The 57,671-nt window shown below is 63.5% G+C and carries 46 protein-coding genes and 1 tRNA gene (1 of these 47 running past the window's edge); 20 read left to right on the top strand and 27 right to left on the bottom strand.

Annotated features, from left to right (window positions below):
- Both metH and ACIQUI_RS17915 read left to right on the top strand, forming a co-directional pair.
- A protein-coding gene (gene metH, locus ACIQUI_RS17920) for a methionine synthase (RefSeq protein WP_403201013.1) crosses the window boundary here: on the top strand, positions 1-706 show its end. The gene continues 3,002 nt to the left of window position 1, outside the view; 706 of the gene's 3,708 nt are visible here — the last part of the coding sequence; the start codon falls outside the window, past its left edge; its stop codon occupies positions 704-706.
- Between the two features lie 152 nt (positions 707-858).
- Positions 859-1,074 carry a DUF2970 domain-containing protein gene (locus ACIQUI_RS17915; protein ID WP_403201010.1) on the top strand — a complete coding sequence of 72 codons (216 nt, stop codon included), beginning with the start codon at positions 859-861 and terminating at the stop codon, positions 1,072-1,074.
- 334 nt (positions 1,075-1,408) lie between these two features.
- On the opposite strand, the gene ACIQUI_RS17910 is transcribed toward ACIQUI_RS17915, so the two are convergent.
- A complete protein-coding gene (locus ACIQUI_RS17910; protein ID WP_403201007.1) occupies positions 1,409-2,485 on the bottom strand; it encodes an ABC transporter substrate-binding protein in 1,077 nt (358 codons plus the stop codon).
- Positions 2,486-2,698: 213 nt separating this feature from the next.
- Here ACIQUI_RS17910 and ACIQUI_RS17905 point away from each other — a divergent pair, with 213 nt between their 5' ends.
- The 4 genes from ACIQUI_RS17905 to ACIQUI_RS17890 all read left to right on the top strand — a co-directional run bounded on the left by ACIQUI_RS17905 (position 2,699) and on the right by ACIQUI_RS17890 (position 6,502).
- Positions 2,699-4,351 (top strand): nitrite/sulfite reductase, encoded by a 1,653-nt coding sequence (locus tag ACIQUI_RS17905; protein ID WP_403201005.1) that lies wholly within the window; start codon positions 2,699-2,701, stop codon positions 4,349-4,351.
- Complete coding sequence (locus tag ACIQUI_RS17900) at positions 4,335-4,829, top strand: DUF934 domain-containing protein (RefSeq protein WP_403201003.1); 495 nt, start codon at positions 4,335-4,337, stop codon at positions 4,827-4,829. Before ACIQUI_RS17905 ends, ACIQUI_RS17900 begins: the two co-directional genes overlap by 17 nt.
- Positions 4,830-4,997: 168 nt before the next feature.
- Positions 4,998-5,801 carry a 2,5-didehydrogluconate reductase DkgB gene (dkgB, locus tag ACIQUI_RS17895; RefSeq protein WP_403201000.1) on the top strand — a complete coding sequence of 268 codons (804 nt, stop codon included), beginning with the start codon at positions 4,998-5,000 and terminating at the stop codon, positions 5,799-5,801.
- A 236-nt stretch (positions 5,802-6,037) separates the two neighbouring features.
- On the top strand, positions 6,038-6,502 hold the full coding sequence (locus ACIQUI_RS17890; protein ID WP_403200998.1) for a DUF1348 family protein: 465 nt from the start codon (positions 6,038-6,040) through the stop codon (positions 6,500-6,502).
- Between the two features lie 205 nt (positions 6,503-6,707).
- Here the strand turns inward: ACIQUI_RS17890 and ACIQUI_RS17885 are convergent, their stop codons facing one another.
- From ACIQUI_RS17885 to ACIQUI_RS17875, 3 genes are all read right to left on the bottom strand, one after another.
- Positions 6,708-7,670, bottom strand: a complete 963-nt coding sequence (locus ACIQUI_RS17885; RefSeq protein WP_403200995.1) for an aliphatic sulfonate ABC transporter substrate-binding protein — start codon at positions 7,668-7,670, stop codon at positions 6,708-6,710.
- Between the two features lie 14 nt (positions 7,671-7,684).
- Complete coding sequence (locus ACIQUI_RS17880; protein ID WP_403201156.1) at positions 7,685-8,641, bottom strand: ABC transporter substrate-binding protein; 957 nt, start codon at positions 8,639-8,641, stop codon at positions 7,685-7,687.
- Positions 8,642-8,744: 103 nt separating this feature from the next.
- Positions 8,745-13,064 (bottom strand): NEL-type E3 ubiquitin ligase domain-containing protein, encoded by a 4,320-nt coding sequence (locus tag ACIQUI_RS17875; protein ID WP_403200993.1) that lies wholly within the window; start codon positions 13,062-13,064, stop codon positions 8,745-8,747.
- 210 nt (positions 13,065-13,274) lie between these two features.
- Between ACIQUI_RS17875 and ACIQUI_RS17870 the strand changes: the two genes are divergently transcribed.
- The gene (locus ACIQUI_RS17870) at positions 13,275-15,188 is read left to right on the top strand and encodes a tyrosine-protein phosphatase (protein WP_403200990.1); all 1,914 of its coding nucleotides are present in this window, start codon (positions 13,275-13,277) and stop codon (positions 15,186-15,188) included.
- Between the two features lie 41 nt (positions 15,189-15,229).
- Here the strand turns inward: ACIQUI_RS17870 and ACIQUI_RS17865 are convergent, their stop codons facing one another.
- Positions 15,230-16,216, bottom strand: a complete 987-nt coding sequence (locus ACIQUI_RS17865) for an AraC family transcriptional regulator (protein WP_403200988.1) — start codon at positions 16,214-16,216, stop codon at positions 15,230-15,232.
- Positions 16,217-16,375: 159 nt separating this feature from the next.
- Between ACIQUI_RS17865 and ACIQUI_RS17860 the strand changes: the two genes are divergently transcribed.
- Positions 16,376-17,524, top strand: coding sequence for a M14-type cytosolic carboxypeptidase (locus ACIQUI_RS17860; protein ID WP_403200986.1), 1,149 nt, complete (start codon positions 16,376-16,378; stop codon positions 17,522-17,524).
- 195 nt (positions 17,525-17,719) lie between these two features.
- Here ACIQUI_RS17860 and ACIQUI_RS17855 read toward each other — a convergent pair whose 3' ends face one another.
- The 7 genes from ACIQUI_RS17855 to ACIQUI_RS17825 all read right to left on the bottom strand — a co-directional run bounded on the left by ACIQUI_RS17855 (position 17,720) and on the right by ACIQUI_RS17825 (position 24,064).
- Positions 17,720-18,691 (bottom strand): spore coat protein U domain-containing protein, encoded by a 972-nt coding sequence (locus ACIQUI_RS17855; protein ID WP_403200983.1) that lies wholly within the window; start codon positions 18,689-18,691, stop codon positions 17,720-17,722.
- Positions 18,688-20,985: a fimbria/pilus outer membrane usher protein gene (locus ACIQUI_RS17850; RefSeq protein WP_403200980.1), complete on the bottom strand. Its 2,298-nt coding sequence runs from the start codon at positions 20,983-20,985 to the stop codon at positions 18,688-18,690. Before ACIQUI_RS17850 ends, ACIQUI_RS17855 begins: the two co-directional genes overlap by 4 nt.
- A gap of 108 nt (positions 20,986-21,093) precedes the next feature.
- Positions 21,094-21,870, bottom strand: coding sequence for a molecular chaperone (locus tag ACIQUI_RS17845; RefSeq protein ID WP_403200977.1), 777 nt, complete (start codon positions 21,868-21,870; stop codon positions 21,094-21,096).
- Between the two features lie 40 nt (positions 21,871-21,910).
- A complete protein-coding gene (locus ACIQUI_RS17840; RefSeq protein WP_403200974.1) occupies positions 21,911-22,414 on the bottom strand; it encodes a spore coat U domain-containing protein in 504 nt (167 codons plus the stop codon).
- Between the two features lie 3 nt (positions 22,415-22,417).
- Positions 22,418-22,951 (bottom strand): spore coat U domain-containing protein, encoded by a 534-nt coding sequence (locus ACIQUI_RS17835; protein WP_403200972.1) that lies wholly within the window; start codon positions 22,949-22,951, stop codon positions 22,418-22,420.
- A gap of 18 nt (positions 22,952-22,969) precedes the next feature.
- A complete protein-coding gene (locus ACIQUI_RS17830; RefSeq protein WP_403200969.1) occupies positions 22,970-23,506 on the bottom strand; it encodes a spore coat U domain-containing protein in 537 nt (178 codons plus the stop codon).
- 30 nt (positions 23,507-23,536) lie between these two features.
- Positions 23,537-24,064: a spore coat U domain-containing protein gene (locus ACIQUI_RS17825; protein ID WP_403200967.1), complete on the bottom strand. Its 528-nt coding sequence runs from the start codon at positions 24,062-24,064 to the stop codon at positions 23,537-23,539.
- A gap of 266 nt (positions 24,065-24,330) precedes the next feature.
- Between ACIQUI_RS17825 and ACIQUI_RS17820 the strand changes: the two genes are divergently transcribed.
- The 3 genes from ACIQUI_RS17820 to ACIQUI_RS17810 are packed head-to-tail and all read left to right on the top strand — an operon-like array spanning position 24,331 to position 29,458.
- The gene (locus ACIQUI_RS17820) at positions 24,331-26,580 is read left to right on the top strand and encodes an ATP-binding protein (protein ID WP_403200964.1); all 2,250 of its coding nucleotides are present in this window, start codon (positions 24,331-24,333) and stop codon (positions 26,578-26,580) included.
- 15 nt (positions 26,581-26,595) lie between these two features.
- On the top strand, positions 26,596-27,057 hold the full coding sequence (locus ACIQUI_RS17815) for a response regulator (protein WP_403200962.1): 462 nt from the start codon (positions 26,596-26,598) through the stop codon (positions 27,055-27,057).
- 13 nt (positions 27,058-27,070) lie between these two features.
- Positions 27,071-29,458, top strand: a complete 2,388-nt coding sequence (locus ACIQUI_RS17810; protein WP_403200960.1) for a response regulator — start codon at positions 27,071-27,073, stop codon at positions 29,456-29,458.
- 84 nt (positions 29,459-29,542) lie between these two features.
- On the opposite strand, the gene ACIQUI_RS17805 is transcribed toward ACIQUI_RS17810, so the two are convergent.
- Positions 29,543-29,617, bottom strand: a tRNA-Gln gene (locus ACIQUI_RS17805).
- 276 nt (positions 29,618-29,893) lie between these two features.
- Here ACIQUI_RS17805 and zapE point away from each other — a divergent pair.
- Positions 29,894-30,964 (top strand): cell division protein ZapE, encoded by a 1,071-nt coding sequence (zapE, locus tag ACIQUI_RS17800; protein WP_403200956.1) that lies wholly within the window; start codon positions 29,894-29,896, stop codon positions 30,962-30,964.
- 127 nt (positions 30,965-31,091) lie between these two features.
- Here zapE and ACIQUI_RS17795 read toward each other — a convergent pair whose 3' ends face one another.
- Positions 31,092-32,981 carry a propionyl-CoA synthetase gene (locus tag ACIQUI_RS17795; protein WP_403200954.1) on the bottom strand — a complete coding sequence of 630 codons (1,890 nt, stop codon included), beginning with the start codon at positions 32,979-32,981 and terminating at the stop codon, positions 31,092-31,094.
- A 180-nt stretch (positions 32,982-33,161) separates the two neighbouring features.
- On the opposite strand from ACIQUI_RS17795, the gene ACIQUI_RS17790 reads away from it, so the two are divergent.
- A complete protein-coding gene (locus ACIQUI_RS17790) occupies positions 33,162-34,028 on the top strand; it encodes a LysR family transcriptional regulator (protein WP_403200952.1) in 867 nt (288 codons plus the stop codon).
- Here ACIQUI_RS17790 and ACIQUI_RS17785 read toward each other — a convergent pair.
- From ACIQUI_RS17785 to ACIQUI_RS17765, 5 genes are all read right to left on the bottom strand, one after another.
- Positions 34,002-35,156, bottom strand: a complete 1,155-nt coding sequence (locus ACIQUI_RS17785; protein ID WP_403200949.1) for an HPP family protein — start codon at positions 35,154-35,156, stop codon at positions 34,002-34,004. The two genes, ACIQUI_RS17790 and ACIQUI_RS17785, sit on opposite strands and share 27 nt — an antisense overlap.
- A gap of 338 nt (positions 35,157-35,494) precedes the next feature.
- On the bottom strand, positions 35,495-36,814 hold the full coding sequence (locus ACIQUI_RS17780; protein ID WP_403200947.1) for a sensor histidine kinase: 1,320 nt from the start codon (positions 36,812-36,814) through the stop codon (positions 35,495-35,497).
- Complete coding sequence (locus tag ACIQUI_RS17775; protein ID WP_403200944.1) at positions 36,811-37,479, bottom strand: response regulator transcription factor; 669 nt, start codon at positions 37,477-37,479, stop codon at positions 36,811-36,813. Before ACIQUI_RS17775 ends, ACIQUI_RS17780 begins: the two co-directional genes overlap by 4 nt.
- Positions 37,480-37,794 (bottom strand): PepSY domain-containing protein, encoded by a 315-nt coding sequence (locus ACIQUI_RS17770; protein ID WP_016485921.1) that lies wholly within the window; start codon positions 37,792-37,794, stop codon positions 37,480-37,482.
- Complete coding sequence (locus ACIQUI_RS17765) at positions 37,794-38,102, bottom strand: PepSY domain-containing protein (protein WP_016714736.1); 309 nt, start codon at positions 38,100-38,102, stop codon at positions 37,794-37,796. Before ACIQUI_RS17765 ends, ACIQUI_RS17770 begins: the two co-directional genes overlap by 1 nt.
- A 485-nt stretch (positions 38,103-38,587) precedes the next feature.
- Between ACIQUI_RS17765 and queD the strand changes: the two genes are divergently transcribed.
- Positions 38,588-38,944: a 6-carboxytetrahydropterin synthase QueD gene (gene queD, locus ACIQUI_RS17760; protein WP_103448138.1), complete on the top strand. Its 357-nt coding sequence runs from the start codon at positions 38,588-38,590 to the stop codon at positions 38,942-38,944.
- A gap of 13 nt (positions 38,945-38,957) precedes the next feature.
- Here queD and ACIQUI_RS17755 read toward each other — a convergent pair whose 3' ends face one another.
- Positions 38,958-39,551, bottom strand: coding sequence for a hypothetical protein (locus ACIQUI_RS17755; protein ID WP_403200940.1), 594 nt, complete (start codon positions 39,549-39,551; stop codon positions 38,958-38,960).
- Positions 39,552-39,599: 48 nt separating this feature from the next.
- Positions 39,600-40,097, bottom strand: coding sequence for a DUF1289 domain-containing protein (locus ACIQUI_RS17750; RefSeq protein ID WP_403200938.1), 498 nt, complete (start codon positions 40,095-40,097; stop codon positions 39,600-39,602).
- A 405-nt stretch (positions 40,098-40,502) separates the two neighbouring features.
- Here ACIQUI_RS17750 and acnB point away from each other — a divergent pair, with 405 nt between their 5' ends.
- Complete coding sequence (gene acnB / locus ACIQUI_RS17745; protein ID WP_403201154.1) at positions 40,503-43,112, top strand: bifunctional aconitate hydratase 2/2-methylisocitrate dehydratase; 2,610 nt, start codon at positions 40,503-40,505, stop codon at positions 43,110-43,112.
- Between the two features lie 186 nt (positions 43,113-43,298).
- Here the strand turns inward: acnB and prpD are convergent, their stop codons facing one another.
- From prpD to ACIQUI_RS17715, 6 genes are all read right to left on the bottom strand, one after another.
- Complete coding sequence (gene prpD, locus ACIQUI_RS17740) at positions 43,299-44,783, bottom strand: 2-methylcitrate dehydratase (protein WP_403200936.1); 1,485 nt, start codon at positions 44,781-44,783, stop codon at positions 43,299-43,301.
- A 170-nt stretch (positions 44,784-44,953) separates the two neighbouring features.
- The gene (gene prpF / locus ACIQUI_RS17735; RefSeq protein WP_403200933.1) at positions 44,954-46,144 is read right to left on the bottom strand and encodes a 2-methylaconitate cis-trans isomerase PrpF; all 1,191 of its coding nucleotides are present in this window, start codon (positions 46,142-46,144) and stop codon (positions 44,954-44,956) included.
- 133 nt (positions 46,145-46,277) lie between these two features.
- Positions 46,278-48,866 (bottom strand): Fe/S-dependent 2-methylisocitrate dehydratase AcnD, encoded by a 2,589-nt coding sequence (gene acnD / locus ACIQUI_RS17730; protein WP_403200931.1) that lies wholly within the window; start codon positions 48,864-48,866, stop codon positions 46,278-46,280.
- 162 nt (positions 48,867-49,028) lie between these two features.
- The gene (gene prpC / locus ACIQUI_RS17725; protein ID WP_403200929.1) at positions 49,029-50,156 is read right to left on the bottom strand and encodes a 2-methylcitrate synthase; all 1,128 of its coding nucleotides are present in this window, start codon (positions 50,154-50,156) and stop codon (positions 49,029-49,031) included.
- Between the two features lie 58 nt (positions 50,157-50,214).
- Positions 50,215-51,105: a methylisocitrate lyase gene (gene prpB / locus ACIQUI_RS17720; protein WP_403200927.1), complete on the bottom strand. Its 891-nt coding sequence runs from the start codon at positions 51,103-51,105 to the stop codon at positions 50,215-50,217.
- The gene (locus ACIQUI_RS17715) at positions 51,102-51,818 is read right to left on the bottom strand and encodes a GntR family transcriptional regulator (RefSeq protein WP_403200925.1); all 717 of its coding nucleotides are present in this window, start codon (positions 51,816-51,818) and stop codon (positions 51,102-51,104) included. Before ACIQUI_RS17715 ends, prpB begins: the two co-directional genes overlap by 4 nt.
- Before the next feature lie 294 nt (positions 51,819-52,112).
- On the opposite strand from ACIQUI_RS17715, the gene ACIQUI_RS17710 reads away from it, so the two are divergent.
- From ACIQUI_RS17710 to ACIQUI_RS17690, 5 genes are all read left to right on the top strand, one after another.
- The gene (locus ACIQUI_RS17710) at positions 52,113-52,649 is read left to right on the top strand and encodes an ATP-dependent zinc protease (protein WP_016485910.1); all 537 of its coding nucleotides are present in this window, start codon (positions 52,113-52,115) and stop codon (positions 52,647-52,649) included.
- Positions 52,650-52,654: 5 nt separating this feature from the next.
- Entirely contained in the window at positions 52,655-54,190 is a 1,536-nt protein-coding gene (locus ACIQUI_RS17705) for an inactive transglutaminase family protein (protein ID WP_403200922.1), read from the top strand.
- On the top strand, positions 54,190-55,170 hold the full coding sequence (locus ACIQUI_RS17700) for an alpha-L-glutamate ligase-like protein (protein ID WP_391132992.1): 981 nt from the start codon (positions 54,190-54,192) through the stop codon (positions 55,168-55,170). Before ACIQUI_RS17705 ends, ACIQUI_RS17700 begins: the two co-directional genes overlap by 1 nt.
- Positions 55,171-55,392: 222 nt before the next feature.
- Positions 55,393-56,736, top strand: coding sequence for an aminodeoxychorismate synthase component I (gene pabB, locus ACIQUI_RS17695; RefSeq protein ID WP_403200918.1), 1,344 nt, complete (start codon positions 55,393-55,395; stop codon positions 56,734-56,736).
- A 79-nt stretch (positions 56,737-56,815) separates the two neighbouring features.
- Entirely contained in the window at positions 56,816-57,550 is a 735-nt protein-coding gene (locus ACIQUI_RS17690; RefSeq protein WP_403200916.1) for a phosphoadenylyl-sulfate reductase, read from the top strand.
- Positions 57,551-57,671: the final 121 nt, after the last annotated feature.

Raw genomic sequence — 57,671 nt, 5'->3', positions numbered from 1 at the left:
GGTGTTCGGCTTCTGGCCGGCCAACCAGGTGGCTGACGACGACATCGAAGTGTACGGCGACGACGGCCAGCCACTGGCTACCCTGCACCACCTGCGCCAGCAGACCATCAAGCCGGACGGCAAGCCCAACTGGTCGCTGGCCGACTTCGTCGCACCAAAAGCCAGCGGCGTCACCGACTATGTAGGCGGGTTCATCACCACTGCCGGCATCGGTGCCGAGGAAGTGGCCAAGGCCTATCAGGACAAAGGCGACGACTACAGTTCGATCATGGTCAAGGCGCTGGCTGACCGCCTGGCCGAGGCCTGTGCCGAATGGTTGCACGAGCGGGTGCGTAAAGAGTACTGGGGCTATGCCCGCGACGAGCACCTGGACAACGAAGCGCTGATCAAGGAGCAGTACAGCGGTATCCGCCCGGCCCCGGGCTACCCGGCCTGCCCTGACCACACCGAGAAGGAAACGCTGTTCCGCCTGCTCGATGGCACCGCCATCGGCGAAACCGGGCCGAGTGGCGTGTTCCTGACCGAGCACTTTGCGATGTTCCCGGCGGCGGCGGTCAGTGGCTGGTACTTTGCCCACCCGCAGGCGCAGTACTTTGCCGTGGGCAAGGTCGACAAGGACCAGATCGAGCGCTACAGCGCGCGTAAAGGCCAGGATGTGAGCGTGAGCGAGCGCTGGCTGGCGCCTAACCTGGGGTACGACAGCTAATCCCGCGCTGGCTTTTTCGCGGGCTTGCCCGCTCCCACAGGTATGGCGCGATCCCTGTGGGAGCGGGCAAGCCCGCGAAGAGGCCGGCACAGGCAACCTCATTTCAATTGCCTACACTGTCCCTGATTGCCTCTGATTCCCCAGGAGCCACCATGGACGATTCCAGCCAGGGCAAACCCCCAACCTTCTGGCAGATGCTGCACAGCATCCTTGCCGCCGCCTTCGGCGTACAAAGCGGCAAGAACCGCACCCGCGACTTCACCCACGGCAAGGCCAGCCATTTCATCGCGCTGGGCACGCTGTTCACCCTGGTGTTCATTGCCGTGCTGATCGGCCTGGTGCAACTGGCCCTGCACCTCACCCGCTAGCCGATGTGGTCCCTGTGGGAGCGGCGGTGCGGCGATCCGATTCACCCGCGAAGAGGCCGGCACAGGCGAAATAAAAGCGCCCGCGAGATTCCCTCCCGCAGGCGCCCTGGCTACATCACGGTCTAAAGTTTCAAGTCACTGGTGGCTGACCCAATACACGGCAGTGACTACCACCAGGACGATCAGGCAGAGGATCGCCCAGGCATCGACACTGCTGTCAGCTTTGCGGACCTTGGTTGAGTTTCCCATTGCATTGCCTCTTGTAGTGGTTATGGGAATGCACTTCACAACCAGCAGTTAAGACGAGCAATGCCCTTCCCTCAAGCAGGGTCTTTCAATAGTCGACCGGTGACGTCAAAAACGGGTATTTGTAGCTGGCCGGCCGCCCTTCGGCGCTGTATTGCAGAAAATCGACGCCATAGTCGGCCCGCCCCAGCAGTTTCAGCCAACGCTGCGCCTTGGCCTTGTCAATGGATTGCAGCAACGGCACACGGTGCTCGCGCAAGCCATCGCGGTTCAACGCCAGCCCTTGAGCGTCGTCGTGCAACATGACCATGGCCCAACCGCCCAGGCTGAAATGCCCGCCCATCAGCACGCTCAAGCGCCCGTCGATACGCGCACGCAAGGCCTCGGGCGAGCTGTTGACGGCGCCGAACAACACATCGCGACCAGGCTTGCGCCCTGCTTCCTCGAACGCCTGCATGGCCCCAAAGGCCATCTCGTCATTGGCCGACCATACCAGGCGGGTATCCGGGTAGCGCTCCAGCAACACGCGCGCCTGCTCGTAGGCTCGCTGGCGGTTCCAGCCGCCATACACCACCTGGCGCAGGCGCACCTGGGGGAAGTCGGCCAAGGCGCGACGCATGCCCTCTTCGCGCTGCTGCGAAGCAGGTGTGGTCTTGACCCCGGCGAAGGCCACCAGGTCCACCGGGAAGCTGTCACGAGGCAACCGCGCGACCATCTGGTGCAACATCTGGAAGCCCGCCTCGTCGTCGTTGGTCGTCAAGGTGCCCAGTGGTTCGGCATACTTTTCGGGCTGGGCCTCGATGCTGCGGGCCTGGCTGGCCGTCAGGCCGTTGTTGACCAGCAGCAGCTTGACCCCGGTACCACGCGACAGGCGCATGATTTCCGGAGCCACGTACTGCTCATTGACCAGCACCAGGTAATCTGGCCGCTGCGGCCCATTCAGAATCGACCTGGCCTGGCTCAGTGCCAGGTCGGCGCGGCGCTCGCTGTACTCCACCCGCAGGGTCATGCCCAATTCGTCTGCGGCGGCCTGCATGAAGCGGGTATAGCTGGTCCAGAAGGTTTCCGTGGACAGCCCCGGGTTCAGGAACACCACCGACGCCGACTGCGCGTTTGCTACCAGCGGCAGGGCAAGACACAAGCTTTGGCACAGGGCCTTGAGCATGGGGTTACATCTCTGTGAAGCAAACACCGGATTATAAACGCCTGGTTACGGCCAGCGCACAAATGGCAGTCAGTCTCACATAGTCCATTTGGTTCTTTTCATATGCAAAAACATCACTTTAGCGCATAAACCCAACCTGCTATCTTTCCCCGGCTCCGTACCGGAGTGCGCGGCCGTGCGCGCGAATAGCTGCATGCCTGAGACAGGACTTTTATGTACGTATACGACGAGTACGATCAGCGGATCATCGAGGACCGCGTCAAGCAGTTCCGGGATCAGACCCGCCGCTACCTGGCCGGTGAGCTGAGCGAAGAAGAATTCCGCCCTCTGCGCCTGCAGAACGGCCTTTACATCCAACGTTTCGCGCCGATGCTGCGTGTCGCCGTGCCGTACGGCCAGCTGAACGCCACCCAGGTCCGCACCCTGGCCAAGATCGCTCGCGACTACGACAAGGGCTATGCCCACATTTCCACCCGTCAGAACGTGCAGTACAACTGGCCGGCGCTGGAAGACATCCCCGACATCCTCGCCGAGCTGGCCACCGTGCAGATGCACGCGATCCAGACCAGCGGCAACTGCCTGCGCAACACCACGACCGACCAGTTTGCCGGTGTGGCTGCAGACGAGATCATCGACCCGCGCCCGTGGTGCGAGATCGTCCGCCAGTGGACCACCTTCCACCCGGAATTCGCCTACCTGCCGCGCAAGTTCAAGATTGCCATCAACGGTTCGCAAGAAGACCGCGCCGCCATCGAAGTGCACGACATCGGCCTGGAGCCGGTGCGCAACGCGGCCGGCGAGCTGGGCTTCCGTGTACTGGTAGGCGGTGGCCTGGGCCGTACGCCGGTGGTGGGCTCGTTCATCAACGAGTTTCTGCCATGGCAGGACCTGATCAGCTACCTGGACGCCATCCTGCGCGTGTACAACCGTTACGGTCGCCGTGACAACAAGTACAAGGCGCGGATCAAGATCCTGGTCAAGGCACTCACGCCAGAAGTGTTCGCCGAGAAGGTCGAGGCCGAAATGGTCCACCTGCGCGGCGGCAACACCACCCTGACCGAAGATGAAGTGCAGCGCGTGTCGCGCCACTTCGTCGACCCCGAGTACCTGGCCCTCGACAACGTCGACTACGCCGCGCACGACGCCGAGTACCCAGGCTTCGCCCGCTGGCGCTCGCGCAACACCCGCGCGCACAAGCGCCCTGGCTACGTGGCCGTGACCCTGTCGCTCAAGCCTACCGGCGTTGCTCCGGGCGACCTGACCGACAAGCAGCTGGACGCCGTGGCCGACCTGGCCGAACGCTACAGCTTCGGTTTCCTGCGCACCTCGCACGAGCAGAACATCATCCTCGCCGACGTCGAGCAGCGCCAGCTGCACGCGCTGTGGCTGGAACTGCGCGAAGGCGGCTTTGCCACCCCGAACATCGGCCTGCTGACCGACATCATCTGCTGCCCGGGCGGTGACTACTGCTCGCTGGCCAACGCCAAGTCGATCCCTATCGCCGAATCCATCCAGCGCCGCTTCGACGACCTGGACTACCTGTTCGACATCGGTGAAATCGACCTGAACATCTCCGGCTGCATGAACGCCTGCGGCCACCACCACGTGGGCCACATCGGCATCCTCGGCGTGGACAAGAAGGGTGAGGAGTTCTACCAGGTGTCGCTGGGTGGCAACGCCGCACGCGGCGCGAGCCTGGGCAAGATCCTCGGCCCATCGTTCGCCCAGGAGGCCATGGCCGATGTGATCGAGAAGCTGATCGCCGTGTACGTCGAGCAACGCACCGAGGAAGAGCGTTTCATCGACACCTACCAGCGTATCGGCATCGACCCCTTCAAGGAACGCGTCTATGCAGCGAATCATTAAGAACAACCAGATCGTCGACGAAACCTGGCACTTGCTGCCCAAGGAAACGCTCTTCGACGAACTGACCAACTGCGACGACTACATCGTTCCGCTGCAACTGTGGCGCGACCACGCCCACGTGCTCAAGGCCCGCGACGGCGGCCTGGGCGTGTGGCTGGACAGCGACGAAGAAGCCGAAGAAATCGGCGAGGACGTGCAGCACTTCCAGGTCATCGCGCTGAACTTCCCGGCGTTCACCGATGGGCGCAGCTACTCCAACGCGCGCCTGCTGCGTGATCGCTACAAGTTCAAGGGCGAGCTGCGCGCCATTGGTGACGTGCTGCGTGACCAGCTGTTCTTCATGGCCCGTTGCGGCTTCGACGCGTTCGCCATCCGTGCCGACAAGGACCCGGAAGACGCGCTGCAAAGCCTGAAAGACTTCTCGGTGACCTACCAGGCCGCCACCGACGAGCCGCTGCCGCTGTTCCGCCGCCGCTGATCGTTTCGCGCTTCCCGACAGCCCGCCTTTTGGCGGGCTGTTTCGTTTGAAAAGTGATTCGTGCCTGTACGTCAAATGACTTTGACGCTACAGCGGCTTACTCAATGCCTTTGCACGCGACAAACTGGCCTTCACATGATCGTCACCGCACTTTTCAGGAGTATTCCCATGAGCATTCCGTCTTTCGGCCTCGGCACCTTCCGCCTCACCGGCCAGGCCGTGATCGACTCGGTCAAGTCCGCATTGGCGCTGGGCTATCGGGTCATCGACACTGCACAGATCTACAAGAACGAAGCCGAAGTCGGCCAGGCCATCGCAGAAAGCGGCGTGCCACGCAGCGAACTGTTCATCACCACCAAGATCTGGGTCGACAATTACGCGGCCGACAAGCTGGTGCCCAGCCTGCGTGAGAGCCTGGACAAGCTGCGCACCGACCATGTCGACCTGCTGTTGATCCACTGGCCAGCCCCGGGCAATGGCGTGAAACTGCCCGAGTACATGGCGGCCCTGGCCGAGGCCAAACAGTTGGGCCTGACCCGCCAGATCGGCATTTCCAACTTCAACATCGAGCTGACCCGGCAGGCCATCGACGAGGTGGGCAATGGCGAAATCGCCACCAACCAGATCGAACTCAGCCCGTACCTGCAAAACAGCAAGCTCGCCGCGTTTCTCAAGGCGCAAGGCATTACCGTCACGTCCTACATGACCTTGGCCTATGGCAAGGTATTGCAAGACCCGGTCCTGGCCGAAATCGCAGCCAAGCACAAGGCCACCGTTGCCCAGGTCGCCCTGGCCTGGGCGCTGCAACTGGGCTATGCGGTCATCCCATCGTCGACCAAGCGCGAAAACCTGGCCAGCAACCTGCTAGCCCGCGACCTGAAGCTGGACACCGACGACATGGCACGCATTGCCTCGCTGGAACGCAACGGCCGCGAAGTCAGCCCTGACGGCCTGGCACCGGCCTGGGACTAAGCCCCCATCGTGCGCCAAAGCCGCCCAACGCCGGCATGCCTGCGTTGGGCGCTCAACCGCAGCATCAGAACCTGAGCCCCACATTGACCATACCGGCCGCCAAGCTCGACTGATTGCGCCAACGGGTGAGGCATCAGAAATGGCCTGCATACCGACGCGATGCCGAACACATTCATTCCCCGTCTCGTCACCGGCAGCTAACCTGCTAAAAGCCAACCGACCCGAGGAGTACCGCGATGTCCCGCCCACCCCTGCCACCCTTCACCCGCGAAAGTGCCATCGAAAAGGTCCGCCTGGCCGAAGATGGCTGGAACGGCCGCGACCCGGCCAAGGTTGCACTCGCCTACACCCCGGATACGGTCTGGCGTAACCGCGTCGAATTCCCCCGTGGGCGTGCCGAGGTTGAAGCGTTCCTGACCCGTAAATGGAACCACGAGCTGGAATACCGCCTGATCAAGGAGCTGTGGGCGTTTACCGGCAACCGCATTGCCGTGCGCTATGCCTACGAGTACCACGACGACAGCGGCCAGTGGTTTCGCGCCTATGGCAACGAAAACTGGGAGTTTGCCAACGACGGGCTGATGCAGAACCGCCATTCGAGCATCAACGAGCAGCCGATAAGCGAAGCCGAGCGCAAATTCCGCTGGCCACTGGGGCGACGCCCGGATGACCACCCCGGGTTGAGCGAACTGGGCCTTTGATCAGCCCAGCGCCAGCGTGCCCCTGGCTTGCAGGATGGCAATGCTTGCGGAATCTGCGCGGCCCCTGTGGGAGCGGCTGTTTTGTGCTGTTTGTGCCGGCCTCTTCGCGGCTAAAGCCGCTCCCACAGGTTCAGTGCGCACCTCAAGGCAGGCGCAATTCCCTGTGGGAGCGGCTTTAGCCGCGAAGAGGCCGGCACAGGCATCCTCAATTGACAGCCTTTGGCTCGAACACGGTCACTGCACGGGCATCCACCGGTTTGGGCAGCAGCCCTTCGCGGTAGAAGGCATCGGCAATGCGCTGCTGCTCGCCCAGGTTGTCCAGTTGCACCGGTTGCACGTCATAGCTGCGCCGGCCATTGGCCTGCTGCACTGTGGCGCTGTCCAGGTTGCCCCACAGCGGCCCCAGCACCCGAGCGGCCGCTTCGGGGTTGGCCTTGGTCCAGGTGCCGATCTCGCGCAGCGCCTGATACACCTGCTGCAGCACATCAGGGTGCGCCCTGGCGTAATCGCTGCCGGCCAGGTAATAGCGCTGGTAACTCGCCAGCTCGTTGCCATCGGCGAGGATGCGCGCGTTCTGTTGGCGCTGGGCACTGGCCACGTAAGGGTCCCAGGTAACCCAGGCATCGACCTGGCCATTTTCGAACGCCGCCCGGCCATCGGCAGGGATCAGGTACGCCGGGGTAATGTCCTTGAAGCTCAGGCCGGCTTTGGCCAAGGCCTGGATCAACAGGTAATGGCTGCCAGCCGCCTTGGTCACGGCTACCCGCTTGCCCTTGAGGTCGGCCAGGGATTTGAGCGGCGAACCGGCTGGCACCAGAATGGCCTGCGCCGAGGGTGACGGCGCCTCACGTGCAAAGTAAGTGAGCCTGGCACCTGCTGCCTGGGTAAACACCGGCACGGTATCGGCCACGTCCGCCGACAAGTCGACGTTGCCCAGGTTCAGTGCCTCCAGCAACGGCAGGCCGCTGGGGAATTCATGCCAGCTGACGCGAATGCCCTCGGCCTGCAAGCGCTGCTCCAGCGTTCCACGGGCCTTGAGCAAGGTCAGCAACGTGGAGGACTTCTGATAACCGATGCGCAGGGTCTGTTCGGCGCTGGCAAGCGACGGCAGCAGACCACCGAGCAGCAGGCCCAGGGCCAGATGGCGCAAGTGTTTGCGATGCAGCATGGAAACTCTCCGGGTCAATGTTGGGCCACTGAGTCCGTGGCGGGCACGGTGAAGTCACTGGCGAAGGTCGGGGCCACGTCGAGGCGTTGAGCCATCAGGCCATGGGCGTGGTAGAAATCGGCGGTTTCCTGTTGTTCGCTGACGGTCTTCGTGTCGATAGCCTGCCAACGCAACTGACGGCGCTCGAACTGCAAGCGGGCGGCGTCCTGCGGGAAGCCGATGATCGAGGCCAGGGTTTGCGAATAACTGTCCAGGTGCTGATTGGCCCAGACCTGGGCGCCGGCCAGGCGCGCCAGGTAATCCTGCAAGGCGGCCTTGCGCGCTGGGTCCTCCAGCGCCTTGTCGGTAGCGGCCAGGAAACTGTTGCCACTGGACAACCCACGACCGTTGACCAGCACCCTGCCCTGGCCGCTCAGTTCGGCCAGCGCGGTGTAGGGCTCCCAGGTCGACCAGGCATCTACCGAACCATTGGCCAGGGCGATCTTGGCATCGACCGGGCCAAGAAAGCGGAACTCCACGTCCTTCTCGCTCAGGCCGGTCTGGTCCAGCGCCTTGAGCGCCAGGTGATGGCCAATCGACCCACGCCCAGTGGCGATGCGCTTGCCCTTGAGGTCGGCAGCGCTGTGCAGCGGTGCGTCAGGCCGCACCAGCAGCGCCGTCCCATAGGGGTCGGACTTGTCCACGGCGATGGCTTTGACCGGTGCCCCGGAAGCCAGCACGAACAGCAACGGTGCATCACCAATGATGCCGGCATCAATCGCCCCGGCGTTCAACGCCTCAGCCAGCGGTGCGGCGGCGGGGAATTCTGCCCAGTGAATGTCGTAAGGCAGGTCGCGCAAGGCATCGGCAGCCTCCAGTTGGGCGCGCATGTTGCCTTTCTGGTCACCGATGCGCAGGGTCAGGCGGTCACTGGCCACTGCCTGCGTGGCAAGCAGTATGGCAGCGGCGAAAAGCAGCAGGCGGGATCGAATGAGCATCCGCAGTTCCTTGCAGGTGGGAGGAACTGCGAATGTAGCGGGGCTCATCAAATAAATAAAAGTGATAAAAGATATAAGCTAATATGCGTAATCACATTTACCTCCGATGGTACGCCTCGCGGGTCAGTTCGAGGTACAACTCCCGCTCAGCCGTTGAACGCTCAGCCTGAAGCGCTTGGACCGAGTCACGGAACGCTTGATCCGACATTCGCTCACGTTGATCGAAAACGACCTCGAGCCGCTCATGGAACGGCCCGCTCATGGCCTCGAACCTGTCGGCATGCAGACGTCGTAGGTATTGCTGCCAGAAGTCGCGCTGGGCCAGCGAGCTGCTTAGCGCGTCGGGGTTCTCGGCAAGAGTGACCTCAAGCCTGGCGAGGTCCAGGTCATCGTTGCTCACGCCACTGATGTTCCTGTAGTTCATGGCCGAGGGCTGCCCGGGCAAATCGAGGGCATCCGCCAAGCCAACCCGGTAAGCCAGGTGGACTTCCACTTCATCAACTGGCAAGTCGCCGCTTGTGCGCATCTGCCGGATATGCCGGCTGGCGATACGGTCGACCTGGTCCAGGCGAAACAGCTCGCGCCCCAACTGCAACAGCGGCCGCATGGCGTAAGCCCCTTCAAGCCCGGCTGCACGCTGCGCCGCCAGGGTTCGTACCTCCAGGGTACTCAGGATCAACAACATCTGGTCGGCACAGCTGCGTGGCCCGGCCGCTTGCTGAAACACCGCCTCATGCACCTCACCATTGAGCTCGCAAGCCTCGATGATGCTCCATACCCGACGGGTCATTTCACTGCGCTGGTGCTGAAAATTCTCAGACCTGGAAAAGTCGGCAAAGAAGCGGAACAAGTCCTGCGCACCTTCTTCAGCGGCCAGGTTGCTCCATCGAACCAGACGACGGGGGTGGTCGCCGGCCGCCACGCCCTCCAGATAGCGCAAGCGCTCGTCTTCCAGCGGTTCATAATGGTCACGAACGGGCAATACGGATGCCGCCTGGTTGTCCAGAAGCTCGCGCATTTGCCAGACAGCGTACGCAGAAAGGGGGTTGCCATGCAGATAGACCCGGCCCGGGTCGCGTCTGATCAATCGCAGCAGTGCATCGGAGAGCTCACTGATACCGTTTTCACGCAGGTCGATCAGGGCCAGCGTGGGTGACTCAAGCAGAGCCATTGGCAACTCGCGCAGCCCGGTCGTGCGCAAATTCAGGATTCGCAAGCGGTACAGCGCGCGCACATCCGGGGCCCGGCCCAGCAGGTTACCGCGAAGGTCGAGCGATTCAAGCCGGTGCAGTGCAGCCAATCGCTGGTTACCTTCGTTGGTCAGGGCGATGTGGTTCTGGGCAAGGTTCAGTTCGCCGAGCTCTACCAATTGCTCGATACCGGGGGGCACCGCTATCAACAGGTTACCACGCAGGTCCAGGCTATGTACCCGGCTGAAGCGCTGCAGGAAGCCGGGCTCGATTTCCGACAGGCTCATGTTGCGCAGGGTCAAGCGTGCGACATGGCTGAAATCCACAGCTTCAGGCAGCCTTGGCAACGCACCCACACGCCAGCCATGAATGTACAGCTGATAGTTGCCATGGGTATCCCGATGCTGGCGGTGCCAAGCGCGGCGAATCACCCGCGCCACCCAGGCGCGACGCACCGTTTGCACCGGGCCGGCAGATGCTCGCCGCCAGTCAATGAGTGCGTTGTCCAGCAGGCGCGATTGTTCGTGAAGCTGGAAATAGCGTTGCCAGGGCGTGATGCCCTCGCCACTGGCCAAGGCGATGAAGTGCTCCACCTGGGCGTCGGTAAATCTGGGGAACAAGCGCCTGATCGCCTGGCGCAGCGCCTCGCCGCTGCTTTCTCCACGCCCGCTGAGTGGATAGCCGAGCCGGCCATCGCCAAGACGCACCGGGGGGCGCACCCTGCCAGCCGCAGGCGCCATGCCTAGCAAGGTTGCCAGTTCATCACGCTGTGCATAGGCACGCTGTGCCAGCCCCTGTGCAAGCTGATCTGCCGACAGCCCTGCATCTCCCAGCGCCTGCCGCTGTGTTCCACTCAACTGCCACAGTAGCGCCTGCATCAAGGTGTCATCCTCGCCCGCGCCTGGTAACGGCACGCCTGTATCATCCAGTGCCTGATAACCGCGGCGCCCCTTGGCGATTACATTCACCCTGGTGGCGGATTCAGTGCCCATACTGGCCAGGGGCAAGGCGCCGGGCTGCGCCTCGCGCAACTCGATTCGCAGCGTGTCGGGCCAGCTCAGCCATTGCCCCAGCAGCCCGAACGCCAGGCGCTCGGTGTCACCATTCACAGCCTGCGCCTGGATAAACCCTGCGCAGGCCCTGTCCAGGCGGCTGTCCCTCAATAGCCAGCGGGCTTGCTCGGCCAGGGCCAGCGGCACCCGCTGCCGGTCGAGCATTTGCTCAACCAGCAACTCGTCAGCCTGCTGCACGATTTCATATGTGCTACGCGCCGTCAGCCCCGGAAAATCACGCTGCAACACCTGTTCGGCAGGTGACGCTACCCGTTGCTGTTCAATGAAATGTTGTTCAAACGCAGCCCCTTGTAGCCTGGGAAACTGTTCGTGGAGCTGCTGGCGCTGCAAGGCATCAAGCAGGCGCGCCGGCGCCGCGCCCTCCTCCAGGTGCAAGCCCCGCAGCCGGTTTTCATCGTAGCCCGTGACCTGCAGCGCATCACTTGCGGCCTGCTCGTCCACCTCGGCCAGGCCACTGCGCAGGCGCCGCAGCAACTCGACGCCCTGCCATGTGTGAGGTGCTTCCAGTTCATGCCGCCAGGTGCCAGCCCCCAGATGCCGCAGTGTTGGCGTGTAGGCCCCATCACGCTGTGGATGCTGGATGTGCAGTTCGCCTTCAAGCGGGTCGCCGGCCACCCGGTAGGCGGCCTGATGGGTACGAACGCGAAGCTGGCCATCGACCCTGGCGTGCTGGCCGGTGGATGTAGGGTCATCACTCAACGCATAGGCCTGCAATTGCGGGTCGACCAATTTGTACCGGCCCTCTACGGTTTGCACCGGCGCCAGCGCATCGACCATCGAAGCCCGGCGCAACAATCGCTCCGAGGCCGCCCCAGCCCCGGCAGCCACGGCGGTCTGTGCCAGGTTCACAGCCACACTCAGGGCATGCTCCAGCGCGCCTTGTCGATCCCCCAGTTGCCAGTCTACGTAGCCCTCATAAACATCATCCACCACCTGCAATGCAGCAATGCCGAGCAGTGCCAGGCCCAAGGCCGGCACATAGAAACTCGCCAGCCCCAGCAGGTCCAGACCGGAGCTCACGTAGAAGTGCAACCGCCGATCACGCTCGGCGCTGTCCTGAACGGCGGTAGGCACGGCCAACACCTGGGCGTCGTCGAACAGGGTCGCGAGCTGGGTCGCGCGCAGGTACTGGAACACCGGCTCATGGATAACTTCGTGGCGCCCATCGAGCACCACGGGGGTGTGCTCCGCCCCTTGTGCCAACGCTTGGGTCAGCGCCAGTGTGTACCGCTCGCGGTCACGCTCGCTGATGAACCGCTGAAAGTACGCTGGGTAACCGGGCAAGCGAAACCGTCTGCCCAGCACCATGAACAGCGCATCCCAGGACGCATGCCACGTCATTGCTCCGTGTGGGTCGTCAGGCAACCAGCACAGCACGCCTTCCAGTTGCCCCTCGCCCACGCCCTCACGGTGCAGTTCGAAGGCCACGGCCCCACGTACGCGCTTACCCAGCACGCGCAGGGCGACCGGTCGCATCCGCGTTACCCCCTCTGGGTTGCTACTGATCGCTGCCAGGCATTGCGCCAAGGTGGTCTCACCCATATCACCCTTGAGGGCAGCAAGGCGCAAAGCTGCTTCAAACGCATGGCGATGGCCTTGCTCCAGCAGTGTCGCCACCTGCTGCCCTGCCACCCCCGGCGCAGTGAGCTGCGCCTTGAGGTAGGCCAGGTACTGCCCGCCAATATCCAGCGTACGGCAGAGCCCGGCAAAGGCCCTGGCCGTCATGGCCAAGGCGTTGCCTTGCTCATCGAGCAGCCTCGATTGGTCAGAGAACCCCAGCGACCGGCTTTCGCCATCGCTGAAATTGTGCAACGCGGCGGCCAGCAAGCTGTGCTGCAAGGTGCGCTGACGAACACTCGGCGGCGCTTTCGGGTCCGCGGTGGGATAGCGCTCGACGAAGTGCATTTTCAGTACGGCCTTGCGCACATCCAGGGGCTGCACGCGCTGCTCGGCAAGCGCGCTTTGCAGCAAGGGGGCAGCAAAGTCATCCAGGGGCACAAGGCCACCGAACAATGCCTGCAAACGGTGCTGCACGGCCTGTTGCCGGTGCAAGCAGTCATGCAGCTCTAACAGGCGGGTGGCGCAGGCCTGGGTCAGCCACTCGGGCAACTGGCTGGCGATCAAGGTGTCGATGGAATCTGCGGGGTATGGCATCTGGGGCCTCTCCTTTGTGGAAAGGCACCATTCAGAACTCATGCGGCAACGCGACCGCGGTAGTTAACGCTGCATACCAGACGCAGGACACCCTGCGCATGAAAAAGACAGATCGCGCAGCCTTTTGCCCTTCACCGCAACTTGTAACATTCAGTTTCATCTTGCCCACGGACAGTAGCCAGCCCAACCCATCCACCTGAGGCCTGATCCGTGCTGCAACGTGTGCTCTGCTCCCTGTCCCTGCTCACCCTCGCCATTTCCACCGCCAACGCCGCTGAAGCGCTCGACACCCCGCGCCTGGCCGGCATGGACAACTTCCGCGACATTGCCGGCACCACCAGTGCCTACAGCACAAGCCATGACGGCACCATGCGCACCGGTGTGTTCTACCGCTCCAATGCCCTTACGCCGACCGCCGCCGACCTGGCAGTGCTCAATGGCCTGGGCATCAGCGATGTGTACGACCTGCGCACCCCGAGCGAAATCGCCAGCACGCCCGATACGCTGCCGCAGGGCGCCAGCTACACCAATATCGACATCATCGGCAGTACCACATCGGGCTCGAATATCACCAACATTTCCTTCAGCAGCGCCGCACAGGCGCGGGCGATGATGCAGGAAACCAACCGCGCCTTCGTGAGCGACGCTGGCATGCGTGGCCAGTTTGCCGTGCTGTTCAATGAACTGGCCGCCGCCGACGGTGCCGCGCTGTTCCACTGCACCGCTGGCAAAGACCGCACGGGCTGGACAGCTGCGGTGCTGCTGAGCATCGCCGGGGTAGACGATGGCACCATCATGAGCAATTACCTGGCCACCAACGACTATACCGCCGCCCGCGTGGCTGCCACCCTGGCGGCAATGCCGGCCAGCATGGCCCAGATCTACGCACCGTTGCTGGGCGTCGAGGCCAGCTACCTGCAGGCGGGCCTGGACGAAATCAGCGCCACCTACGGCAGCATGGACAACTACCTCAAGCAAGGCCTGGGCCTTAGCCAGGAAACGATCTACGTGCTGCGCGGCAAGATGGTGCGCTATGGCACACTGCCCGGCGAGGCTGGCTTGCTGGGCAACGCTGCGGCCGGCGCGCAACTGTTGGGCGATTTGCAGGACACTTCGCTGTCGGGCGGCTACAGCGCCTACAACTACTACCTGCAATCAGCCATCGATGCCGGCACCCTGGGCGGTGTGGAATCGACCGTGGGCGGCCAGGTGCATGCGGATGCTGCCAGCTACCTGCTGCGCCAGGGCGCCCTGATTGAACGCGCAGCCTCGCCGTTTAGCGACGCCAGTAACCTCAAAACCGGCCAGGCGCGCCTGTGGAGCACGGCGCTGGCGGGCTACCTGGGCACCGATGGCTCAGCCCAGGCGGCCAGCAGCAACGAGCATAGCCAAGGGCTGATGGTGGGCTTGACGCAGCGCTTTGCCGAACAGCTCAGCGCCTACGCCGGCTTTGGCTACAACCAGGGGAATGTGGGCGGCGGCAGTGGCGAGGCCGACACAGACCTGACCTTCCTCAGCCTGGGCATGCGCTTTGCCCCGGGGGGACTGGAACAGGGGCTGTTCATCGACACCGGCATCAGTGCCGGCTGGCTTGACTACACCAGCAAGCGCGAACTGGGCGGTGGCCTGGGCACGGCCAAGGGCGACAGCCATGGCACCCTGGCCGGCGCCAGCCTTGCATTGGGTTACCGCCTGCCGGCCAACGGCATGGTGCTGGAGCCAAGCCTCGGGCTGCGGATCAGCCGTGTCGACCTGGACGGTTTCACGGAAAAAGGCAGCGAACTGGCCCTTCAGGTAGATGACCTGAAAGCCACCCGACGCAGTGCGATGGCCAACCTCAAGGTGTCGTTTGCACCCATCCCGGCAGGTAACTGGCAGCTGGTACCTGGAGTAGAGGTGGGCTATGAACATGCCTTGGGTGATCATCAGGTCGACAGCCAAGGGCACCTGCTGGGGCTGGACATCGAACAGCGGGCAGCCTTTGACAACCGCGACCAGTTCAGCGGTGGCGTCAACCTGATGGCCAACCTGGGTGCGTTGAGTGTCGGTGCCGAAGTGGCGGCCCTGGGCGGTGGCGACAGCCATGGGGTGAGTGGCAGCCTCAAGGCCAGCTACGCGTTCTGACCTGCGCCGCCTGGCACCGGCAAAGCTGGTGCCAGGCGGTGCTAGCTTCCTCGCCGCACCTCGGCAGGGCTTACTCCGAACGCCTGCTGGAAGTACTGGGCAAACCGCCCCGCGTTGCTGAACCCGTGCTGCAAGGCCACTTCGGCCACCGAGCCGCCCTGCCCACCCGCCAGCAGCCGGCGCGCACTTTCCAGGCGCACCTGCCGCTGATAGCCAACAATCGAGGTGCCGGCAAAGCGGCGAAAGCCATCCTGCAACGCCCGCAAGCTGACATTGGCCAGCCCCGCCAGCTCAGTACCACTGACCAGGCTGGCCGGGTGCTCGCGCAAATAAGCCATTGCCAGTTTTACATGCCGCGGTGCCAATGCCGGCGCGGGGCTGCGTAATGCTTCGGTGTAATTGTGCGGCCATGTTTCCAGCACCGCGTCCACCAACATCTCCTGCAAGCGTGCCGGCATCAGCATGCCGCTGTTGATCAACGGGTCGAACTGCGTGCCAGTGGCCAGCTCCAGCAATGCGCGTACCCCCTGGAACGCCGGCACCGTCAGGTCTACCACTGGCGCAAAACTCACCGGCACCAGCAAAGGCCGCCCCAGCAACACCGACAGGCGTTCGGCAAATGACCCACGGCGGATCGACATGCCATATTGCGCATGGTTTTCGGCAAAGCGCACCGCGCGGATATCACGTTTATCAACCGCCAACCCTACCTGAGCGCCCCCCATCGCCGTCCCCCGGTGATCGAACATGATCTTGCCCGCGGTAGGCAGCACGAAGGTAATTTCGTCCATTGGCGTGGGCAAGGTGATGCTGAAGTCACCGCCATAGTGCATGCGCCGCACGCTCATGCCATCGAAGCGCCCATACACACCACCGATGCGAATACCCTCGGCCAGCGGTGGCATGTCGGCGTACAGGCTGCCGAACATCTGCGTGAACACGGCAGCGAAATCATCGCTGCGCATGTCGCTGGAGCGGAGGATGAAGGGCTTGCGGGTCATGCGCGGATACACATCAAGCTCACTCATGCAGGAAGGGCCGAGACCCTAGCACGCACCGTATGACAGACGGGTTACAGCAAAAAGGCCGGCCGCCCGCCTTGCGATTGATTGATACCTGACGCGCCGCCGGGCAACCAAGCCGTGTACAGTACCCCTACAACAAAGCCCCCCGAAGGAGCCCGGCCCATGACCGTGACGCTGTCCCCCCTGCAGATCGACTGCACGTTCGATTCCGGCAACATCCAGGTGCTGGACGCCAGCAACCCGGCCCAGGTGCACCTGGCCATCCGCCCGGACACCCACAGCGGCCACTACCAGTGGTTCCACTTCAAGGTCAGCGGGCTGACGCCGGGCCAGGTCCATCGCTTCAGCCTCGACAACGCCTCGGGTTCCTCGTACAAGAATGCCTGGAGCGGCTACAACGCCGTGGCCTCCTACGACCAGCAAAGCTGGTTCCGCGTGCCCAGCCAGTTCGACGGCACGGCGCTGTCGTTCGAGGTGAAGGCAGAGCAGGCGCAAATCTGGTTCGCCTACTTCGAGCCCTACCCGCGCGCGCGCCACAACCAGTTGATCGAGCGTGCGCAGCAGTTGCCAGGGGTCGCGTTGCTGGCCAGCGGGCGCAGCGTGCAGGGCCGCGACATTCCCCTGCTGCGTGCCGGTGATGGTGCCGACGGCAAACGCAAGCTGTGGCTGATTGCCCAGCAACACCCAGGCGAGCACATGGCCGAATGGTTCATGGAAGGCGTGATTGACCGCTTGCAGGCCAACGATACGGTGATCCAGGGCTTGCTGGCCAAGGCCGACCTGTACCTGATCCCCAACATGAACCCCGACGGCGCCTTCCTCGGCCACCTGCGTACCAATTTCAAGGGCAAGGACCTCAACCGTGCCTGGCAGGACGCCAGCGTCGAGCTGACGCCGGAGGTGTTCTTTGCCCAGGCGCAGATGAAGCAGTACGGCGTGGATGCCTTCGTCGATGTGCATGGCGACGAAGAGATCCCCCACGTGTTTACCGCCGCCTGCGAAGGCAACCCGGGCTACACGCCGCGGCTGGCAAAGCTGGAGGAGCAGTTCCGCAGCACGTTGTGCAGCCTGACCCGGGACTTCCAGACGGTGCACGGTTACACCCGCGATGAGCCCGGGCAGGCCAACACCACGCTGGCCTGCAACGCGGTGGGGATGGCGCATGACTGCCTGTCACTGACGCTGGAAATGCCGTTCAAGGACCATGACGATGCGCCCGATGCTGTAACCGGCTGGTCGGGTGCGCGGTCGAAGGCACTGGCCGGGGCGGTGCTGGAAACATTGGCGAAGATGGTCGGGGATTTGCGCTAACAGGCAGCCGGACGCCACACCCTGTGGGAGCGGGCGAGCCCGCGAAGAAGACACCGCGGTGCATGGCACGGGCTTCGCCCGTGTTCGCGGGCAAGCCCGCTCCCACAGGGATTCGCGCCAGCTTTTAGAAATTGAGCAAGGCAGTTGCCCCCACAGGGATTGCACCCGTTTTCAGCGGTGTGACGGTGAAGGCTGTCAGAACTGCACATCCAGAATCACACTGTCGGAATAGGTCGCAGCCGGCGGCGTAGCCTGGTCGGTGTAGACCTTGGCGTTGTAGTTGAACACCTGGCTACCGGTGCCGGTACCTGCGCCGGGGTTCACATCCGCATCGGTACTGGCACGCCTTGCAGCCCCTGATGATCCCCAGCGCACCGCCCCTGCACTCTTGAAAATGTCATACGCCAGGTAGTTGTTGGCCGACGACTTCATCCGCCGCCGCCCACCGGACACATTCTGCCCGTCATCCAGCCCCACCGTGTAGCTGCTGCCCTTGGTACACGACACACTCAGGCTCTGGTTCACGGTGCCAAAGCCCGCCACCACCGGCGCGCTGTTGAAATTGATGTTGGGGGTAGTGATCTGGCAATCGTTGGTCACCGTCAGGCTCACGCTCAAGACCTGGCTGCCTGAGCCGATGTCACGCCCCAGGCATACCCCTAACAAACTGATCCCCGAGCAGTAATTCCAGCTCCAGGCCACGGTCAGGTTCTCTCGGTACACCCCAGCCGCAACGTTACTGCCCGTTATGGTTCGCATGTAGATCGGTACGGCCTTGGGCGTGGTGCCGCCGAGCAAGCCAAGCAAGTCGAGGATACCGTTGCGGGCAAAGTCGTAGGCCACACCCCGGGTGATCGGGTAGCTGGTGCTGCTGTCGGCATACAGTGTGTAGGCAATGACGTCGCCAGTCGGGCCGACCAACCCGCCCGAAGCAGGCGTGATCGTGGCGTAGAAATGGTCATTGGTGCTGAGCAGGCTCAGCAGTGAGCCTGTGCACTGCAAGCCCGAGTTAAGGCTTGACGCTGTCTGGACGTTGTTACGCACCTGCGTCGAATTCAGGCTGCCAAATGCTGCCGGCGACGTCGCCACCGAAGCGCACAGCGCCCACGCCGAGCCTGCCGGCAGGCACAGCATGCCCACCCACAGCCCCCGCAGCCAGGCATTCATCGGCACACCAATGGGCCAATCAAAGGCACAGTGCCCTGCGCGTCAGGCAGGTCGAACTCCACCTGGCAATGCCCGCCGCCCTCGATGTCCACCTGCAAGCGGTTGTGCGGCGACAGGTTCTCCATGTACACCAGGCCATCCCAGCCCACCACGGCCTGGCTGCCACTTTGCTCGTGGGTAACGCGGCTGCCCAGCTTGAGCACCTGCTGGTTGCCGTCCACCAGTTCGACACTGGCCGCCATCACGCGCTCGAGCGGGAACTCCAGCAAATAGCCGCTGCCCCGTCGGACCGCAACGCGCTGTTCCACCTGGGCGGCGAGGACGTCTGGCGGCAGGTCCATGGGGTCGATTTCGTACTTGCCGCGGTAATAGCCGCTGCTGTAGGGCACCAGCAGGTGGCCGTTGGCGTCGGTGCGGCCGACCTCCTGGTTTTCGTAGCGCACCGGTACATCGGCGTACCCTGTGGTGCTGACCACCACGAAGGCATCGTCAATGCGGTTGGCGGCGAACACGCCGGCATCCATCCACACCAGCGAGCCACTGGCGTCGGCCCAGCGGGTCATCTCGCCACTGCTGCCATACACCCCGGCCTGCAGCTGCACCGATTGCAGGCGCCAGGTAACGTCGGCCTGGCGGTAGGCATCGCGGTCACTGCCTGCGGCATAGCCCAGGTTGTAACCAACGCCGACGCCCGCTGGCACCGCACGGCTGTAGTTGACCCGTTGCAGGCTCTCGCCCTCCTTGCTGCGCTCCATGCTCAGGGCCAAGGTGCCATGCAGGTCGAACGGGATGACCAACTGAGCCTGCACGGCCCACTGGCTGTCACCCACTTCGCGGTTGGCCGACAGGTACACGCTGCTGCTGCCCCACAACGGCCTGCTGTAGCTCAGGTTGATCAACCGGGTGCGGGTGCCATCACCGGCGCGCACGTCGAAGTAGCCGGCACCGATGCTGCCGTACTCGTTCAGGTTGAGGCTGAGGGTGACCTGTTCACTGCTTTTGCTCAGCTGCATGTCCGCGGCATCGACACGGGTCAGGTCGGCATAGTCGCCGTGGCGTTGCAGGCGCTGGTAGCTGAAGCCGATGCGCTGACTGTTGTACTGGTAGCCCAGGGCAACCTGGTGCCCCTTTTCACCGTCGAAGCGGCTTTGCGCCAGCGCGGCGTTCAGCACGCCGTAGTTGCCCAGCCGCATGTTGCCGCCCAGGCCACCTAGCATCAACGATTCGGAGGTTTCGGCGTGCGTTTCCAGGGTGAAGGTGTCGCTGACCCCATAGCGCAGGCTGCCCGAAGCAACACCTGGGCCGTAGGCGAAATCGCGTACGGCGTAATCACGTCGCAAGCTGCCTGCTGCCACCGAGTAATCCGACAGGCCCTTTTGCAGCAGGCTGCTGGTGACATAGAACGGCAACGTGGTCGACACCTGGCGGCCTAATGAATCGGTAGTGACTACCACCGCCTCGCCTGCCCCATTGATGAACGGCACGTTGGTCAAGGTATAAGGGCCAGGCTGCAACTCGGTGGTGCTGGACTTGTAGCCATTGATGAACAGGTCCAGTGACGTCGGCACCGCGGCTTCGCCCGCGAACGCCGGCAACGGGTAAGTGACCAGGTCGGGCCGCGCAGCAAAGTCACGCGACAGCTGCAGGCCGCCGACGCGCACCGAACTGCTCCAGGGCAAGGCGCCGGTCACGAAATCACCCGCTTCATAGGTCAGCAGGCGCTGCTCGTCGGTGAAGCGCCAGGTGGTGTCGTACCGCATGAAACCTTGGCGCATATCGTTCGCCTGAGCACCATTGAACGACTGGCGCCATTGTCCAGTGCTGGAGAAGGTGCCCCAGCTGTCGAACAGGCGCAGCTCGTTCCAGGCGGCCAGGTAGGTACCGCCATCATCCGTGTCGTTCAGGTACAGGTCGTAGTTGAACAACGCGCCGAAGCTGCTGCGGGCGTCACTGGCCGGGTACAGGTTGCGGTCGCCCACTTGCTGGTCAGGCAACCAGGCCGCCGGCACCTGCAACAGCAAGCGCTGGTTCTGGGTGTCGTAGTCGGTGTGCAAGCCTGCGATGCTTTCCAGCGCCAGCTCACCCTGTGGGTTGCCCGGTAGCGAGATACCGGCCGCGCGCAACACCTCGCTGTCCAGGTACAACTGCCCGGCCCGCTGCTGCACCGGCACCAGCTCAGCCCTGGGCATCTGGTTCACCAGCAGGTCGAGGTACAGGGTGGCATCGGAAATGGCTGAAAGATCCGCGGGCGGTGGGGGCAGGTCGTCGGCCAGCACCAGGCAGGGGCCGATCATAGCCAGCCCCAGGCACCAACGGCGAGTCGTCGCCTTCAGCCACTTCACACACGGTTTCCAACCATTGCCGGGTCCTCCCTGGCCCCTGCATTGCATTCAGTTGCCGGCTCATTGGCCTTGGCGAATGGCGTCTGCTGCGCCTTGGCCGTTGACCCTGCCCTTCAGCACGCTGGTACTGGCCGGTACCACCGGCGCCGGCCAACGCATGCTGGCACCTGGCAGTACATAGCCCAGCAGGCCCTCGGCCAGTGGCTTGCTCTGGCTGCCTTGCTGCACCACCACATCGGTCAGGCGCGCATGCACAGGCCCCGTGTTGCGCAGTTCAACGTAGGGTTTGCCCTGCACGGTCACCGGGCGCCAGCTGAGCTGCGGCTTGCCCACGCCCTCGGCATTGCGCTTGCCCTCGGGGTCGGCCTTGCCCCACAGGCCCTCGCCATAGACGAACAAAGGCACCGAATAACGCATCTGCAGGCGGATGGCCGCAGTAGCGCCAGGCTCGGCCTTCTCCACGGGGATGGCGGGCGGGATCTCATCGATGATGATGCGGTAGGCCTGCTCCTGGCCGGCTGGCGAGGGGCCGGTGCGGGTCAGGCGAATGAGCTGCTTTTGCCCGGGGGCAATATTGGCCACCGGTGGGCTGCCGATGATTTCGCGCTGCGCCTGAAACTGCTCCTGGTAATCACCCTGGCGCCAGGCGAATACCCGTACCTGCAAGTTGGCCGGCGCGCTACCGCGGTTTTCCAGCCACAGGGCGCCGGCCTTCTGATCAGCCTCCAGCACCGGGTCGATTGGCCAGATCAGCACCGAAGTCGCCGCCCCGGCCGGCAGGCTTGCCAGCCACAACAATCCGATCAATCCGTGCGCCCACTTCGCGCCTTCCCGCATGCAACTCTCCTTGGACTCTTGTCGTTGGTGGCGCTGGCGTTTACCAGGTCACCGTCACTTGCACCACATCGGTGTAGGTCCCTGCCGGCAGCCTGCCGGTCAGCTGGACCCGCCCGTACACCGGCAGCTTGATCGCCGTCGGGTCGGAATAACTCACGGCCACACTGGTGCCTATGGCCAGGCTCTGGCTGTAGGCCGCATCCCGGTACAGCTGGTAGGCCAGCACTTGCGTGCCGCTCGTGCGCTTGAGGTTACGTGTGCCACTGGCGCTGTTCTGCCCACCATCCACGCTCATGTTCATGGCCACGCCCGGCGTGCACTGGAACGTGACCGTGCTGCCGCCCAGCGAGGTGCTGAGGATGCCGGTGGACAACGCTGACTGCGTACCATAGTCCAGCGTCCCATAGCTGGTGACGCCCCCCACCACCAGGCAGCCGGCAACGATTTGTGCCGTCACGGTGAAGGTACTGGTAGTCACCGCACTCAACGGTGTAGCCAGCAGCAGACCGGTGCCGGCAAGGCCCCACGTCAACCAGCGGCGCATGGCTCAGAACGACAGCTCGACTGCCACCGTGTCGGTGTATACCCCGGCAGGCAGGCCCGCCTTGCCCCGTGCCTGGCCGTACAGGTTGACGGTCTGGGCCACGCCGGTACTGGTCGGCAGGGTGATGGTGCCGTCGATGGCCAGCAGCTGCGTGCGGCCGGCATCAGTGTAGAAATCGTAAGGCACGAAGTTGCCCGCACCATCAGCCAGTGCACGCGTCCCTCCGGACGACTGCCCGTCATGGGCGCCCGCACGTACGCGGATCGCCGGTACGGTGCCGGCCGAGCAGAGGATGCTCATGGCACCACCGCCGCCGCCCAGTACCTGGCCATTGGCCGTGGTGAACAGGGCATCCTGGGTACCGAAGTTCAAGGCACCAAAGTTGAGCCCTGAGGTGCCTGAGCTGCCATTGACCTGGCACGCCGCAATCAGGGTCAACGTGGAGTTGATGGTGCCGGTCACCGTGGCGGCCTGAGCCTGGGAAGCCAGTACCAGGCCAAGGCCTGCGAGCATGCAGCGTGAAAGGGTCGTTCGCATCGGAGTCTCCTTGCGTGTCTACCAGTCCAGGGTCACTCTGAGGGTGTCGCGGTACAGCCCGGCCGGGAGCGCGCGGGGTTGCGCAACTACCACACCGTAAATGGGAATCGGAATCTGCTGGGCGCTGTTGACGGTAAAGGCACGCGCCTGGCCGATGACGTAGCGGCTGTTGCCACCGGGGTCGACCGCCAGCTGATAGGGGATCATTTGGCGGCCATTGCTCAGGCGGCGTACGCCATCGTCGCCATTGAGGCCACCATTGATCCGCACGTTGAAGGCCCGTACTTCGGGCGTGCAACTGATCTGCAGGCTGCCCTCACCACTCGCCTCGTCAACCCGGCTGCGCAGCGGCTGGTCCCAGTTCGGGCCACGCTCGCCAAAGTCCAGCATGCCGGGGTTATCCAGTACCGCGGGTTGCGTATCGTTGCTGCTGATCTGGCAGGCTGCGCTGATCACCAGCCGCGCCTGGATGAAGCCGGTGGTGCTGCCATGCGCTGTACCGCCAGGCACCAGTAGCGGGCCGAGGGTGAGCAGCAAGATCGATGTGCGGTTCATGGCGTGGCGTCCTTGTGCATGGCGGCGTCCCTACCAGGTGACCGTGACTTTGAGCAGGTCGGCGTAAACGCCTGCATTCGGGACCCAGGCCAGTTTGTCGATACGTGCGTACAACGGCAGTTCGACCGAGCCGCTGCCTGGCACCCTCGCCGATTGGGCCACGCCCACCACCAGCGGCTCGCGCCAGGCCGCGTCGCGGTACAGGCGGTAAGGAATGGGCCGGGCCGTGCGGTCACTGCTGGCCAGGTAGCGCAGTTCGCCGACGCCCCCATGCTGGCCACCGTCGACGCGTACTTGGTAAGGGGTGTCGGGGTTGCACTCCAGACGCGGCGGGCGCTGGTTCAGCAATACGCCACTGAGCGGTGCATCCGGGCTGTCCAGGCGCGCTGCTGCACCCAGGTCGATTTGCCCCAGGGCCTGGGCTCCCGCATCGCGTGTCTGATTGACCAGCATGCAGCCACGCTGCACCAGCACCCGCACTTCCACGAGAAAATCCACTGCCACGGTACTGCCGCTGAACAACAGGCCCAACAGCACGGCCACCAAGCGCTCCGCCACCTTGTTATCCTTGTCGTCAAGTCCTGAATTGAGCGTAGCAGCGAGGCCGCGCACCGGTGGTGGCATCAAGCCGTTTTTTGGTATTAGCAACAAAGCGATAGCGCCCTGTAAAAAAAGCCGGCACGGTGCCGAACCCAGGCCGCAGCTGTGCCTCCAATGGCCAAGAGCCGGTAAATGTGCTTGGTTTCTGGTAGGATGAACAAGTCTCATCCTGCGCCAGGCATATTGGCCATACCTGGACGGACATGACAGGAGCGTTTTCATTGATGACTGCAGACAACACGCTGGCAGAAGCCATGGAACGCTGTGCGCGCGAACCGATCCACCTGCCGAGCAGTATCCAGCCCCACGGTTTTCTGCTGGTGCTGGACGCCGCCGAGCTTTGCGTGCTGCAGGCCAGCGAGAACGTCGAGCACTGGCTGGGCTTGCCGGCCCGGGAACTGATCGGGTGCAGTTTCGCCAACCTGGTCAACGAGGGCTTTGACCTGCGCACACAGCTGTCGCGGCTGCCCGAGGATGAAATCTTCCCCTTTCACATCGGTGACGTACGGTTGGCCCAAGGCGCGCCTTACAGCGCCCCGCTGCACCTGCTGGTACACAGTCACGATGAAGTGCTGATAGCCGAATTCGAGCCCCCACGCTTGCCGCCAGACCTGGTCGGGCAAGGTGACTACTACCCGCTGGTGCGCAGTTTCGTCGGCGGCCTGCAACTGGCCAGCAGCCTTGAAGAGCTGCTGCAACAGACGGTGTTACAGCTCAAGCGCATCACCGGCTTTGGTCGGGTCAAGGCGTACCGTTTCGATGCCGAAGGCAACGGCCAGGTGCTGGCCGAGGTGGCCGACCCGGGCTACCCCAGTTACCTCGGCCTGTGCTTCCCGGCGGCAGACATCCCGCGCCAGGCGCGCGACCTTTACCGGGTCAACCGCATCCGCGTGATAGAGGATGCCAACTACCAGCCTTCACCCCTGCTGCCGGCCACCAACCCGCGCACCGGCAAGGCACTGGACATGAAATTCTCTGCGCTGCGCAGCGTGTCACCGGTGCACCTGCAATACATGCGCAACATGGGCACGCTGGCCTCGATGTCGCTGTCGATCGTGGTGGATGGCGAGCTGTGGGGGCTGGTGTCCTGCCACCACCAACAGCCGCGTGCGGTGGACCTGCGCACCCGCACGGCCTGCGAGCTGCTGGCCAGCGTGCTGTCGTTGCAGATCGAGTCTCGCGAGGCGCATGCCAGCACGCGCAAGCTGCTCGCGCTGCGCCAACACATTGTGCGCATGATCTCGTCCATGGCCGACCACGACAGCGTCAGCGACGGCCTGCGCGACCTGCCCCACGTGTTGCTGGCCTTTGCCGGTGCCCAGGGCGCCGCGGTGATCTCGGCCGAACGCTGCGACCTGATCGGCAAGACCCCGCCTGAAGCCCAGGTAACCGCGCTGGTGCACTGGCTTGCCCAGCGCACCGGAGACAGCGTGTTCCAAAGCGACAACCTGCGCCGCGACATTACCGACCTGCCCGAGCTGGCCGCCCATGCCGGCGGCGTGCTGGCCGTGGCCATCTCACAGATTCATTCGCACTACCTGCTATGGTTTCGCCCCGAGCAAGTACGCACGGTGAACTGGGCTGGCCAGCCGAGCAAACAGGTCGGGCCACAGGGTAACCTCGACCCGCGGCACAGCTTCGAACGCTGGCAGGAAGAACTGCGCAACTACTGCGAGCCCTGGGACCCGCTGGTGATCGAGGGCGTGGTGGAACTGCGCAGCGCAGTGCTGGGCATTGTCTTGCGCAAGGCCGAAGAGCTGGCGCAACTGGCTGGCGAGTTGCGCCGTTCGAACAAGGAGCTCGAAGCGTTTTCCTACAGTGTGTCCCACGATCTGCGAGCCCCCCTGCGGCACATCGCCGGCTACACCGAACTGCTTGGCGAAATCGAAAGCCAGGGGCTGAGCGAGCGCGGCAAGCGCTACTTGCAGCATATCGGCGAGGCCGCGCACTTCGCCGGCAGCCTGGTCGACAACCTGCTCAACTTCTCGCAGATGGGCCGTTCGGCTTTGCGCCTGTCGGACGTCGACCTCAATGCACTGGTCGATGCCATTCGCAGCGAACTGGCGCCGGATTACGAAGGGCGTGCAATTGTCTGGGACATCGCGCCACTGCCCAAGGTGATCGGCGATCCGGCATTCATCAACATGGCCTTGCACAACCTGATCGCCAATGCCATCAAGTACACCCGTGGCCGCAACCCGGCACACATCGGCATCAGCGCCGCGCAGCACCCAGGCGAAACCGAAATCTGCATCCGCGACAACGGCGTGGGCTTTGACATGGCCTATGCCAACAAACTGTTCGGCGTGTTCCAGCGCCTGCACCGCATGGAGGACTTCGAGGGCACCGGGATTGGCCTGGCGAGCGTACGCCGCATCATCGAGCGCCATGACGGCCGGGTCTGGGCCACGGGCCAGATCGACCAGGGCGCCAGTTTCCACTTCACCCTCCCGCGCCACCCCGCAACCACCTGAGGTACCGCTATCACCATGCTCAAACCGATCCTGCTGGTCGAAGACAACCCAAGGGACCTGGAGCTGACGCTGCTGGCCCTGGAGCGCAGCCAGTTGGCCAACGAAGTCATCGTGCTCCGTGATGGTGCCGATGCGCTGGACTACCTGCTGCGCCGCAATGTCTACGCCGAACGCGACGACGGCAACCCCGCCGTCTTGCTGCTGGACCTGAAGCTGCCCAAGGTCGACGGCCTGGAAGTGCTCAAGGCCGTCCGCGCCACCGCCGAGCTGCGCAGCATCCCCACGGTGATGCTGACCTCCTCGCGCGAAGAACCCGACCTGCTGCGCGCCTATGAACTGGGGGTCAACGCCTACGTGGTCAAACCGGTGGAGTTCAAGGAATTCGTCGCCGCCATTTCCGACCTCGGGGTATTCTGGGCAGTGCTCAACGAACCCCCACCCGGCTCACTGCGGCTGAACCGTCGCGGTAGCAACTGAGGCCGCCGCAACGATGCAGCAAACGCCGCTGAAACTACTGATGGTCGAAGACAGCTCGATGGACGCCGAGCTGACCCTGATGCGCCTGGAACGTAGCGGGCTGCTCGTGGATTCGCACCTGGTGTTCGACCATGTCGGCGTCGAGCATGCCCTGCGCGAGGCCCGTTACGAGCTGATCCTGTGCGACTGCGTGCTGCCTGGCTCGTCCGGCACCGAGGTACTGGCCATCGCCCAACGCCTGGCGCCAGACACCCCGTTCATCTTCCTGTCCGGCATCTACGGCGAAGAGCACGCGGTAGAGATGATCCGCCTGGGCGCCACCGACTATGTATTGAAGAAAAACCTCCCGCTGCTGCCCAAGGCCGTGCGCCGGGCGCTGACCGAGGTGCAGGAACGCCAGCGCCGGCGCCGCGCCGAAGAAGCGCTGGCAAACGTCGAGGCGCGTGCACGCATTGCCATCGATGCCGCCGGCATGGGTACCTGGGACTTGCGCCCGCAAGAAGGCCTGCTGCTGTGGGACGACCGCTGCAAGACCCTGTTCGGCCTGCCTACCAGCACCGAGATGAGCCTTGAGGTGTTCTACGCTGGCATCTACCCCGACGACCGGCCATTGGTGCACCAGGCGGTGGAACATGCCATGCGCCCGGAAAGCGGCGGCCATTACCGGGTCGAATTCCGCATTGCCCAACCCAACGGGCTGGAGCCGCGCTGGTTGCTCAGCAGCGGCCAGTGCCAGTTCGTCGACGACCAGTGCGTGCGCTTTTCCGGCGTGCTGCAGGACATCCACACGCAGCGCCTGGCCACCCAGGCGCTGCGCCAGCTGAACGAGATACTGGGTGAGCGGGTAGAGCGCCGCACCCGCGAACGCGACCGCGCCTGGGAGCTGTCGCAGGACTTGCTGGCCGTGCTGAACAAGGACCTGACCCCGGTCGCGCTCAACCCCGCCTGGGAAGCCAGCCTGGGCTTTTCGCGCGAACGCCTGAGCCAGTCGTCCCTGCTGCACCTGCTGCCCGAGACCGATCAGGAACTGCTTCTCACCGAACTGGCCGCCCTCGCCCATGGCCGCACCAGTGCCCGCTTCGTCGGGCGCATCCTGCATGCCGGTGGCCAGCAGCGTTGGCTGTCGTGGGTTGTGGTGCCGGAAGACACCCTGCTGTACGTGGTGGCACGGGACATTACCAGTGAACGCGAATCCGCCCTGGGCCTGGCCGAAGCCAACACCCGCCTGCGCGAGCAGATCAACGAGCGCGAACGCATCGAGGCCGCACTGCAACAGATGCAACGGCTGGAAGCCGTCGGCCAGCTCACGGCCGGCGTGGCCCACGACTTCAACAACCTGCTGACGGTGATCCTCACGGGCGCCAGTTTTCTGGAGCGCGACCTGGCCAAAGCCGACCTGGACAAGGCCCGCACCCGCCTCACGCACATACGCGAAGCCGGCGAGCGCGGCGCCAAGCTTACCTCGCAGCTGCTGGCGTTCTCCCGCCGCCAGCGCCTGGAGCCGGTGCCACTTAACCTCAACCAGACCTTGGCCGGCCTGGAAGAGCTGCTACGCCGCACCCTGGGTGGCAACGTCTCGGTGCGCCTGGACCTGGACCCGGCCCTGTGGCAGGCACTGACCGACCCCACCCAGACCGAAATGATCATCCTCAACCTGGCCATCAATGCCCGCGATGCCATGCCCGAGGGTGGCCAGCTGACGCTGACCACCCACAACACCCGCATCGACGCCCAGCCGCAACGCCCGGAAGATCCGGACCCGGGCGAGTACGTGATGCTGAGCATCAGCGATACCGGCTGCGGCATGAGCGAAGACGTGCTGGCCAAGGTGTTCGAGCCATTCTTTACCACCAAGGACATCGGCAAGGGCTCGGGCCTGGGCCTGGCCCAGGTGTTCGGCTTCGCCAAACAGTCTGGCGGCGGAGTGCGTATCGACACCACGCCTGGCCTGGGCACGCAGGTGGCAGTGTACCTGCCGGCAGTCAAGGACCAGGCGGTAAGCGAACCGGTGGCACCGCTGCGCAGCCAGGCTATCAGCGACAGCGGCCACAACCGCACCGTGCTGCTGGTGGATGATGACCACCTGGTGCGCGACATGCTGGGTGACGTGTTGCGCCAGTACGGCTATCAGGTGCGCCAGGCGCACAGCGGCGAACAGGCCCTGGCCTTGCTGGACGAGCAGATCGACCTGCTGCTGACCGACTTCGCCATGCCCGAGTTCAATGGCGCGCAACTGGCGCTGGCAGCCCGTGAACGCTACCCGCGCTTGCCGGTAGTATTCCTGACGGGCTATGCCGAATTGCAGGGGCTTGAGCTACCGGGCAGCGTGGTGATCCAAAAGCCGGTGCAGGCGGATGAGCTGGCCAGGGTGTTGAATGAGACCCTGAGAATTTCCGCATAACCCGGAACAGCGTAATTAAAACTACGGACACGACAAAACCCAGGGCTTATAAGCACTGGGTTGAACACGTTGTAATCTGAAAAATGGCAGGGGCGGCTGGATTCGAACCAACGCATGGCAGGATCAAAACCTGCTGCCTTACCGCTTGGCGACGCCCCTGTATCGGATGCAGCATTTGCTGCCCTGACAATTCCAACTGAGTGACAACTGGGTTGTTGTCTTGGAATGCGCGGCACTTTAACAACAAAGTTCAGGTCTGTGAACCCCCTGATGAAAAAAAATTGCCATAAAACAGCGAGTTAGTCATTTTCACCCGCGCGGGTGGCTGACCTATCGCATGAAGCGATCATTGCCGGTCACTTTCTGTATTAGTCAAAATGGCCGCCCTCGGGCAAGCTGCACGCTGCCCCGCCTACCACCCAAGGAGCATCGCTTTTGTCTGCCTGGATCCCTGCCCCACTTCGCCAGCTTGGCCAGCGCCTGCGCGGCGCAGCCGCCAGCCAGGGCGAACTGCTCGACTGGTTCGAAGACAAAGCCCGAAGCCGGGGCTACCAGCTGAGTGACGGCCAGCGACGGGTGATCCACTGCATGGCCGAGCAACTGGCGCAGCTGGAGCAAGGGCAGCCGCGCAGCCTGTACCTGCATGGTTCGGTGGGCCGTGGCAAAAGCTGGCTGCTGGATGGCTTCTTCCATGCAGTGCCGGTAGAAGCCAAGCTGCGCCTGCACTTCCATGACTTTTTCGCCCGCCTGCACCAGGGCATGCACCGCCACCGGGCACTGGATGACGCACTGGGCGCCACCCTCGATGAGCTGGTGGGCGATTGCCGGGTGCTGTGTTTCGACGAATTCCACGTGCATGACATTGGCGATGCCATGCTGCTCACCCGGCTGTTCAATGCCCTGTTCGCGCGTGGGGTGTTCCTGCTGGTGACCTCCAACTATGCACCCGAAGGGTTGCTGCCCAACCCGCTGTACCATGAGCGCTTCCTGCCGGTGATCCGGCTGATCAACAGTTCGATGGATGTACTGGAGGTGGGCGGCGATACGGATTTTCGCAGCCTGCCGGCCAACCGCGAGCACCAGCGTTTTACCCAGGGGCACTATGTCTGGCCGGGCAATGCCGAACAGCGCCGGGCGCTGAACGTGCCTGCCGAACAGCCGGTGATGCTGGAAGTGAACAAACGCCCGCTGCGCGCGCTGGCCGTTGATGGACGGCGAGTGGTACTTGGCTTTGACGATTTGTGCGAGAAGGCTACTGCTGTGATCGACTACCTGGTGCTGGCCGGGCAGTACGATGAGTGGGTGATTGATGGGCTGGATGACTTGGCGGAGTGTTCGCTGGCGGCACAACAACGCTTCGTCAACCTGGTGGATGTGCTGTATGACCAGGACCGGCAGGTGACGGTGATTGGCAAAAGGCCGCTGGAAGAGAGCCTGGACGGGCCGCTGGCCGACCTGATGCGCACGCGTAGCCGGTTGGGGCAGCTGCATCAGGTAGCCCCTTAGATTTGCATTGCCTGAACCGGCCTCTTCGCGGGCTCGCCCGCTCCCACAGGTACGGCGCAGGTTTCAGGGCCTGTGGTGTACCTGTGGGAGCGGGCATGCCCGCGAAGAGGCCAGTAAAGTCAAAACATCACCCGGCCCTGGGCAAATCCGCCAGCACCGCCTCGATCTCCCCCAACACCGCTGGGTCATCCAAGGTCGAAGGCGGCACATAGTCCTGCCCATCAGCAATCTTGCGCAGCACCGCCCGCAGAATTTTCCCCGAGCGCGTCTTCGGCAAGCGCTTCACCAGCCGTACCCGGTTGAAACAGGCCAGCGGGCCAATCGCTTCGCGCACGCTGCCCACCAGGTCCACCAGCAATTGCGCCTCGGCAATGCCCTCGCCGTCCTTGAGCACAACAAGCGCCAACGGCACCTGGCCCTTGATTTCATCGTGTACGCCAATCACCGCACACTCGGCCACCGCCGGGTGGCAGGCCACCAGGTCCTCCATTTCACCGGTAGACAGCCGGTGCCCCGACACGTTGATCACATCATCCGTGCGCCCCATGATGTAGACGAAACCTTCATCGTCCAGAAAGCCGCCGTCGCCCGTGTGGTAATACCCGGGATAGGTGCGCAGGTACGCCTGCAAGTAACGTTCGTGGTCGCCCCACAAGGTCTGGCTGCACCCGGGCGGCAATGGCAAGGCAATTACGATCGAGCCCTGTTGATTGGGACCCAGCAAGTGCCCCTCATCATCCACCACACGCACGTGATAGCCCGGTACCGCACGGTTGCTGGAGCCAGGCTTCGCCGCACTCCCCTCCAGCCCGACGCAGGGTGCGGTGACCGGCCAGCCGGTCTCGGTCTGCCACCAGTGGTCGTGTACCGGCTTGCCACTGACCCGCTCCAGCCATTCATGGGTACTGGAGTCGAGCTTTTCCCCCGCCAGGAACAACTGACGCAACGAGCTGAGGTCGTGCTTGCGAATCAGCTCGCCCTCCGGGTCTTCCTTGCGGATGGCGCGCATGGCCGTGGGCGCACAAAACAGCGCATTGACCTTGTATTGCTCCACTACCCGCCAGTAGGCCGAGGCGTCCGGGGTGCGGATCGGCTTGCCTTCGTAGAACACCGTGGTGCAGCCGCTCATCAACGGCCCATAGACGATCAGCGAATGGCCGACCACCCAGCCCACATCGGAAATACCCCACCACACATCGCCCGCCTGCATGCCATAGATATGGCGCATGGCGTAGCACAGCGCCACCGCATTGCCGCCGTTTTCCCGGACGATGCCCTTGGGTTTGCCGGTAGTACCCGAGGTGTACATGATGTACAGCGGGTCGCCGGCATCAAGCTCGACCGGGGCCACCGGCTCGGCGCTGGCCAGTGCCACCTGCCAGTCCAGGTCGCGACCTGGCTGCAGTTCAGCCTTGGCCTGTGGGCGTTGCACCACCAGCACATTGCGCGGCTGATGCCGGGCCAGTTGCAGGGCGCGGTCGACCAGCGGCTTGTAGGCAATTACCTTGTCAAATTCCAGCCCGCAGGATGCTGTCAGCAGCAGCGTAGGCCGGGCGTCATCAATGCGCAGGGCCAGTTCGTTGGCGGCAAAGCCGCCGAACACCACCGAATGCACTGCGCCAATCCGCGCACAGGCCAGCATGGCCATGGCCGCCTGCGGCACCATGGGCATGTAGATGATCACGCCATCGCCCTTTTTCACACCTAGCTGGCGCAACAAACCGGCCAGGCGCGCCACTTCGTCGCGCAGTTGGTTGTAGGTGTAGGCCTGCTGCACGCCGGTCACTGGCGAATCGTAGATCAGCGCCAACTGCTCGCCGCGGCCCTGCCCGATCTGGTGATCAAGGGCCAGGTAGCAACTGTTCAGGCGGCCATCGGCGAACCAGCGGTGGGTACCGTCGGCATTGTCTTGCAAGGTAAGGGCAGGCTTGCGGTGCCAGGCCAGGTGCGCGGCCTGTTCCGCCCAGAAAGCGGCAGGGTCGGAAATGGAATGGGCGTAGCTGTGCTGGTAGCTCATATCGAAGGGAACCCGGTACTTGTTGTTATTGAAGGGCGAAACCTGAGTATGGACCGCTACACCCGCGCCGCCATGGGACTAAAGTCACAACCGACCTGCAAATTTGCAGACAACGCAAAAGCGCCCCATAACGGTGCAAAGCCTCTAGAATAGGCCACCCCTCCAGCCACCGAGCAACCCATGGATATCGAACAGGCCCGAACCTTTCTGGAAATCGTGCGTTGCGGCAGCCTGGTCGCCGCTGCCGAACGCCTGTTCGTGTCACAAACAGCCATTACCGCCCGGGTACAGCGCCTGGAGCAGCAACTGGGCTGCCAACTGTTCGTGCGCAGCCGCAATGGCGCCAGCCTGACAAGCGACGGCGAAGCATTCGTCAGTTATGCCAACCAGCTGGTGCAAACCTGGGAAGCAGCGCGGCGCGACCTGCCGCTACCCGAGGGCTGCCAGCAGGTGCTGCATGTGGGGGGTGAAGTAAGCCTGGGCAACCCGATGCTGCTCGACTGGGTCACTGCCCTGCACCATGAACTGCCCAGCCACGCCATCCGCAGCGAGGTGAGCGACGGTGAGTCACTGCTGCGCAAGGTGGATATGGGCTTGCTGGACGCCGCGCTGGTGTACCAGCCGACCTACGGCCCGGGGCTGCAGGTGGAACAGTTGATGGAAGAAAAGCTGATCCGCGTGCGCCGGGTCTCCCAGCCGGAGCCGTACATCTACATCGACTGGGGTGAGGCCTTCCGCCGCCAGCACGATGCCGCTCTGCCCGACTGCGCACGCGCGGCGCTCAGCTTCAACCTGGGCCCGCTGGCGTTGCAGTTCATCCTCGACCAGGGCGGCAGTGGCTACTTCCGCACGCGGGTGGTACAGGCCTATCTGGACAGCGGCCTGTTCGAGCGGGTGCCGCAGGCGCCGGAGTTCACCTACCCCACTTACCTGGTGTACCCGCGCAAGCGCGACAGCGAAGCCCTGCAACAGGCCTTCGCTGTCTTGCGCCGGCTGGTGGCAGCCGGCGCCAGCGACTGGTCACAACGCTGGGACCCGCTTATCTGAAGCGTCGGCCCTGTTGAGCAATTGACGCTTGAGGCCGGCGATCAGGTCAGTCTGGGTGACAACCCCCACCAGCTGGTCGCCATCGAGTACCGGCAGGCAATGCAGGCCTTGTTCGCACAGCAACGGCAGCAGGCGCTCCAGCGGGTGCTGGCTACTGACACTGACTACCCGCTGGCTCATCACCTGTTGCATGCGCACGGCCTTGCGACCGAACAGCCCGCGCCAGCTGAACCGGCCACGCTGCATGGCCGGGCCGACCAGGTCACTGAGGCTGACGATGCCCACCAGCTTGCCTTGCTGCAACACTGGCAGGGTTTTCAGGTGGTGGCTGGCGAGCATTTTCCAGGCCTGCTCCAGCGTGGTATCGGGGGTGGCAAACTGCACGTCGCGGGACATCACCGAGGCTGCGGTTATACCGCCCAGGCTACGTTGCAGGGCATGCTGCTCAGTGGCCAGGATGATGCGCTCCAGTTCGTCACGGGTCACGTCGACGAACTCACCCAGCTCTTCCAGCGCCTGGTCCAGGTCTTCACTGCGGATGCCCACCCGTTCGCCGGGCAATGGGTCATGGGTGTGGTGCAGGTCTTTGCGCGGCACCGCGCCTTTCGGGTAACGCACGCCGGTCAGGCGGTTGTAGACAACCGCCACCGCCACCAGGATCAACGCATTGAGCAATACCGGCTCCAACAAGTGATCGCCCAGCGCGGTCAGCCCCGAGTCGGCCAGCACAGCACTCACCGCTACCCCGCCACCCGGCGGGTGCAGGCAGCGCAGCAGGCACATCACCAGCAGCGAGACGCCCAGGGCGGCGGCGGCCACCCACAGCTCGGGGCCAAAGCCTTCGCGCATGGCCAGGCCCACCGCACCCGCCAGGGCATAGCTGCCCAGCACCGGCCAGGGTTGGGCCAATGGGCCGGAATGCACGGCGAACACCAGCACGGCCGATGCGGCCAACGGGCCCAGCAGGTGCAGGGCGATGCCGGGGCCATAGGCCAGGCTGGTCAGCCAACCGGCAAGGAACAGGCCGAGCAACGCGCCGATACCGGCACGCAGCCATTCTTTGGGGGGAATATTCAGGGGCGCCGGCAACAGCCGCTGCAGACGACTTTCGGAACGCGAGGCAGACATTTAAATAATCGGGATCTTTGGTTTTTCTGATTAAAAAGAAAGCCCAGCCGAGGTGGCCTGGGCCTCGTATTGCGCGTGCAATACCACAAGGGGCTCCTTCCGTGGAGAGATGGAAACCGCAGGGTTTCGTGGGGGGGATTCTGCCGGGTGGGACAGGATTGGGCTAATTCAAAAAAATGCGCCTGAACTGCAATTTTTTTGCACTACTGATACTTCTCGGGCGCGCCGCTGGTCCTGTGGGAGCGGGCATGCCCGCGAATCAGGCGACGCGCTGGATGGCACCGGCTGCGCCGGTGTTCGCGGGCAAGCCCGCTCCCACAGGGACCGCGGTACCGGCATTAACGAGCCTTGCGCGGTAGCTCGACAACCACCCGCAGCCCGCCCAAAGGGCTTTCCAGCAGCGCCAACTGCCCGCCCCACGCCTCGACGATATCCCGCACAATGCCCAGCCCCAGACCATGTCCGTCCACCTGCTCATCCAGCCGTGAACCGCGCTCCAGCACCTGCTGGCGCTGGCTCTCGGGAATACCTGGGCCATCGTCATCGACCCACAGCTGGTAGCTCTCTGCATCCGGCGCGATGCCCAGTCGCACCTCGCTGTCACCCCACTTGCAGGCGTTGTCCAGCAAGTTGCCCAGCAGCTCAAGGAAGTCCTCGCGATCCCACGGCAGCAGCAAACCGGGGGGTACGTCCCTGGCCAGTAGCAAGCCCTCTCCGTGAATCATGCCCAGGGTGCTCAGCAGCCCCGGCAGCTCGGCGTCACAGTCAAACTGCGCACCGGGCAACGCATCCCCCGCCAACCGCGCACGGTTCAGCTCACGCGCCAACCGCTGCTGAATCTGCTCCAGTTGCTCGCGCATCTGCGCACGTACCTCGGGCAAATCTTTCAGGCGCTCACTGGACGCCAGGCTGAGCAGCACTGCCAACGGCGTCTTCAGCGCATGCCCCAGGTTGCCCAAGGCATTGCGCGAACGGCGCAGGCTGTCTTCGGTGTGGCTCAGCAAATGGTTGATCTGCCCGACCAATGGCGCCAGCTCGCTGGGCACCTCGGCATCCAGCTGCGAACGCTGGCCCTGCTGCAACTGGGCGATCTGCTGGCGGGCCCGCTCCAGGGGCCGCAACGAGCGCGTCACGGTTATGCGCTGAAGCACCAGCACCAGGATCAGCGCCACCAGCCCCATGCCCAGACCAATCTGCTGCATGCGCCTGAAACCCTCGCGCACCGGCGAATAGTCCTGTGCCACGCTGATGGAGATGTCCTGGCCCAGGCGCCGATAATCGGCACGCAGGGCCAGCAGTTGCTGCCCTTCCGGGCCTAGCTCATGGCTGTCGGACAGCCCGGGCGCGGCGGGCTTGGGCATATCCAGGTCCCACAGCGAACGTGAGCGCCAGGTGCCCTGGTCGAAATCGATGCGAAAGTAATAACCGGAAAACGGCCGCTGGTAGGCCGCCGAAATGCGCCGCTCATCCAGCTGCAGGCCGGATGGCCCGCGCACCAGGGCTACCAGCAGGTTCTCGCTTTCCTTGCGCAGGCCGTTTTCCAGGTAGCGTTGCAGGCCGGCCTCGAACAGCCACAAGGTCAGTTGCGCCAGCACCACACCGACCACCACCAGCACCGCCACCAGCCCAAGACTCAGGCGTGCCTGAATCGACTTCACACGGCGCTCCCCGCGTAAATGTAGCCTTGCCCGCGCCGGGTCTCGATCACACTGCGGCCCAGCTTGCGCCGCAGGTGGTTGACGTGTACTTCCAGCACATTGGAATCGCGCTCGGTTTCACCGTCGTAAAGGTGCTCGGCCAGGTGGCTCTTGGAGAGGATCTGCTGCGGATGCAGCATGAAGTAGCGCAGCAGGCGGAACTCGGCGGCGGTCAGCTGGATATCCACGCCATCACGGCTCACGCACTGGCGGCTTTCATCCAGGTGCAGGCCGGCGGCCTCCAGAGTCGGCTGGTTGGCCAGGCCGCGCGCACGGCGCAGCAGCGACTGGATACGCAGTTGCAACTCCTCCGGGTGGAACGGTTTGCTCAGGTAATCATCAGCCCCGGCCTTGAGCCCCTCGATACGCTCGGCCCACGAACCGCGGGCGGTAAGGATCAGCACCGGTGTGGCCAGGCCGGCGGCACGCCACTGGGCGAGCACGTCCAGGCCCGGCAAGCCTGGCAGGCCAAGGTCGAGGATGATCAGGTCGTAGGGTTCGCTCTGGCCCTGGTAAACCGCATCGCGGCCATCGGCCAGCCAGTCCACGGCATAGCCCTGGCGCTGCAGGCCCACGGTCAGTTCATCGGCCAGCGGTACATTGTCCTCGACAAGCAACAGGCGCATTCAGTCGTCTTCCTCGTCTTTGAGCAGGGCACCGGTGCTGGCATCGAGCTTGATCTCGCGCACCACACCTTCCGCCGTCAGCAGTTCGACTTCATATTCGTAGCGATCGTCGTCTTCTTCCAGCTCGGCCTCCAGCAAACGCGCCCCGGGGTAACGCCCCAGGGCGGTTTCCAGCAATTGCTCGAGCGGCAGGATGACGCCCTTCTGGCGCAGCTTCAGGGCTTCGTCCTGATCAAGGTCGCGGGCAGCGGCAAGCGAGCATACGGCCAGCAGCGCCAGCGCGAGGTAGCGCGCCGGCCGCGGTAAGTGGATCATCAGTTGTCCCGCTCGTCCTTCAGCACCTCACCAGTCTTGGCGTCCAGCGCCACGTCCCACTCGACGTTCTGGGTGTCGCGCAGTTCGACCTTGTAGATGTAGCGGCCGTACTCGTCTTCAAGCTCCGAGTCGGTGACGGTAGCGCCCGGGTGCTTGGCCACGGCGGTGGCTTTCAGCTCGTCCAGCGACTTGATGGTCTTGGCATTGACCAGTTTGACCACTTCGTCGGGCTGTACGTCCTTGGCGAAGGCAGCATTGGCGCCCAGGGCGAGGGCGGCGGCGGTGAACAGGGCAGTCAAGGTTTTCATCGTTCTTCTCTCCTGAGAACTGTGCAAGTTGGGTACGGGGTCAAGACTAACCACCGGTCCTTAATTCAACCTGAAAACAGCTGGCGCCATGATAGCGCAGCCGGTTGGCAGTGGGGCGATGAGTGGCCAGGTGCAAGGCGCAGGAAAGGCGGTGGCTGTGAGATCGAGCGCCGCCCGCGCGGCGCTTCGCGGGACAAGCCCGCTCCCACATTTGTTGCAACGTGACCATGCCTGTGGGAACGGCGTTGTCCGCCTTGGCGCATTTCTCAAGACAGGTGGGGCGGCGGATGCGCCAGTCGAGAAATCCAGTCAGGGCAACCAGGCTGACAACCCTGGCCTCACAGGTTCGGTACGTTGCAACAAATGTGGGAGCGGGCTTGCCCCGCGAAGCCCGCGCGGGCGGCGCTCGATCTGATAAGCGCTGAAGATATTAAGGCGAACTGGTAAACTGCACCCATTCTTGATTCACACAGAGCTAACCCCGCGTGGAAATTTTCAAAGAGTTCACATTCGAATCGGCCCACCGCCTGCCCCACGTCCCCGAAGGGCACAAATGCGGCCGCCTGCATGGCCACTCGTTCAAGGTCGGCCTGCACCTGACCGGCCCGCTGGACCCGCACACCGGCTGGATCCGCGACTTTGCCGAGGTGAAGGCGATCTTCAAGCCGATCTACGAGCAGCTGGACCACAACTACCTGAACGACATTCCTGGCCTGGAGAACCCCACCAGCGAAGTGATCGCCAAGTGGATTTGGCAGCAGGTCAAACCGCTGATGCCGGAACTCTCGAAAGTGCGCATTCACGAGACCTGCACCAGCGGTTGCGAATACACCGGAGACTGAAAAATCCCGCCATTCAGGGCGCGGCGCATCCTGTGCGAACGATCTTCAGGGCCAGGTAACCGGCCTGACCGGACTCTTGATTCAGGTACGGGAAGCCATCGTCGAACAGGCGTTTCACAGTCCTGCCATGAAGGCTTACCAGCCCCAGGCTGGCAATGACCGCCCCTGTTTCGACCTTGGCCATGTCCAGCCCCTCCAGGCGCCAAAGCATGGAGGAAGCCGCCAGCGGATCATGGCCCGCCGGTTCGCTGGCTGGATAGAGCGCCAGATAACCGTTGCGACTGACATCCAGCCGATGATTGTGGCGCTGCCAGTGGGGGTGATTCTGCTCGTCCTGCGCCGCGCGAATCTCGAAATCCCACTCGCCAACGGTTTCGTAGCAGCCGAACCAGAACAGCGTGCGAAATTTTCGCCGGCTGATCACATAGCTGGACGCCCTGTGGTCGGTGTAGTGATCTGCATCTGCATGGAGCCAGCCACCGCTAGTGAAGGGCGAGTCGCCATTTCCGGTATCACCCACGGGGCAGGCACTTTCCGGGGCGTCTTCGGGCTGCCAGTACATTTTGGCGACAAAGCTTTTGGCGGGTTGGAATTCATAGTGACTCATGGTTTGGTTCTCCTGTCCGGTTGTCGGGCAAGTGAACCTTACGCAGCCTCAACTGCGTCGAGCAGTTGGAACGCGCTCCAGCCCAATGGCCTCGTTGAGGAAAGACGGAGCGATATAACGCTGGTAATGCGCCTCGGACAGCAAGAAGAACTCGCGGTCGATGGCATCGCGCAATTGCGGCAGTTCCCAGTCGCGAAACTCTGGCAGCAACACCATGCCGTAGGCCTCCAGGTCCCGGATCATCCGCGCCCCGCGGGCAATCAGCTGGTACGCCCAGCAATATTCCGACTGCTGCTCGACAAAGCGGATGGAGCGCTGCTCCAGTTGCTGGCGCAGCAAACCTTTGTCGAACACCTCCAGCTTGGCCATCATCACCTGCACCAGCAACTGCTCAAGGCGCAGCCACACGGCGCGCTTCTGCGTGTCGTCGTAACCGTTCCAGTTGATCACTTCGTGGTGAAACCGCTTGCAGCCACGGCAAACCGTGTCTCCGTACACCGTGGAGCACAGGCCGACGCAAGGGGTCTTGATGGACTTGTTGGACATGAAAAACAACAGCTTGGCGGTGGAACACCGGCCCATGTTAGCCCTTTGTCTAACCACGGTCACTCGTTAAAGTCATCTTCTGCGCCTTACCTTCGCGCTTTTTTTGCCGTAGAATCAATGCGCCTTTTCAAGGCAACAATGTCCGTTGGAAGCTGTTTTCAAAGCGTCACGAGCACAGTTAATCCGGTAGAACGGCGTTGGCCCGGGCCATGCATCCCTCGCATGCCCGTGCCAGCCCTCATCAGCTCCCCGTTCTGCAGGCGTAAAACTTTGAAAGCAGCTTCTGTAAGGATTCTTTGCGACTCTGGCTGGGCGGCCCACAAAGCCGTGGCAGCGCATGGGTGCATTGAATGCTGGATAAGCGTCCCGGACCCCCTTTAGGGACCACTGATGAGGGAAATAACTGTGCTTGAAGCCTACCGCAAACACATCGAAGAGCGTGCCGCCCTGGGTATCGTGCCCCAGCCGCTGAACGCCGAACAAACTGCAGGCCTGGTCGAGCTGCTGAAAAACCCGCCGGCCGGCGAAGAAGCCTTCCTCGTAGACCTGATCACCAACCGCGTACCGCCAGGGGTCGACGAAGCTGCCTACGTCAAGGCCGCTTTCCTCTCTGCCATCGCCAAAGGCGAAGCCAAGTCGCCGCTGATCGACCGCAAGCACGCCACCGAACTGCTGGGCACCATGCAGGGCGGCTACAACATCGAAACGCTGGTCGCACTGCTGGATGACGCCGAACTGGGCGCCGTCGCGGCCGAACAGCTCAAGCACACCCTGCTGATGTTCGATGCCTTCCACGACGTGGCCGAAAAAGCCAAGGCCGGCAACGTTCACGCCAAGGCCGTGCTGGAATCGTGGGCTGCCGGCGAGTGGTTCACCTCGCGCCCGGCCATCGCCGACAAGTACACCCTGACCGTGTTCAAGGTGCCAGGCGAAACCAACACCGACGACCTGTCCCCTGCCCCGGACGCCTGGTCGCGCCCTGACATCCCGCTGCACGCCCTGGCCATGCTGAAAATGGCCCGTGACGGCATCGAGCCGTCGCAGCCAGGTTCGGTCGGCCCGCTGGCCCAGATCGAAGCCGTCAAGGCCAAGGGCTTCCCGGTTGCCTATGTAGGTGACGTGGTTGGTACCGGTTCATCGCGTAAATCCGCTACCAACTCGGTACTTTGGTTCTTCGGTGACGACATCCCGAACGTGCCGAACAAGCGCGCCGGTGGTTTCTGCTTCGGCACCAAGATCGCCCCGATCTTCTACAACACCATGGAAGACGCCGGCGCCCTGCCGATCGAATTCGACTGCACCAACCTGGCCATGGGCGACGTCATCGACGTTTACCCGTTCAAAGGTGAAGTACGCCGTCACGGCAGCGACGAACTGGTTACCGAGTTCGCGCTGAAAACCGAAGTGCTGCTGGACGAAGTACGCGCTGGCGGCCGTATCCCGCTGATCGTCGGCCGTGGCCTGACCGAAAAAGCCCGCGCCGAACTGGGCCAGGGCCCATCGGACCTGTTCAAGAAACCAGAGCAGCCTGCCGACACCGGCAAGGGCTTCACCCTGGCGCAGAAAATGGTCGGCCGTGCTTGCGGTCTGCCAGAAGGCCAGGGCGTGCGCCCAGGTGCCTACTGCGAGCCGAAGATGACCACCGTCGGTTCCCAGGACACCACTGGCCCGATGACCCGTGACGAGCTGAAAGACCTGGCCTGCCTGGGCTTCTCCGCTGACCTGGTGATGCAGTCGTTCTGCCACACCGCGGCTTATCCGAAGCCGATCGACGTCACCACCCACCACACCCTGCCAGACTTCATTCGCACCCGTGGCGGCGTGTCGCTGCGCCCGGGCGACGGCATCATCCACAGCTGGCTGAACCGCATGCTGATGCCTGACACCGTGGGTACCGGTGGCGACTCGCACACCCGTTTCCCGATCGGCATCTCGTTCCCGGCCGGTTCCGGCCTGGTAGCCTTCGCCGCTGCCACCGGCGTCATGCCGCTGGACATGCCAGAGTCGATCCTGGTGCGCTTCAAGGGCAAGCTGCAACCAGGCATCACCCTGCGTGACCTGGTTCATGCCATCCCTTACTACGCCATCCAGAAGGGCCTGCTGACCGTAGAGAAGAAAGGCAAGAAAAACGCCTTCTCCGGCCGCATCCTGGAAATCGAAGGCCTGGACGAACTGACCGTCGAGCAAGCTTTCGAGCTGTCCGACGCCTCGGCCGAGCGTTCCGCTGCCGGTTGCACCATCAAGCTGCCAGAGAAGGCCATTGCCGAGTACCTGCAGTCCAACATCACCCTGCTGCGCTGGATGATCGGCGAAGGCTACGGCGACCCACGTACCCTGGAGCGTCGCGCCCAGGCCATGGAAGCCTGGCTGGCCAACCCTGAGCTGCTGTCGGCTGACGCCGATGCCGAGTACGCCGAAATCATCGAAATCGACCTGGCCGACGTCAAGGAGCCTGTGCTCTGCGCGCCGAACGACCCGGACGATGCCCGCCTGCTGTCCTCGGTACAGGGCGAGAAGATCGACGAAGTGTTCATCGGTTCGTGCATGACCAACATCGGCCACTTCCGCGCTGCCGGCAAGCTGCTGGACAAGGTCAAGGGCGGCATCCCGACCCGCCTGTGGCTGGCTCCGCCAACCAAGATGGACGCTCACCAGCTGACCGAAGAAGGCTACTACGGCATCTACGGCAAGGCCGGTGCGCGCATGGAAATGCCAGGCTGCTCGCTGTGCATGGGTAACCAGGCACGTGTGCAGACCGGTTCGACCGTGGTTTCCACTTCGACCCGTAACTTCCCGAACCGTCTGGGCGACGCCACCAATGTGTACCTGGCATCGGCCGAACTGGCTGCTGTCGCTTCGATCATCGGCAAGCTGCCGACCGTCGAAGAGTACATGCAGTACGCGAAAGACATCGACAGCATGGCTGCCGACGTTTACCGCTACCTGAGCTTCGACCAGATCGCCGAGTTCCGCGAAGCGGCAGCCAACGCCAAGATCCCGGTGGTTCAGGCGTAAGCTGAGCAGCAAGTTGTAAGCTGCAAGCTACAAGAAGAAGCCCCGGCAGCGATGCCGGGGCTTTTTTGTGTCTGCTGTGCCGGCCTCTTCGCGGGCTTGCCCGCTCCCACAGGCACACCACACAGTCGGGCCCGCGGAGCACCTGTGGGAGCGGGCAAGCCCGCGAAGAGGCCGGCACTGGCAACCTCAAATCACGAACAACTCCACAAATCTGTGCACCGCCATCTGCTCCAGCTGTTGCTGATCCTTGCACAGTTCGAAAATCTGCTGGCACCGCTGCCGCGCAAAGCGCGTCGCCAGGTTGGCCCTGAACTTGGCCTCCAACAACGGAATCCCCTCCTCGCGCCGTCGCCGATGCCCGATCGGGTACTCCACCGCCACCTGTTCGGTACTGCTGCCGTCCTTGAAGAACACCTGCAAGGCGTTGGCGATCGAACGCTTGTCCGCTTCCAGGTATTCACGGCTGAAGCGCGGGTCTTCCACCACTTCCATCTTCTCGCGCAGGCGATCGATACTCGGGTGGTTGGCGTGGAAAGCGTCTTCATAATGCTCGGCTTGCAGATGCCCAAAGATCAACGGCACCGCCACCATGTACTGCAAACAGTGGTCACGGTCAGCCGCATTGGCCAGTGGGCCGCTCTTGGAAATGATGCGGATCGCCGACTCTTGAGTGGTGATGACGATGCGGTCGATTTCATGCAGGCGGTTGCGCACCCGTGGATGCAGGGTGACCGCCGCCTCGCAGGCAGTCTGGGCATGGAACTCGGCAGGAAAACTGACCTTGAACAGCACGTTTTCCATCACGTAGCTGCCCAAGGCCTGGGGCAGGCGCAGTTCATACTGCCCGGCAGGCTTGAGCGCCAGGTCCTTGTTGGTATGGCTGAACGATACGTCGTAGAAGCCCCACTGCGGTGCCGTGAGTACGCCCGGCACGCCCATCTCGCCACGCAGGGCGATATCGGCCAGGCGTACACCGCGGCTGGACGCATCGCCAGCGGCCCAGGATTTGCGCGAGCCGGCATTTGGCGCGTGACGGTAAGTGCGCAGGGCCTGGCCGTCGACAAAGGCGTGTGACAAGGCAGAGAGCATCTGCTCGCGGTTGGCCCCCATCAGCCTGGCGCACACGGCAGTCGAGGCTACCTTCACCAGAATCACGTGATCGAGGCCGACGCGGTTGAACGAGTTCTCCAACGCCAGCACGCCCTGGATCTCGTGGGCCATGACCATGGCTTCGAGCACATCACGCATCAGCAGGGGCGCTTCTCCCGCAGCAATGCGCTTCTGGGACAGGTGATCGGCAACGGCCAGGATGCCGCCGAGGTTGTCCGAGGGGTGCGCCCATTCGGCAGCCAGCCAGGTGTCGTTGTAGTCCAGCCAGCGCACGGTGCAACCGATGTCCCAGGCAGCCTTGACCGGGTCGAGGCGGTAAGCGGTGCCGGGGACGCGGGCGCCATTGGGCACGATGGTGCCTTCGACCAGGGGACCGAGCAGTTTGGTGCATTCCGGGAAGCGTAGGGCCAGCAGGCCACAACCGAGCGTGTCCATCAGGCAGTTGCGCGCAGTGTCCAGGGCTTCGGCGGATTCGACCCGGTAGCCGAGGGCGTAGTCGGCGAGGGTTTGCAGCACCCGGTCGTAGTCCGGGCGGTTGTTGAGGTCCACGTTGGCGCTCATATCCAGCTCCCTTCAGAATTGCCGGGGCTGCGCTGCAGCCCTTCGCGGGCTTGCCCGCTCCCACAGGTACACCACAGCATTCAGAAGCTGTGGTTACCTGTGGGAGCGGGCAAGCCCGCGAAGGGCCGCACAGCGGCCCCAACGAACGAAAGCCGAGCGCCAGTGGTGCGTTAGAAGCTATCGCCAGGTACGCGAACCCAGCCCTCCATCAGCACGCGAGCACTGCGGCTCATGATTGCCTTGGTCACTGTCCACTCACCATTCACCTGGCGCGCCTCGGCCCCGACCCGCAAGGTGCCCGAGGGGTGGCCGAAACGCACCGCGCTGCGCTCGCCACCACCTGCGGCGAGGTTGACCAACGTGCCCGGAATGGCCGCCGCAGTGCCAATTGCCACCGCAGCCGTACCCATCATCGCATGGTGCAGTTTACCCATGGACAAGGCCCGTACCAGCAGGTCGGTATCGCCCGCCTGCACCGCCTTGCCACTGGACGCAGTGTAGGTGCTCGGCGGCGCGACGAATGCGACTTTTGGCGTGTGCTGACGCCCGGCAGCCTGGTCGACATTGTCGATCAGCCCCATGCGCACCGCACCATAGGCGCGAATGGTCTCGAAACGCAGCAGTGCCTGCGGGTCGCCGTTGATCGCGTCCTGCAGCTCGGCACCGGTGTAACCGATGTCTGCTGCATTGACGAAGATGGTCGGGATGCCGGCATTGATCAGGGTCGCCTTGAAGGTGCCCACACCCGGCACCTCCAGGTCATCGACCAGGTTACCTGTCGGGAACATCGAACCGCCGCCGCCATCTTCGTCAGCCGCCGGGTCGAGGAACTCAAGTTGCACCTCCGCCGCAGGGAAAGTTACCCCGTCCAGCTCGAAATCGCCGGTTTCCTGCACTTCACCTTCGGTGATCGGCACGTGGGCGATGATGGTCTTGCCAATGTTCGCCTGCCAGATGCGCACGGTGGCAACGCCGTTTTGCGGAATACGCGCCGGGTCGACCAGGCCGCTGCTGATGGCGAACGAACCTACGGCAGCCGACAGGTTGCCGCAGTTGCCGCTCCAGTCGACGAAGGCCTTGTCGATGCTGACCTGGCCGAACAGGTAGTCGACATCGTGTTCGGGCTTGATGCTGGGCGACAGGATCACGGTCTTGCTGGTACTGGATGTGGCGCCGCCCATGCCGTCGATCTGCTTGCCGTAGGGGTCGGGGCTACCGATTACCCGCAGCAGCAGCGCATCGCGCGCCGGGCCGGGGACCTGCGCCTGCTCGGGCAGGTCTTGCAGGCGGAAGAACACGCCTTTGCTGGTGCCGCCACGGATGTAGGTGGCGGGGATTTTTACTTGCGGTACATGAGCCATGTTCAATTCCTGTGTTGCACGGCCCTCTGTGGGAGCAGGTTTACCCGCGAATACGCCCGACCAGACAACAATGTTGTACCTGCTGACGCTTTCGCGGGTGAACCCGCTCCCACAGGGACCGCGCTGATCTTGGTTAGGCGGTCGCTTCGAGGAAGTCCTGGGCAAAGCGCTGCAACACCCCACCCGCCTCGTAGATCGATACTTCCTCGGCGGTGTCCAGGCGGCAGGTCACCGGCACTTCCAGGCGCTCGCCATTGCTACGGGTCACCACCAGGGTCAAGTTCGCCCTTGGCGTACGCGCACCCAGAACGTCATACGTCTCACTACCGTCCAGGCCCAGGGTCTTGCGGTCGGTGCCTGGCTTGAACTCCAGCGGCAGCACGCCCATGCCCACCAGGTTGGTGCGGTGAATGCGCTCGAAGCCTTCGGCAACGATAGCCTCGACACCCGCCAGGCGCACGCCCTTGGCCGCCCAGTCGCGAGACGAGCCCTGGCCGTAGTCGGCGCCAGCAACGATGATCAGCGGCTGCTTGCGCTCCATGTACGTCTCGATCGCCTCCCACATGCGGGTGACCTTGCCTTCCGGCTCGATACGCGCAAGCGAGCCCTGCTTCACGCTGCCGTCTTCCTCGCGCACCATTTCGTTGAACAGCTTGGGGTTGGCGAAGGTGGCGCGCTGGGCGGTCAGGTGGTCGCCACGGTGGGTGGCGTAGGAGTTGAAGTCCTCTTCCGGCAAGCCCATTTTTGCCAGGTATTCGCCGGCAGCACTGTCGAGCATGATGGCGTTGGACGGCGACAGGTGGTCGGTGGTGATGTTGTCCGGCAGCACCGCCAGCGGGCGCATGCCACGCAGGGTGCGCTCACCGGCCAGGGCACCTTCCCAGTAGGGCGGGCGACGGATGTAGGTGCTCATCGGGCGCCAGTCGTACAGCGGCGCCACCTTCGGCCCACGGTCTTCCTCGATGGCGAACATCGGGATGTACACCTTGCGGAACTGCTCTGGCTTGACCGCAGCACGCACCACAGCGTCGATTTCTTCATCGCTGGGCCAGATGTCCTTGAGGCGGATTTCCTTGCCATCGACCACGCCCAGCACATCCTTCTCGATGTCGAAGCGGATGGTACCGGCAATGGCGTAGGCCACCACCAACGGCGGCGAAGCCAGGAACGCCTGCTTGGCATACGGGTGAATACGCCCGTCGAAGTTGCGGTTGCCCGACAGCACGGCGGTGGCGTACAAGTCGCGGTCGATGATCTCTTGCTGGATGGCCGGGTCGAGTGCGCCCGACATGCCGTTGCAAGTGGTGCAGGCGAAGGCGACGATGCCAAAGCCGAGCTGCTCCAGCTCCTTCTCCAGGCCGGCCTCTTGCAGGTACAGCTGCACGGCCTTGGAGCCTGGCGCCAGCGATGACTTGACCCACGGCTTGCGAGCCAGGCCCAGCTTGTTGGCATTGCGCGCCATGAGGCCGGCGGCAATCACGTTGCGCGGGTTGCTGGTGTTGGTGCAGCTGGTGATAGCGGCAATGATCACCGCGCCGTCAGGCATCTGACCTGGTACATCTTCCCAGTTACCGGCAATGCCTTTGGCTGCCAGGTCGCTGGTGGCAACGCGGGCATGCGGGTTGGACGGGCCTGCCATGTTGCGTACCACGCCCGACAGGTCGAAGCTCAGGGTGCGCTCGTAGACGGCGCCGCTCAGGCTGTCAGCCCACAGGCCGGTCGCCTTGGCGTAGGTTTCCACCAGCTTGACCTGCTGCTCTTCACGGCCGGTCAGGCGCAGGTAGTCGATGGTCTGCTGGTCGATGGCGAACATCGCTGCAGTAGCGCCGTATTCCGGGGCCATGTTGGAGATGGTGGCGCGGTCGCCCAGGGTCAGGGCGCGGGCACCCTCGCCGTGGAACTCAAGGTACGCGCCAACGACTTTCTGCTTGCGCAGGAACTCGGTCAGGGCCAGCACCAGGTCGGTAGCGGTGATGTTCGGTGCCAGCTTGCCGGTCAGCTCGACACCGACGATTTCCGGCAGGCGCATCCACGAAGCGCGCCCGAGCATCACGTTTTCCGCTTCCAGCCCACCGACGCCGATGGCAATCACGCCCAAGGCGTCGACATGTGGCGTGTGGCTGTCGGTACCAACACAGGTATCCGGGTAGGCCACGCCACGGTCGTTGTGGATGACCGGCGACATCTTCTCCAGGTTGATCTGGTGCATGATGCCGTTGCCCGGCTGGATCACGTCGACGTTCTTGAAGGCCTTCTTGGTCCAGTTGATGAAGTGGAAGCGGTCTTCGTTGCGGCGGTCCTCGATGGCACGGTTCTTTTCGAACGCCTGTGGGTCAAAACCACCACACTCGACGGCCAGCGAGTGGTCGACGATCAGCTGCACCGGCACCACCGGGTTGACGGCGGCCGGGTCACCGCCTTTGTCGGCAATGGCATCACGCAGGCCGGCCAGGTCGACCAGCGCTGTCTGGCCGAGAATGTCGTGGCACACCACGCGGGCCGGGAACCACGGGAAGTCGAGGTCGCGCTGGCGCTCGATCAGCTGGCCCAGCGAGGCATTGAGGGTGGCCGGGTCACAGCGGCGCACGAGGTTTTCGGCGAGCACGCGGGAGGTGTATGGCAGGCCGTCGTAGGCGCCGGGCTTGATCGCCTCGACCGCCGCACGGGCATCGAAGTAGTCCAGGTCGGTGCCTGGCAGGTGCTTGCGGTATGCAGTGTTCATAATGGAGTCAGGCTCGGTCACAGGGTTCGGAAGGTTTCGCCGGCCCTGTGGGAGCGGGCATGCCCGCGAATGCGTCAGCAGGTGCAAAACGGTTGCCAGTACGGACGCATTCGCGGGCACGCCCGCTCCCACAGGGGAAACGGGCTGCCTCTCTATATCTATTCAGCGCTGTTCGATCGGTACGAACTGGCGCTGCTCGACGCCGACATACTCGGCACTCGGGCGGATGATGCGGTTGTTGGCGCGCTGCTCAAAGACGTGCGCCGCCCAGCCGGTCAGACGCGAGCAAACGAAGATCGGGGTGAACAGCTTGGTCGGGATGCCCATGAAGTGATACGCCGAGGCATGGTAGAAGTCGGCGTTGGGGAACAGGCGCTTCTGCTCCCACATGGTCTTGTCGATGGCTTCGGACACCGGGTACAGCACCGTGTCGCCCACTTCGTCGGCCAACTGCTTCGACCAGCCCTTGATCACCTCGTTGCGCGGGTCGGACTCTTTGTAGATGGCATGGCCAAAGCCCATGATCTTGTCCTTGCGCTCAAGCATGCGCAGCAGCTCGGCGGTGGCGTCCTGCGGGCTCTGGAAACGCTCGATCAGCTCCATTGCCGCCTCGTTGGCCCCGCCGTGCAGCGGGCCGCGCAGCGAGCCGATGGCAGCGGTGACGCAGGAGTACAGGTCGGACAGGGTCGAGGCGCAGACGCGGGCGGTGAAGGTAGAGGCGTTGAACTCATGCTCGGCGTACAGGATCAGCGACACGTTCATTACCTTGACGTGCAACTCGCTCGGCTTCTTGCCGTGCAGCAGGTGCAGGAAGTGGCCGCCGAGGGTGTCTTCGTCACTGGTGCAATCGATGCGCACGCCATGATGGGTGAAGCGGTACCAGTAGCACATCACAGCCGGGAACAGCGCCAGCAAGCGGTCGGTCTTGTCGCGCTGGGCTTCGAAGGTAAGTTCGGGCTCCAGCGTGCCCAGCACCGAGCAACCGGTGCGCATCACGTCCATCGGATGGGCGTCACGCGGGATGCGCTCCAGCACTTCCTTCAGCGCTTGCGGCAGGTCACGCAGGCCCTTGAGCTTACGCTTGTAGTCCGCCAGTTCGGCCTTGGTTGGCAGCTCGCCGTACAGCAGCAGGTAAGCGACTTCTTCGAATTCGGCACCGGCTGCCAGGTCGCGCACGTCGTAACCGCGGTAGGTGAGTCCGGCACCTGCCTGGCCCACTGTCGACAGTGCGGTCTGGCCGGCCACCTGACCGCGCAGGCCTGCGCCACTGAGTACTTTCGCTTCGGCCATGGTGTTTCTCCTTTCTTGAATTTGTTATGGATTTTTTCTGGCTAATTCGGGGTGTTGCTCAGCCCTTTTTCTGGGCAAACAGCGCGTCGAGGCTCTGCTCGAAGGCGTGGTAACCAATGGCATCGTAGAGCTCCATGCGGGTTTGCATGGTGTCGATCACGTTTTTCTGCGTGCCGTCGCGGCGCAGTGCGGTGTACACGTTTTCGGCCGCCTTGTTCATGGCGCGGAAGGCCGACAGCGGGTACAGCACCAGCGAAACGTCGACCGAGGCCAGCTCTTCAGTGGTATACAGCGGCGTGGCACCGAATTCGGTGATGTTGGCCAGGATCGGCGCCTTCACCCGATCAGCGAAGGTCTTGTACATCTGCAGTTCGGTGATGGCCTCCGGGAAGATCATGTCGGCGCCGGCCTCGATGCACGCCTCTGCGCGATCAAGGGCAGCGTTCAAGCCTTCGACGGCCAGGGCGTCGGTACGCGCCATGATCACAAAGCTGTCGTCGCTGCGGGCATCGACGGCGGCCTTGATGCGGTCGACCATTTCCTGCTGGCTGACGATTTCCTTGTTCGGGCGATGCCCGCAGCGCTTGGCGCCCACCTGGTCCTCGATATGGATGGCGGCAGCGCCAAACTTGCTCATGGAACGCACAGTGCGGGCAACGTTGAAGGCCGAAGCACCGAAGCCGGTATCGACATCCACCAGCAGTGGCAAGTCGCAGACGTCAGTGATGCGGCGCACGTCGGTGAGTACGTCGTCCAGGCCAGTAATGCCCAGGTCCGGCAGGCCCAGCGAGCCCGCGGCCACACCGCCACCGGACAGGTAGATGGCCTTGAAGCCGGCGCGCTTGGCCAGCAGGGCGTGGTTGGCATTGATGGCGCCAACCACTTGCAGCGGGCGTTCAGCGGCAACGGCATCGCGAAAACGCTGACCGGGGGTGCTCTTCACAGTCATTTCTCACCTCGTGGGCTGTTGTTGTGGGCGTCCAGGTAATGACGCTCGATATTGCGCTTGGACGCGCCGATATGGCGGCGCATCAGGAGTTCGGCCAGCTCGCCGTCACGGTCGGCGATGGCGTCGAGAATACGGTGGTGCTCGGCAAAGGCCTGGCGCGGCCGGTTGGGCGTGGCCGAGAACTGGATGCGGTACATGCGCACCAACTGGTACAGCTCGCCGCACAGCATCTTGACCAGGGTCTGGTTGCCGCTGCCCTGGATGATCCGGTAGTGGAAGTCGTAGTCACCTTCCTGCTGGTAGTAACCCAGGCCGGCCTGGAACGCAGCGTCGCGCTCGTGGGTGTCGAGCACCCGGCGCAGTTCGTCGATATCGGCCTGGCTCATGCGCTCGGCGGCCAGGCGGCAGGCCATGCCCTCCAGCGACTCACGAATTTCGTAAAGCTCGATCAGCTCGGCGTGGTTGAGCGAAACCACCCGCGCGCCCACATGCGGTACGCGCACCAGCAGGCGCTGCCCCTCCAGGCGATGGATGGCCTCGCGCAGCGGCCCACGGCTAATGCCATAGGTGCGCGCCAGCTCCGGCTCGGAAATCTTGCTGCCGGGGGCGATGTCACCCTTGACGATGGCCGCCTGGATGCGTCGGAAGACGTTTTCGGACAAGGTTTCCGTTTCGTCTGCCAGCACCGCATCGGGGGTGGAAAGGTCTTGCATATTGTCGACACCTTGAAAATCTCTTCGCCATAAATTAGCGAACAGAGCCCTTCAAGTCAAAGACACAATCAACATTGTCGACAATCGCCTAAGAACGAACTAACGCTGGCAATGCGCTGTCAGATCGCGCACCGCTGGCGTCAAGACGTCGGCGTGATAGAATGCCGCGCCTCCGATGGAGTATGGATAGCCTGTCTGTCATCCATTCATGCTTGTTGACAGATGAACGAGGAAGCTTGCGCAGTAGTTGCCAGTCGCCTTGCCCCGAACCTTGCACAGTACCGCGCCAGGAATATGAGACTTACACCCGTTTTATTGCTGCTATGCCTCACCCTGCTGCCGGCCCTTGGCCAGGCGGCGGGCAAGACCGTGTACGGTCTCAACGAATATGCCCGCCTGGGCGATCTGGACCTGGAAGTGGCCGCCAAGCTCGACACCGGTGCCAAGACCGCCTCGCTCAGTGCCCGCGACATCAAGCGTTTCAAACGTAACGGCGAAAGCTGGGTGCGCTTCTACCTCGCCATCGATGCCGCCCACTCGCACCCGATCGAACGCCCGCTGGCACGCGTGAGCAAGATCAAGCGCCGCGCCGGCGACTACGATGCAGAGTCAGGCAAGGCCTACACGGCCCGCCCGGTCATCGAACTTGAAATCTGCATGGGCCAGGCCATGCGCACCATCGAAGTCAACCTCACCGACCGCAGCGCCTTCCAGTTCCCGCTGTTGATTGGCTCCGAGGCGCTCAAGCACTTCGACGCGCTGGTTGACCCAAGCCTTAAATACGCGGCCGGCAAACCTGCCTGTGCCACCGACGCTCCCAAAGCAGAGTAATCCCGATGCGCTCTCTTACCCTCCATCTGAAAGTCCTGATCACCGTACTGGTGCTATTGGGCGTGGCGGTCACGGCTTATCAGATCTTCTTCCTCGGCATCCCGGTGACCGAGGATGAAACCGACGACCTGTGGAACATCGACGCCAAGGTCGAGTTCGTCGCCAGCACCAAGGACCCGGTGAAGATCCAGATGTTCGTGCCGCCGTTGAACCGCGACTACGTCAGCCTCAACGAGAGCTTCATCTCCAACAACTACGGGGTCAGCGTCAACCGTGCCGACGGCAACCGCAAGGTGACCTGGTCGGCCCGCCGGGCCAACGGCAACCAGACCCTCTACTACCGCCTGGTGCTGACCAAGCGCTACAGCAACGAAAAAACCACGGTAAAAGGCCCGACCTTCCGTGACAGCCTGGCCATCGAAGGCCCCGAGAAAATCGCCGCCGAAGCACTGATGGCACCGATCCGCCAGCATTCGGCCGACGTCGAGACGTTTGTCAGCGAGACCATCAAGCGGGTCAACAACCTCAACGACGACAACGTCAAGCTGCTGCTGGCCGGTGACACTTCGCCGATGAAGAAGGCCCAGGTCATCGACCTGCTGCTGTCGATCGCCCACGTACCGATGGAGAAGGTGCACACCATCCGCCTGGTGGCCGACACCCCGCAAACGCCGGAATTGTGGCTGCGCAGCTTCAACGGCACAGACTGGCTGTACTTCAACCCGGATACCGGCGAGCAGGGCCTGCCCAGCGACCGCCTGCTGTGGTGGACCGGTGATGACAACCTGATCACCGTCGACGGCGGCAAGAAAGCCAATGTCACCTTCAGCATGAACAACAGCGAGATGAACGCCATCCGCCTGGCCAAGCTGACCGACGAGAATACCGACGCCGACTTCCTTGAGTACTCGCTATACAGCCTGCCGCTGCAAACCCAGCAAACCTTCATGATCATGGTAATGATCCCGATCGGCGTGCTGGTGATCCTGGTGCTGCGCAACCTGATCGGCCTGCAGACCCTGGGTACCTTCACCCCGGTACTGATCGCCCTGGCCTTCCGCGAGACCCAACTGGGCTTCGGCATCGTGCTGTTCACGGTGATCACGGCACTGGGGCTGTCGCTGCGCTCTTACCTGGAACACCTCAAGTTGCAGATGCTGCCGCGGCTGTCGGTGGTGCTGACCTTCGTCGTGGTGCTGATCGCCGCCATCAGCCTGTTCAGCCACAAGCTGGGCCTTGAGCGCGGATTGTCGGTGGCACTGTTCCCGATGGTGATCCTGACCATGACCATCGAACGCCTGTCGATCACCTGGGAAGAACGTGGCGGTGGCCATGCCATGAAAGTGGCCATCGGCACCCTGTTTGCCGCTTCGGTCGCGCACCTGCTGATGATGGTGCCGGAGCTGGTGTACTTCGTGTTCACCTTCCCGGCCGTACTGCTGATCCTGGTGGGCTTCATGCTGGCGATGGGCCGCTACCGTGGCTACCGCCTGACCGAGCTCGTGCGCTTCAAGGCATTCCTGAAGAAGGCTGACGCCTGATGTTTGGCTTGATCAAGACGTGGAAAGCCCTGGAGGCCCGGGGCATCATGGGTATCAACCGGCGCAACGCGGACTACGTGTTGAAGTACAACAAGCGCCACTTGTACCCGATTGTCGACGACAAGATCATCACCAAGGAGCGCGCCCTGGCGGCCGGTATCCATGTGCCGGAAATGTACGGCATCATCGAAACCGAGAAAGAAATCGAGAAGCTCGACCAGATCATTGGCGGGCGCAGCGATTTCGTCATCAAGCCGGCGCAAGGCGCTGGCGGTGACGGCATCCTGGTGATTGCCGACCGCTTCGAGGACCGCTACCGCACGGTGTCCGGCAAGATCATCAGCCATGAGGAAATCGAGCACCAGATCTCGAGCATCCTCACCGGCCTGTACTCGCTGGGCGGCCACCGCGACCGTGCGCTGATCGAGTACCGGGTCACGCCTGACCAGATCTTCAAGAGCATCAGCTACGAAGGCGTACCGGACATCCGCATCATCGTGCTGATGGGCTACCCGGTCATGGCCATGCTGCGCTTGCCGACCCGCCAGTCCGGCGGCAAGGCCAACCTGCACCAGGGCGCTATCGGCGTGGGCGTCGACCTCGCCACCGGCGTGACCCTGCGCGGCACCTGGCTGAACAACATCATCAGCAAGCACCCGGACACCACCAACGCCGTGGACGGCGTGCAGTTGCCGAACTGGGACGGCTTCATGAAGCTGGCTGCCGGCTGTTACGAGCTGTGCGGGCTGGGTTATATCGGTGTGGACATGGTGCTGGACCAGGAGAAAGGCCCGCTGATCCTGGAACTGAACGCCCGCCCCGGCCTGAATATCCAGATTGCCAACGACTGCGGCCTGACCCAGCGTACCCACGCCATCGAGGCACACATCGAAGCGCTGGCCAAGGATGGTATTACCGAAGATGCCGAACAGCGCGTTCGGGTAGCGCAAGGGTTGTTCGGGCATGTGCCCAACCGCTGAAATAGCGGGGCTGCTGCGCAGCCCATCGCCGGCAAGCCAGCTCCCACAGGTGTAGTGCATCTCTCAAGATCGCGCAGTCCCTGTGGGAGCTGGCTTGCCGGCGATGGGCCGCAAAGCGGCCCCTGCATTAAACGCAATGTTGAATGTCGCGCCCAGTGCTAGGCGCTTTTCCTACACAGGTCTACAATCGCCCTCCTCGCTTTTACATCGCCGTCCACACTGATGCCGACCTGTACGCTGCACGCCCTGCCCTACCAGCCCGACCCTGCTGCCTATTTCGCCCGCCTGCGCCAGGCCCCCGGCGCGATTCTGCTCGACAGCGCCCGCCCCGGTGCCGAACGCGGTCGCTTCGACCTGCTCAGCGCCTGGCCCCTACAACAGTTGCAAGCACAAGCCGATGAAGGCGGCCGCGTGTTCCTCCAGCGCCTGCGCGCCAGCCTGGCACAACTGGGCCATGCCGACGTGCCCGATGGCGTAGAGGTGCCCTTTGCCGGCGGGCTGATCGGCTACCTGAGCTACGACTTCGGCCGCCGCCTGGAGCACCTGCCAAGCCTGGCCGTGGACGACCTCGGCCTGCCCGACGCGCAGCTGGGGCTGTATGCCTGGGCACTGGTCAGCGACCACCAGCACGGCACCAGCCAGCTGGTCTTTCACCCGAGCCTGGCAAGCGAGGAGCGAGAGCGCCTGATCAGCCTGTTCGAAGGCGGTAGCAACGCAGCAACCGGCGCTTTCCAGTTGCTCGCGCCAATGGCCGGTGACCTACAGCCGCAGCAGTACGAAGCCGCTTTCAACCAGGTACAACGCTACATCCAGGCCGGCGACTGCTACCAGATCAACCTGACTCAACGCTTCCGCGCCCCCTGCCAAGGCGACCCGTGGCGCGCCTACCAGGCGCTACGCCAGGCCTGCCCTACGCCGTTTTCCGGCTACCAGCAACTGGCCGATGGCAGTGCCCTGCTGAGCTTTTCGCCCGAGCGTTTCATCCGCGTCAGCCAAGGCCAGGTGGAAACCCGGCCGATCAAGGGCACCCGCCCGCGCGCCAGCGACCCGCTTGAAGACCAGCGCAATGCCGATGAGCTGCTGTGCAGTCCCAAGGACCGCTCGGAAAACCTGATGATCGTCGACCTGCTGCGCAACGACCTCGGGCGCACCTGTCAGATCGGTTCGGTAAGGGTACCGGAGCTGTTCAGCCTGGAAAGCTACCCCAACGTGCACCACCTGGTCAGCAGCGTCACCGGCCAGCTGGCCAGCGACAAGGATGCGCTGGACCTGATCGGCGACAGCTTCCCCGGCGGCTCGATCACGGGCGCGCCGAAGATCCGCGCCATGCAGATCATCGACGAACTGGAACCGGCACGCCGGGCGCTGTACTGCGGCTCGCTGCTGTATGTGGACGTGCGCGGGGAAATGGACAGTTCAATTGCCATTCGCAGCCTGCTGGTCAAGGACGGCCAGGTCAGTTGCTGGGGCGGCGGCGCGGTGGTGGCCGACTCCGAGTGGCAGGCTGAATATGAAGAGTCGATCGCCAAAGTGCGGGTACTGATGGAGACCTTGCAGGGCTTGTGAGTCCGTCTAGCCCGCGTTTTTTTGTTACCATCACCTTACTACGAGCGCACAGCGCCACAGCCAAGATGGAAACCGCCTGATGAGCCAACCCTTCGACGTCGCCGCCCTGGCCGCGACCTATGCCAACAAGTCCCCGCAGGACATCCTCAAGCTCGCCTTCGAGCATTTTGGTGATGACCTGTGGATCTCCTTCAGCGGCGCCGAGGACGTGGTGCTGGTCGACATGGCCTGGAAGCTGAACAAGCAAGTCAAGGTGTTCAGCCTCGACACCGGTCGCCTGCACCCGGAGACCTACCGGTTCATCGACCAGGTGCGCGAGCAGTACAACCTGCCGATTGAAATCCTCAGCGCAGACCGTGACAAGCTCGACCCGTTCGTCAAGGAAAAGGGCCTGTTCAGCTTCTACAAGGATGGCCACGGCGAGTGCTGCGGGATCCGCAAGATCGAGCCGCTGCGGCGCAAGCTTGCCACCGTGAGCGCCTGGGCCACCGGCCAGCGCCGCGACCAGAGCCCGGGCACCCGCAGCCAGGTGGCGGCACTGGAAATCGACGGCGCATTTTCCACGCCCGAGCGCACCCTGTACAAGTTCAACCCGCTGGCACAAATGAGCAGCGCGGAAGTGTGGGGTTATATCCGCATGCTGGAGCTGCCGTACAACAGCCTGCATGAGCGCGGCTTCATCAGCATTGGCTGCGAGCCTTGCACCCGGCCGGTGTTGCCGAACCAGCATGAGCGTGAAGGGCGCTGGTGGTGGGAAGAGTCGACGCAGAAAGAATGCGGGTTGCACGCGGGCAACCTCATCAGCAAGGCTTAAGATAGCCAGGGCTGTTTCACAGCCCAATCGCGACACAAGGCCGCTCCTTGTATCTCGACTTTCGCCTCTCAAAAGGCGAAAGTTCTCGACTGATCATCGAGGGAAGGCCTTGAAGCCGAGC

The sequence above is a fragment of the Pseudomonas sp. NPDC090592 genome (genome assembly GCF_044769185.1).
Classification (GTDB): domain Bacteria; phylum Pseudomonadota; class Gammaproteobacteria; order Pseudomonadales; family Pseudomonadaceae; genus Aquipseudomonas.
This window is presented reverse-complemented; position numbering and strand designations above follow the sequence as displayed.

What these genes read in the sequence shown, in the direction of transcription:
- ACIQUI_RS17755 (WP_403200940.1), bottom strand. Translation starts at nt 39,551, where the DNA reads ATGAGTCACTATGAATTCCAACCCGCCAAAAGCTTTGTCGCCAAAATG.
- pabB (WP_403200918.1), top strand. Translation starts at nt 55,393, where the DNA reads ATGCCGACCTGTACGCTGCACGCCCTGCCCTACCAGCCCGACCCTGCT.
- ACIQUI_RS17750 (WP_403200938.1), bottom strand. Translation starts at nt 40,097, where the DNA reads ATGTCCAACAAGTCCATCAAGACCCCTTGCGTCGGCCTGTGCTCCACG.
- ACIQUI_RS17815 (WP_403200962.1), top strand. Translation starts at nt 26,596, where the DNA reads ATGCTCAAACCGATCCTGCTGGTCGAAGACAACCCAAGGGACCTGGAG.
- ACIQUI_RS17885 (WP_403200995.1), bottom strand. Translation starts at nt 7,670, where the DNA reads ATGCTGCATCGCAAACACTTGCGCCATCTGGCCCTGGGCCTGCTGCTC.
- ACIQUI_RS17770 (WP_016485921.1), bottom strand. Translation starts at nt 37,794, where the DNA reads ATGATCCACTTACCGCGGCCGGCGCGCTACCTCGCGCTGGCGCTGCTG.
- ACIQUI_RS17850 (WP_403200980.1), bottom strand. Translation starts at nt 20,985, where the DNA reads ATGATCGGCCCCTGCCTGGTGCTGGCCGACGACCTGCCCCCACCGCCC.
- ACIQUI_RS17875 (WP_403200993.1), bottom strand. Translation starts at nt 13,064, where the DNA reads ATGCCATACCCCGCAGATTCCATCGACACCTTGATCGCCAGCCAGTTG.
- ACIQUI_RS17905 (WP_403201005.1), top strand. Translation starts at nt 2,699, where the DNA reads ATGTACGTATACGACGAGTACGATCAGCGGATCATCGAGGACCGCGTC.
- ACIQUI_RS17690 (WP_403200916.1), top strand. Translation starts at nt 56,816, where the DNA reads ATGAGCCAACCCTTCGACGTCGCCGCCCTGGCCGCGACCTATGCCAAC.
- ACIQUI_RS17785 (WP_403200949.1), bottom strand. Translation starts at nt 35,156, where the DNA reads ATGTCTGCCTCGCGTTCCGAAAGTCGTCTGCAGCGGCTGTTGCCGGCG.
- prpF (WP_403200933.1), bottom strand. Translation starts at nt 46,144, where the DNA reads ATGGCTCATGTACCGCAAGTAAAAATCCCCGCCACCTACATCCGTGGC.
- ACIQUI_RS17700 (WP_391132992.1), top strand. Translation starts at nt 54,190, where the DNA reads ATGTTTGGCTTGATCAAGACGTGGAAAGCCCTGGAGGCCCGGGGCATC.
- ACIQUI_RS17775 (WP_403200944.1), bottom strand. Translation starts at nt 37,479, where the DNA reads ATGCGCCTGTTGCTTGTCGAGGACAATGTACCGCTGGCCGATGAACTG.
- prpC (WP_403200929.1), bottom strand. Translation starts at nt 50,156, where the DNA reads ATGGCCGAAGCGAAAGTACTCAGTGGCGCAGGCCTGCGCGGTCAGGTG.
- ACIQUI_RS17855 (WP_403200983.1), bottom strand. Translation starts at nt 18,691, where the DNA reads ATGAATGCCTGGCTGCGGGGGCTGTGGGTGGGCATGCTGTGCCTGCCG.
- ACIQUI_RS17710 (WP_016485910.1), top strand. Translation starts at nt 52,113, where the DNA reads ATGAGACTTACACCCGTTTTATTGCTGCTATGCCTCACCCTGCTGCCG.
- dkgB (WP_403201000.1), top strand. Translation starts at nt 4,998, where the DNA reads ATGAGCATTCCGTCTTTCGGCCTCGGCACCTTCCGCCTCACCGGCCAG.
- prpB (WP_403200927.1), bottom strand. Translation starts at nt 51,105, where the DNA reads ATGACTGTGAAGAGCACCCCCGGTCAGCGTTTTCGCGATGCCGTTGCC.
- ACIQUI_RS17915 (WP_403201010.1), top strand. Translation starts at nt 859, where the DNA reads ATGGACGATTCCAGCCAGGGCAAACCCCCAACCTTCTGGCAGATGCTG.
- ACIQUI_RS17765 (WP_016714736.1), bottom strand. Translation starts at nt 38,102, where the DNA reads ATGAAAACCTTGACTGCCCTGTTCACCGCCGCCGCCCTCGCCCTGGGC.
- ACIQUI_RS17835 (WP_403200972.1), bottom strand. Translation starts at nt 22,951, where the DNA reads ATGCGAACGACCCTTTCACGCTGCATGCTCGCAGGCCTTGGCCTGGTA.
- ACIQUI_RS17865 (WP_403200988.1), bottom strand. Translation starts at nt 16,216, where the DNA reads ATGAGTGAGCTTGATGTGTATCCGCGCATGACCCGCAAGCCCTTCATC.
- ACIQUI_RS17860 (WP_403200986.1), top strand. Translation starts at nt 16,376, where the DNA reads ATGACCGTGACGCTGTCCCCCCTGCAGATCGACTGCACGTTCGATTCC.
- ACIQUI_RS17795 (WP_403200954.1), bottom strand. Translation starts at nt 32,981, where the DNA reads ATGAGCTACCAGCACAGCTACGCCCATTCCATTTCCGACCCTGCCGCT.
- ACIQUI_RS17840 (WP_403200974.1), bottom strand. Translation starts at nt 22,414, where the DNA reads ATGCGCCGCTGGTTGACGTGGGGCCTTGCCGGCACCGGTCTGCTGCTG.
- ACIQUI_RS17715 (WP_403200925.1), bottom strand. Translation starts at nt 51,818, where the DNA reads ATGCAAGACCTTTCCACCCCCGATGCGGTGCTGGCAGACGAAACGGAA.
- prpD (WP_403200936.1), bottom strand. Translation starts at nt 44,783, where the DNA reads ATGAGCGCCAACGTGGACCTCAACAACCGCCCGGACTACGACCGGGTG.
- ACIQUI_RS17900 (WP_403201003.1), top strand. Translation starts at nt 4,335, where the DNA reads ATGCAGCGAATCATTAAGAACAACCAGATCGTCGACGAAACCTGGCAC.
- ACIQUI_RS17820 (WP_403200964.1), top strand. Translation starts at nt 24,331, where the DNA reads ATGACTGCAGACAACACGCTGGCAGAAGCCATGGAACGCTGTGCGCGC.
- ACIQUI_RS17830 (WP_403200969.1), bottom strand. Translation starts at nt 23,506, where the DNA reads ATGAACCGCACATCGATCTTGCTGCTCACCCTCGGCCCGCTACTGGTG.
- ACIQUI_RS17810 (WP_403200960.1), top strand. Translation starts at nt 27,071, where the DNA reads ATGCAGCAAACGCCGCTGAAACTACTGATGGTCGAAGACAGCTCGATG.
- ACIQUI_RS17845 (WP_403200977.1), bottom strand. Translation starts at nt 21,870, where the DNA reads ATGCGGGAAGGCGCGAAGTGGGCGCACGGATTGATCGGATTGTTGTGG.
- acnD (WP_403200931.1), bottom strand. Translation starts at nt 48,866, where the DNA reads ATGAACACTGCATACCGCAAGCACCTGCCAGGCACCGACCTGGACTAC.
- ACIQUI_RS17910 (WP_403201007.1), bottom strand. Translation starts at nt 2,485, where the DNA reads ATGCTCAAGGCCCTGTGCCAAAGCTTGTGTCTTGCCCTGCCGCTGGTA.
- ACIQUI_RS17790 (WP_403200952.1), top strand. Translation starts at nt 33,162, where the DNA reads ATGGATATCGAACAGGCCCGAACCTTTCTGGAAATCGTGCGTTGCGGC.
- ACIQUI_RS17705 (WP_403200922.1), top strand. Translation starts at nt 52,655, where the DNA reads ATGCGCTCTCTTACCCTCCATCTGAAAGTCCTGATCACCGTACTGGTG.
- ACIQUI_RS17890 (WP_403200998.1), top strand. Translation starts at nt 6,038, where the DNA reads ATGTCCCGCCCACCCCTGCCACCCTTCACCCGCGAAAGTGCCATCGAA.